Raw genomic sequence first — 57,157 nt, forward strand, 5'->3', positions numbered from 1 at the left:
ACCCCGCTCATGGCAGGGCCAGCCAAGGCACCGGAGCTCTAACTGTTGAGGTACAGAGTTCAAACGAGAAAGGTCCGCAACACCGTGACCCACGAACTGCTCACGATCGGGCGCATCAGCGTTGATATTTACCCGAACGACATCGGAGTTGGCCTGGAAGACGTAATGTCCTTCGGCAAGTACCTTGGCGGATCGCCGTCCAACGTCGCAGTAGCCGCTGCCAGGCACGGCCGCCGTACGGGGGTCATTACCCGCACCGGTGACGACCCCTTCGGCACCTACCTGCACCGTGAACTTAAGAAATTCGGGGTGGATGATTCTTTCGTTATCCCGGTGCACGGCCTCCAGACCCCGGCCACCTTCTGCGCGATCCAACCGCCCGAGGATTTTCCCCTGTACTTCTACGGACGCTTTCCCACCGCCCCGGATCTGCAGATTAGGGCCGAAGAGCTGGACCTGGACGCCATCCGCAGCGCGGGAATCTTCTGGTCCACGGTGACCGGCCTGTGCCAGGAGCCCAGCAGGGCGGCGCACATCAAGGCACACGAGGCCCGGCCCCGGACTGGCCTCAAAGATGGCCAGTTCACCATCCTCGACCTCGACTACCGGCCCATGTTCTGGGCATCTGAAGAGGAAGCGCGTGCCGAGGTGGCCAAGATCCTGCCGCACGTCACCGTCGCCATCGGCAACGACAAGGAATGCGCCGTGGCGGTAGGGGAGGGAACCCCCGATGAGCAGGCCGACCGCCTGCTGGCCGCCGGCGTCGAGATCGCCGTCGTCAAGCTTGGCCCCGAAGGCGTCATGGCGAAAACCCGCACTGAGCGCGTAGTCTCCGCCCCCGTGCCGGTGGAAACCGTCAACGGCCTCGGTGCCGGCGATTCCTTTGGTGGCGCCTTCTGCCACGGACTGCTGTCCGGCTGGCCGCTCGCCCAGGTCCTGGACTATGCAAACGCCGCCGGCGCAATCGTCGCCTCGCGCCTTTCCTGCGCCGACGCCATGCCGACGCCGGCCGAGGTCACCTCGCTGCTGGCGGAACGCGGCCGCCTGGTGCCTGGCCAGTTTGCCACCGAAGGAGCAGCACTGTGACCCTCACGCCACTGGCCTCGAACAATGCGCTGGACGACGACCCGCGCCGCTACGCCCACCTGAGCACTATCAGGCTGGAAGATCCGGACGCGATAGCCCGGGCAGCGAAGGCGCGGCGCCGCCATCCCGGCCTGAAGTACGGACGGCAGAACTTCATTGTCGCAGCCGACCACCCCGCCCGCGGCGCCCTTGCCGTCGGCAACGATCCGGTGGCCATGGCAGACCGCCGGCAGCTCCTGGACCGGCTGCAGGTCGCCCTGGCAAACCCGGACGTGGATGGCGTGCTTGCGTCGCCGGACATCATGGACGACCTGCTGCTCCTGGGTGCGCTTGAAGGCAAGCTCGTCTTCGGCTCGATGAACCGCGGCGGGCTCGCTGGCCTGGTTAACGAATTCGACGACCGTTTCACCGGCCATACGGCAGCCGCGCTGGAAGCCCTCGGTGCCGACGGCGGCAAGATGCTCACCCGCATCTGCCTGGGGGACCCGGACACTGTTGCCACCCTTGAAGCCACCGCCAGGGCCATCGACTCGCTGGCTGAGCGCAAACTGGTCGCCATGGTGGAACCCTTCCTTTCGGTCCGGGAGAACGGCCGCGTCCGGAACGACCTCTCCACGGACGCGGTGATCAAATCCATAGCGATCGCCGAGGGCCTGGGCTCCACCAGCGCCTACACCTGGATGAAGCTCCCCGTCGTGGCGGACATGGAACGGGTCATGGCGGCCACCACCATGCCCACCGTCCTGCTGGGCGGGGATCCTGACACCAGCCAGGACGAGGTTTTCGCAAGCTGGCAGGCAGCCCTAGCGCTGCCCGGCGTGCAGGGCCTCACCGTTGGGCGGACCCTCCTCTACCCGGCCGACGGCGATGTTGCCGGCGCCGTGGCCACCGCCGCCTCCCTGCTGAACCACACCACCCCAGACCGAACCGAAGAAGTATCGGAGTAGCCTTCCCATGGGAACAACATCAGGAACTGCCACCCGCAGAATGACGGTCGCGCAGGCCGTCGTCGAGTATCTTTCGAAGCAGTACACGGTGGACTCCGTCGCAGGCGTTGAGTACCGTGAGCGGCTGATTCCGGGAACCTTCGGCATTTTCGGGCACGGGAACGTGGCCGGTGTGGGCCAGGCGCTGAAACAGTACCAGCAGCTGGATCCGACCATCATGCCGTACTACCAGGGGCGGAACGAGCAGGCTCAGGCGCACCAGGCCGTTGGATACGCCCGGCACACCCGCCGCCGCCAGACCTTTGCCATCAGCACGTCCATTGGCCCGGGCTCCTCCAACCTGCTGACCGGAGCAGCCCTGGCGACGACGAACCGCTTACCGGTGCTGCTGCTGCCGAGTGACACCTTCGCAACCCGAGCCGCTGACCCCGTGCTCCAGCAGCTCGAGCAGCCCCACGCCTACGACATCACGGTCAATGACGCGTTCCGGCCGCTGTCCAAGTTCTTCGACCGGGTCACCCGGCCGGAGCAGCTGTTCTCCGCCTTCCACCACGGCCTGCGCGTCCTGACCGACCCCGCCGAGACCGGCGCCGTGACCATCTCGCTGCCCCAGGACGTGCAGGCGGAGGCCTTCGACGTCCCTGCCGAGTTCCTGGCTGAGCGGGAGTGGCGGATCCGCCGCCCGGACGCGGACGATGACGACATCGCCCGCGCTGCTGAGGCCATCCGTGCTGCAAAGCGGCCGCTGATCATTGCCGGCGGCGGCGTCCTCTACGCCTACGCGAACGAGGAACTCGCGAAGTTCGTGGAGCTGACCGGCATTCCGGTGGGCAACACCCAGGCCGGCGTCGGCGTCCTGCCGTGGGACCACAAGCACTCCCTCGGAGCCATTGGTTCCACGGGCACGACAGCGGCCAACGCCGTCGCTGCCGAGGCGGACCTGATCATTGGCATCGGCACGCGCTACGAGGACTTCACCACCGCGTCCCGCACCGCGTTCCAGAACCCGGACGTGCGCTTCATCAACATCAACGTCGCCCCGATCGACGCCTACAAGCACGGCACCACGCTGCCCATCGTGGCCGACGCCCGCAAGGCACTGGTCAAGCTGAACCAGGCCCTTGGCGGCTACCGCGTGGGCGCGGACCTTGAGCAGAAAATTGTGGCCGAGAAGAAGCGCTGGGACGCCACCGTGGACGAGGCTTTTGATACCCGGCACACGCCGCTGCCGGCGCAGAACGAGATCATCGGCGCCACCAGCCGGGCCATGGACGCCCGCGACGTGGTGATCTGCGCAGCGGGTTCACTGCCCGGTGACCTCCACAAAATGTGGCGCGTCCGGGACCCGTTCGGCTACCACGTGGAATACGCGTACTCCTGCATGGGCTACGAGATCCCGGGTGGCCTGGGCGTCAAGCGTGCCGTCCTGGCTGAGGCCGCAGCAAGCACGACGGCGGCTGGCGAGGCTGGTGGGACCGGCAGGGCCGATGTGCGGGACGTCGTCGTCATGGTGGGGGACGGCTCCTACCTGATGATGCACACCGAACTGGTCACCGCCGTCGCCGAACGGATCAAACTGATTGTTGTCTTGATCCAGAACCACGGCTACGCCTCCATCGGTTCGCTGTCCGAATCCCTGGGCTCACAGCGGTTCGGCACCCAGTACCGGGCCCTGGATGAAGAGCATCACAGCTTCGACAACGGGGAGACCCTGCCAGTGGACCTCGCCTTGAACGCCGAATCCCTGGGCGTAAAGGTCATCCGGATCGAGCCGGGGGACAAGGTCATCGCCGAACTCGAGCAGGCCATCCGCGACGCCAAGGCCGCCCCTGAAGGCACAGGGCCCATCCTGATCCACGTTGAATCCGACCCACTCCTGGACGCCCCTAGTTCAGAGTCGTGGTGGGACGTTCCCGTCTCCCAGGTCTCGGAACTGGACTCCACGAAAGCGGCTTTCCAGACCTACACCGACCACAAGGCCCGCCAGCGCAAGCTGCTCGGCTGATTCCCTTTCGACACCCGAACGCTTACAACTCAAGGAAGAGTCGCCATGACTGTTACAACCGAGACCTCCACGATCAACCACTTCATCAACGGCGCCGAAAGCGCCGGCGAGGGTGACCGCACCACATCCGTCTACAACCCGGCCACCGGCGCCGTGTCCGCACAGCTGCGCCTGGCCAACCGGGCCGACTTGGACACCACCGTCGCCGCTGCCCGCAAGGCCGCCGATACCTGGGGCGACATCTCCCTGGCCAAGCGCACCGCCGTGCTCTTCAAATTCCGCGAACTGGTGGCCTCCCACGTGGACGAGCTCGCCCAGCTGGTCACCGCCGAGCACGGCAAGGTCCTCTCCGACGCCAAGGGTGAAATCGGCCGCGGCCTGGAAGTCATCGAGTACGCGTGCGGCATCCCCACGCTCCTCAAGGGCGACTACTCGGACCAGGTCTCCACGGGGATTGATGTCTTCAACTTCCGCGAGCCCCTCGGCGTGGTTGCCGGCATCACGCCGTTCAACTTCCCGGTGATGGTGCCGCTGTGGATGGCACCGATGGCCATCGCCACCGGCAATGCGTTCATCCTCAAGCCCTCCGAGCGCGACCCGTCCGCCTCCATGCTGCTGGCCAAGCTCTGGAAGCAGGCAGGCCTGCCCGACGGCGTGTTCCAGGTCCTGCACGGTGACAAGGAAACGGTGGACGGGCTCCTGACCCACCCTGACGTGGACGGCATCTCCTTCGTCGGCTCCACCCCGATCGCCCAGTACGTCCACGAAACCGCCACCAAGCACGGCAAGCGCGTCCAGGCCCTGGGCGGGGCGAAGAACCACGCCATCGTGATGCCCGACGCCGATCTGGACAACGCCGCCGACCACCTCGCCGCCGCCGCCTTCGGCTCCGCCGGGGAACGCTGCATGGCCATCTCCGTCGCCGTCGCCGTCGGGGACGCCGCGGACCTCATCGTCAAGAAGGTCGAAGAACGCGCCCTGGCCGTCAAGGTCGACAACGGCACCGCCCCCGACGCCGAAATGGGCCCGGTAATCACCCCCGCCTCCAAGGAACGCATCGTACGGATCGTCACCGAAGCCGAAAAGGCAGGCGCCGCCATGGTGGTGGACGGCCGCGACCTGGTGGTCCCCGGCCACGAAGACGGCTTCTGGGTAGGCCCCACCGTGATCGACCACGTGAAGACCGAAATGACTGCCTACACTGAGGAGATCTTCGGCCCCGTCCTCGTGGTGGTCCGCGTGGATACCCTTGAAGACGGCATCGCGCTGATCAACGCCAACCCGTACGGCAACGGCACCGCCATCTTCACCTCCTCCGGCGCCCACGCCCGGAAGTTCCAGCGCTCTGTAACGGTGGGCATGATCGGGATCAACGTGCCCCTGCCCGTCCCGGTGGCCTACCACTCCTTCGGAGGCTGGAAGGCTTCCCTCTTCGGGGACAAGCACATCTACGGCCCCGAAGGCGTCTCCTTCTACACCCGCGGCAAGGTCATCACCTCCCGCTGGCCCGAACCCACCCACGCCTCCGGCGCTTCCTACAACTTCCCGTCCAACTGATCCTCACGCCCGACAAGAAAGACAACGCTGTCATGACTGAGAACAAGCTGATCATCGGCACGGCGCCGGACTCCTGGGGTGTTTGGTTCGCGGACGACCCCAAGCAGACCCCGTGGGAACGCTTCCTGGACGAGGTGGCCGAATCCGGTTACAAGTGGATCGAGCTGGGCCCGTACGGCTACCTGCCCACCGACCCTGCACGGCTGGCCGATGAACTGAAGCAGCGCGACCTCAAGGTCACTGCGGGCACCGTCTTCACCGCGTTCCACCGCGGACTGGACCAGTGGGAGACCGCCTGGGAGCCGGCCCGCAAGGTAGCCGAACTGACGGCGGCCATGGGTGGCGAGCACATTGTGGTCATCCCGGCCATGTGGCGCGACGACGTCACCGGCGAGGCTGTAGAAAGCGGCACGCTGAGCGAGAAGGCGTGGGCGGATCTGTTCGCCGGCCACAACCGGCTGGGCAAGACCCTACTGGAGGACTTCGGCCTGAAGCAGCAGTTCCACTCGCACGCCGACTCCCACGTGGGCGCGCAGGAGGACATCGAAACGCTGCTGGCCGCCACCGACCCCGAGTACCTGAACCTGTGCCTGGACACAGGCCACGCCGAGTACTGCGGAGCGTCCAGCCTTGAGCTGATCAAGAACTACCCCGAACGTATTGGCTACCTGCACCTGAAGCAGATCAACCCGGAGATCCTCAAGAAGGTCAATGAGGAAAACATGACGTGGGCCGCAGCCAACCTGGCCGGTGTCATGACCGAGCCGCCGAACGGGCTTCCCGATTTGCGTGCCGTCATCGAAGCGGTGGAGGCCCTCAACCGGCCCATCTTCGGCATCGTGGAGCAGGACATGTATCCGGTCGCCTTCGATGTGCCCATGCCTATTGCCAAGCGCACCCGCAACTACCTGCTGTCCTGCGGTTCCCGGACCACCGTCAACTGACAGCCACACCGCCCGCATCCGTAATAGACCCTAAAGGAACGAAACAATGACTGAAGCACTCCGCGTCGCCGTCATCGGCGCCGGGCGCATGGGCGCCGACCACATCCAGCGCCTCAACACCCGAATCCACGGAGCCGAGGTTGCCGCCGTCGTGGACGTTGACCTTGCCCGTGCCCAGGCGGCTGTGGATGGCATTCCGGGCGCCGTTGCGCTTGCCGATGCCGAGGAAGCCCTCAACAACGGCGACGTCAACGCGGTACTCATTGCCACCCCCGGTTTCCTCCACGAGGACATCCTGCTGAAGGCCATCGCCAAGGACATCCCGATCCTTTGCGAGAAGCCGCTGACCCCCGATGCCCAGTCCTCCTGGAAGATCGTGGAGGCTGAGGTTGAGCTGGGCCGCAAGCGGATCCAGGTTGGCTTCATGCGCCGCTTCGACGCCGAATACGCCGCGCTGGGGCAGATCATCCGGAACAACGAACTGGGCGAACTGCTGATGCTGCACCACCAGCACCGCAACCCCACCACGCCGCCCGGCTTCACCAACGAGATGCTGATCAACGATTCCGTGGTCCACGAGTTCGACGCCATCCGCTACTTCACCGGTGAGGAGATCACCAGCGTCCAGGTGCGCCTGGGCAAGGCCACCAGGAACGCCCCGGCCGGCCAGCACGATCCGCAGCACGTCCTGCTGGAGACCGAATCAGGTGTCCTGGCTGACGTTGAAATCTTCGTCAACGCCAAGTACGGCTACGAGGTTGGGACCCAGGCGTCCTTCGAAGAAGGTGTTGTCAGCATTGGGGGCGACAAGGGCCCTTACACCCGCAGCGCCGGACGCTGGGGCGGTAACGTCACCCCGGGATTCGAGGAGCGCTTCGGCGCCGCGTACGACGTCGAAATCCAGTCATGGGTGGACGCCGCGCTGAAGGGTGAAATCGGTGGACCCACGGCGTGGGACGGCTACGCCACCGCAGCATGCTGCGAGGCCGGCGTCGAAGCGCAGAAGTCGGGAGAAAAGGTGAAGGTCCAGCTCAACTCAAAGCCGGACCTCTACAACTAGTCGCCCGCTGGAGTTTTTGTCCAGATATGCCGACCTTCGGGCATGCCAGCCCTCCATATCTGGACAAAAACTCCTCCAGCCTTACTGATCCACCATGGAGTGTTTTACGTGAAAATCGCGCTTGACCCCACCCCGTTCCACCACTCGCACAGCCTGCTTGAGTTTCCGAAGGTGGTGGCCGATCTCGGATACAAGTACATGCAGATGACTCCGCACGCGGACTTCATCCCCTTCTACAACCATCCCAAGGCCGATGATGAACTGGTGGGCCAGCTCAACAAGGCCTGCAGGGATGCCGGTATCGAGATCGCCTCCGTCCTGCCCGTACTCCGCTGGTCCGGCCCGGACGAGGATGACCGCGAAGCGGCCGTCCGGTACTGGAAGCGTGCCATCCAGATCACCGTGGACCTCGGCGTCAGCACAATGAACACCGAGTTCAGCGGCCGACCCGAGAAGGCGGAGGAGTCCGAGCGGGCGTTCTACCGCTCCATGGAGGAACTCCTGCCGATCATCGAACGGGAGGGCATCGACCTGCTCATTGACCCGCACCCTGACGACTTTGTCGAGGAGGGGCTGGCCGCCATTCGGGTTATCCGCGGCTTGAATTCGAAGAACGTGGGCCTGGTCTACGTAGCCTCGCACAGCTTCCATATGAAAAACGACCCGCTGGAGATCATGCGTGCGGCGGGGGACAAGCTGCGCCTGGTCCATGTTGCTGACACCATGGACCACCATGCTTCCCATGGTCTCCGGTACATCACCAACCCGCCGGGCAATCCCGTCCGCGTGCACCAGCACCTGAAGATCGGCGACGGCGACGTGAACTGGGACGAGTTCTTCGGCGGCCTCAAGGAAATCGGCTTCCTGGACAAGGACAACACGGTGATGGTGTCCAGCGTCTTTGCAGAGGACGAGCACGCCGGGGAGGTCTCCCGGTACCAGCTGGAAACCATGAATCAGTACGTCCAGAAGGTCAGCCTATGAGTGTTCCCGGCCCGGCCGGGGCCATCAAAAGCCGGCAGCCGTCCAACCACAAGCGGGCGCTCCGGACCGCAACCATTATCTCCACCTTCGGCGGCCTGTTGTTTGGCTACGACACCGGTGTGATCAATGGCGCGCTTCCCTATATGCAGGAAGACCTCGGGCTCACCCCTCTGACCGAGGGCCTGGTCACCTCCTCCCTCCTGTTTGGAGCAGCCTTCGGTGCACTGTTCGGCGGCCGCCTGGCCGACCGGAACGGCCGCCGAAAGATGATCATGGTCCTGGCGATGATCTTCCTCGTGGGAACGCTGGCCTGTACCTTCTCGCCGAGCACGGAAGTGATGATCGCAGCCCGGTTCGTCCTGGGACTGGCCGTGGGCGGCGCTTCCGTTACCGTCCCCGTCTACCTGGCCGAGGTTTCGCCGAGTGCGCGGCGTGGACGGATCGTCACGCAGAACGAACTGATGATCGTCACCGGGCAGTTGTTGGCCTTCATCTTCAACGCCTACCTGGGCAACACCTTCGGCGAAACCGGCGGGATTTGGCGCTGGATGCTGGTGATTGCCACCCTGCCCGCCATAGCACTGTGGATCGGCATGACCTTTATGCCGGAAAGCCCAAGGTGGCTCGCCTCGATGGGCAGCTTCGGTGAGACGCTCAGCGTCCTGCAGCGCATTCGGTCCGAGGAGGAAGCCCGGAAGGAGTTCGAAGAAGTCAAGGCCATGGCCGTGGAGGACTACAAGTCCAAGATGGGCTCGTGGAAGGACCTGGGTGTTCCCTGGCTGCGCCGGATCTTCGTCGTGGGAATCGGGCTTGCGGTGATCCAGCAAATCACCGGAGTCAATTCGATCATGTACTACGGAACCCAAATCCTTGCGCAGTCCGGCTTCGCCCGGGAGGCTGCGCTGACCGCCAATATTGCCAACGGCGTCATCTCCGTCCTCGCCACGTTCGTGGGGATATGGCTGCTCGGCAGGGTGGGCCGCCGTCGGATGCTTATCACAGGGCAGATAGGCACGACGACGGCGCTGCTGCTGATCGGCCTGTTCTCGCTGATCCTGCCAGAAGGCTCAGCCCGTGGTTTCGTGATCCTTTCCCTGACGGTGACGTTCCTTGCCTTCCAGCAGGGTGCCATCTCCCCGGTGACGTGGCTGATGCTCTCCGAGATCTTTCCGCTGAAGATCCGCGGGCTCGGGATGGGCGCCTCCGCCTTCGTCCTGTGGACCGTCAATTTCATGGTGGGCTTCGGATTTCCGCAGCTGCTGGCGGCGATCGGCCTGTCCAGCACCTTCTTTGTGTTCGCCGTGCTTGGAGTAGGAGCCATTGCCTTCGCCGCGAAGTTCGTCCCGGAAACCAAGGACAAGAGCCTTGAAGACGTGGAGCACTACTTCAAGAACGCCGCCGCTGTGAAGAATGAAGCAACTGCCGGCGTAGGAGCCTCCTAGCTCACCGCGTTACACGCCGACCACAGAAGCACCCTTGTCCTCCCGGACGAGGGTGCTTCCGTGCGTTGAGCGGGCGTTGTGAAATCGCTGCAAAAGCGATCATTTCCGCACTCCAAACCGCACATTACGTGTTTACATACTAATGTCAGGACAAAGTATTGACATGTGTGGTTCAAGTCACGATGATCGTACTAAGCACATTCCGGAAGCCGCACCGTGGCAGCCCGGAGCTGAAATCAAAGGAGATTCACGTGGCTCAATTTTCTTGGCGCAAGGCAACCCTGGTGGCAGCTATTGCGCCGATGCTGGCCCTGAGTGCATGCTCGAGCACCGGCGGCAGGACCGAAGAGGCAGGCGGCGCGGGCGGAGGGGGGCAAGTCGCCACAACAGAACGCATGAAGATCGCCCTCATCACCCACGCCGCTCCCGGTGACACCTTCTGGGACATCCTCCGCAAGGGTGCCGAAGAGGCCGCCGCCAAAGACAACGTTGAACTGCTGTACACATCCGACCCCGAGGGTGGACGCCAGGCACAGCTCATCCAGCAGGCCATCGACCAGAAAGTGGAAGGGATCGCCGTCACCCTCGCCAAGCCGGACGCACTCAAAGACGCCCTGAAGAAAGCTACTGACGCCGGCATCCCCGTCGTCAGCCTGAACTCTGGAGCGGACGTGTGGCAGCAGGTAGGCGCTTTCACCCACTTCGGATCCGACGAGAACCTCGCCGGTGCCGCTGTTGGCGACAAGCTCAACTCGCTGGGAGCAAAGCGCCCCATCTGCGTGATCATGGAACAAGGCAACGTGGCCCTGGATGCCCGCTGTGCCGGCGTCAAGTCCAAGATCCCGGCGACCGAGAACCTGTTCGTCCAGGGAACGGACATGACGCAGGTGTCCTCGACCGTCAGCGCGAAGCTCCAGGCCACTCCGGATGCAGATGCCATCATCGGCCTCGGAGCGCCCTTCACGCTGACCATCCACAAGGCAGTGGAAAGCCTGGGCCTGGCCGACAAGGTGAAGGTTGCGTCCTTTGACATGAACGGTGAACTGGCCCAGGCCATCATCGATGGCAAGGTTGCCTTCACTGTGGACCAGCAGCCGTGGCTCCAGGGCTATGGCGCCATCGACGCCCTGTGGCAGGTCAAGAGGGGCGGCATTCACGTAGGTGGCGGGCTCCCGGTCCTGACCGGCCCGTCGATCATTGATCAGGCCGCGGCTCCTGACGTTCTCAAGTTCGCCAAGGAAGGCATCCGCTAAGGATGACTGAGCCGGGTTCCGGGGCCTTGCGGCTCCGGAACCCGCCTAGCAGGAGAAACCCATGACACAGACACTCACCAAAACATCCACCGCCGTCACCGATGAACGCATCGGCAAACGCAACCCGCTCCAGAAGCTGCTCGCCCGCCCCGAGGTCGGCGCCCTGGTGGGCGCTATCGTCCTCTTCATCTTCTTTGCCTTGGTGTCCTCGACGTTCACCCAGCCCAATGCGCTGGCTACCATCCTGTACGGCAGTTCCACAATCGGGATCATGGCGGTAGGGGTGTCGCTGCTGATGATTGGCGGGGAGTTCGACCTTTCCACCGGTGTCGCCGTGATCTCCTCGGCACTGACGGCCTCGATGTTCAGCTGGTACTTCAGCACCAACGTCTGGGTGGGGGTCCTCCTGGCTCTGCTGGTGTCCCTGGCCATCGGCTACATCAACGGGTGGATCCTGATGAAGACGAAGCTGCCCAGCTTCATCGTCACCCTGGCTACCTTCCTGATGCTGACCGGCCTGAACCTGGGCCTGACCCGCATGATCGGCGGCGGTGTTTCGTCCCCCTCGATTTCGGACATGGACGGCTTCGCCTCCGCCCGCGCGGTGTTTGCGTCTTCAGTGCGGATCGGCGGGATAGATGTCCAGATCACGGTCTTCATCTGGATCGCCCTCGTCGCCGTCGCCACCTGGGTGCTGATGCGGACCAAGGTGGGGAACTGGATCTTCGCCGTCGGCGGAGACGAGAACGCGGCCCGTGCCGTGGGCGTTCCGGTCAAAGCAACCAAGATCGGACTGTTCATGGGTGTCGGTTTCTGCGGCTGGATCCTGGGCATGCACAACCTCTTCGCCTTCGACACCGTGCAGTCCGGTGAAGGCGTGGGCAACGAGTTCCTTTACATCATCGCCGCTGTGATCGGCGGATGCCTGCTCACCGGCGGCTACGGCTCAGCGATTGGTGGTGCGATTGGCGCCTTCATCTTCGGCATGGCCAACAAGGGCATCGTCTACGCCCAATGGAACCCGGACTGGTTCAAGTTCTTCCTCGGCCTGATGCTGTTGCTGGCCACCATCGTCAACCTCATCGTCAAGCGCCGCGCGGAACTGAAGTAAGGGGTCCAGAGATCATGAACGCACAAGAGATCAACCAGCAGACGCTGCTTCAGAACGAAAAAGATCCGTTGACGCACACCCCGGTGCACCTGCTTTCCCTGGACGGGGTCGGCAAGCATTACGGCAATATCGTGGCCCTCCGGGACGTCACCATGGCCGTGGACAACGGCCGCGTCACCTGCGTCCTGGGAGACAACGGCGCCGGCAAGTCCACACTGATCAAGATCATCGCGGGACTGCACCAGCACGACGCCGGGATGCTGAACATCATGGGGGAGGAACGGAAGTTCGGTTCACCCCGCGATGCCCTGGATGCCGGAATCGCCACCGTCTACCAGGACCTCGCCGTGGTTCCGCTGATGCCGATCTGGCGGAACTTCTTCCTCGGCTCGGAACTGACCAGCGGTTTTGGTCCTTTCAAGAGCATGGATGTCCAGAAGATGAAGGACATCACCAAAAAGGAACTGGCTGAAATGGGCATCGACCTCCGCGACGTGGAGCAGCCCATCGGCCAGCTCTCCGGCGGTGAGCGCCAGTGCGTGGCCATTGCACGCGCCGTCTACTTCGGCGCCAAGGTCCTGATCCTGGACGAGCCGACGGCGGCGCTTGGCGTGAAGCAGTCCGGTGTGGTCCTGCGCTACATCCTGCAGGCCAGGGACCGGGGACTTGGCGTCATCTTCATCACGCACAACCCGCACCATGCCTTCCCCGTGGGGGACCGGTTCCTGCTGCTCAAGCGCGGCAAGTCCATCGGTTACTACGACAAGCAGGACATCACCCTGGACGAGCTCACGGCCCAGATGGCCGGCGGCGCCGAACTTGCCGAACTCGCCCACGAACTTGAGCAGCTGGGCGGGCACAGCGATGTGGTCAAGGAAGTACAGGCCGAGGTGGCCGACGTCGCCCACACCACAGAGATGCCCAAGGAAGGGGCCGCACGGCACCTCTAGCAGGAGCGACGCGGTGCCCGCCGGACATGCGGACGGGCACCGCCGACCGGCATTGGCCCAATCGAACGAACAGCAGACAGGAAGTCAACATGCCGATCCGGGTGGGCGTCATCGGCGCCGGTGTCATGGGCGCAGACCACATCAAAAACCTTTCATCCGCAGTCAACGGCGCAGAAGTCACCTTCGTGGCAGACCTCGACGCCGCGCGTGCAGCGGCAGCCGCGCCGCCGGCGGCCCGGACTACCACCGATCCCTCGGAGCTGATCAACTCCAGTGAGGTGGACGCCGTCGTTATCGCTTCGCATGACTCCACCCATGCGGGACTGGTGCTGGAATGCTTCGAGGCCATGACACCGGTGCTGTGCGAGAAGCCCCTGGCCCCCACGCTCCTGGAGAGCCTTGAAGTGGTGGAGGCTGAGGCCGACATCCTTGCCGCGACCGGTGCCAGGCTGCTGTCCATGGGCTTCATGAGGCGTTTCGATCCCGGTTACACCGCCTTGCACGAATCCATCCGGCTCCGCAGCTACGGCGAACCGCTGATGGTCCACTGCACCAGCCGCACGGTCGAAGCGGGACCTGGCAGCAGCTCGGAATCGGCCATCACCAATTCGGCCATCCACGAGTTCGACATCATCCCGTGGCTGATGGGCACGCCCGTCACCGAAGTCTCATGGCAGGCGGGGCGCAGCTCCCGGCACAGTACCGGGGACCTGCAGGATCCCGCGCTGATGCTCCTGCGGACGGCCGATGGCGCCCTGGCCACCCTCGAGCTGTTCCTGAATGCGCAGTCCGGCTACACCACCAGGTGCGAGGTCGTGTCCGAGTACGGTTCGGCTGCCCTGCCGAAACCCGCAGCGCTGGTGGTCCACCACGAGGGGCAGCAGCGCTCGAGCACTCCCGCGGACTGGCGCCCGCGCTTCGCCGACGCCTACCGCCTCCAGCTCCAGGCCTGGATATCCGCCCTGGAACGCGGCGAATCGGCCCCGCTCGCCACCGGCGAGGACGGCCTGCGGGCCTCGCAGGTGGCCCAGGCCATGATCCGTTCGCTGCACAGCGACGGATCCTTCACGAAGGTGATCTACTGATGGCTGCTCCCGTCCTGCCGGCCCCACGCGTGCCGGATTCACAGGACGCCCCCTCACTGCGGTGGGGCATCATGGGCCCCGGCTGGATCGCCGAACGGTTCACGGAATCCGTGCAGGCCCATTCACGCCAGGTGATTGCCGCCGTCGGATCCCGCTCCCTGGAACGCTCCAAAGCGTTCGCCGACGCCCATGGCGTGCCTGCCGCGTATGGAAGCTACGAGGAGGTGGCTGCAGCTGCCGATATCGACATCGTTTACGTCAGCACCCCGCACAATGTCCACCACCATGCCGCCCTGCTGGCCCTCGAAGCAGGAAAACACGTTCTGATCGAAAAACCGGTCGGACTCAACGCCAGACAGGCGCGGGACATCGCCGCGCAGGCCAGGGCTGCCGGCGTCTTCGCGGCCGAAGCGATGTGGACCTTCTTCCTGCCGAAGTACGACGTCATTCGGCAGGTCCTCAACGGAGGAATGCTGGGGACCGTGACCACCGTGGTGGCGGAGTACGGGGAGTATTTCAACCGCACCCACCGGATCTTCGATCCAGAGCTGGCCGGGGGACCGCTGCTGGACCTCGGGACGTATCCCTTGGCACTTATTACCGAAGTCCTAGGCGCCCCGGACCGGATGCATGTCCTGGGCCAGCAGCACCAATCAGGGGTCAATGCCCAGCTTTCGGCCATCATGGGATTCCCGGGAGGGGGCAATGCAGTCATGAACACGCAACTGCATAACTTCACCCCCACGGCTGCCACAATTGTGGGCTCCCGGGCGACACTGGCCATCGACGGCCCGTTCAACATGCCCGGCAGCTTCCATGTGCGGTTCCCTGACGGCACACGGCTGCATTACAACGAGCCCGCGGGCGGGCACTTTGAGGGCCTGCACTACGAGGCCGCGGCCGTTGCGCGTTCCATCGCAGCCGGACAGCTGGAAAGCCCCCAGCGTCCGCTGGACTCCTCCATCCGAACCATGGAAGCAGCCGACGAAATCCGCCGGCAGCTCAGCATCACCTTCCCTGGCGAAGACAATTCGCCCTCCTGATCCCTTGTTGTACGCTCCATCGAAAGGACGAGCCATTGGCTTACATCTCCCAGCAAAGTGCGGTAGCACCCGTACCGGTACGCATCGGACTCATCGGCTCAGGCTGGATGGGTGCGTTCCATGCCGAGAGCGTTGCCCGCCGCGTCCCCGGTGCCGCCCTGGCGGCCATCGCGGACCCCAACATTGAGTCCGCGCAGAACCTGGCCCTGCAGCTGGGTACCGCCAAGGTGACGGCCAGTGCCGATGATATTTTCGCCGATCCGGAGATCGACGCCGTGGTCATCGCCAGCCCGGCCCGGTTCCATTCCCCACTCATTGCCCAGGCGGCCGCCGCCGGGAAGCACATCTTCTGCGAGAAACCGGCCGGCCAGTCCCTGGCAGAACTCGACGCCGCGCTCGCGGCTGTGGAGCAGGCGGGCGTGCACTTCCAGATCGGATTCAACCGCCGGTACGCCGATGACTTCCGGGCAGCGAAGGAAGACCTCGCCGCAGGAGTAGCAGGAACCCCGCAACTCCTGCGCTCGCTGACCCGCGATCCCGGGACCGGAAGCATCCCCAACGCCGCCAGGGTTCCGGCATGGACCATCTTCCTGGAAACGCTTATCCACGACTTCGATACCCTCAACTGGTTCAACGAGGGGGCTGAGCCCATCGAGGTGTACGCCGTGGCGGATGCCCTCGTGGAGCCATCCCTGCGCAACCAGGGATTCCTGGACACTGCAGTAGTAACCATCAGGTACAGCAACGGTGCCATCGCCGTAGCCGAGGCGAACTTCAGCGCACTTTACGGGTATGACGTCCGTGGCGAGGTGTTTGGCTCCAAAGGCATGGTACAGGCGGGCCGGACCACCGAAACGGAGGCCCGGCGCTACACCGCCGGGGGACTCTCGGCGGATACGCCACGCCTCAACGTCGAGCTGTTCCGCCAGGCCTACACGGACGAACTCGTGGACTTCGCCGCGGCCGTTCAGGCAAAGCGCGACGGCGGGTCCCCGCCGCCGTCGGACATCACCCTTACGCCCGGCGCCGCCGACGCCCGCCGCGCCCTGGCCATGGCACTTGCCTGTATCGAATCGGTGAAAAGCGGCGCTCCGGTTGCCGTGACCGAAAAGGCGGCCGTCTGATGCGGCTGGCGGTCTGCGCGGAAATGGTCTTCCTGGACCTTCCGTTCGAGACACGGGTGCGTCGGATCCACGAGGCGGGATTCGACGTGGAACTCTGGGACTCCCGGCACAGGGACATTCCCGCGCTGGCGGCCACCGGGGCCGTCTTCTCCTCCATGACCGGCTACACGTCCGGCAGCCTGGTGGACCCGGACACTGCCGATCACGTGGTCCAATCAGCCGAATCGCTGATCCCCACTGCCCTTGAGCTCGGAGTCAGCCGCATGGTGGTGCACCCTGCCGAACTCATCGACGGCAAGGCTGCCAGGCCCGTCTTCCGTTCCAGCGGGAGGATGTGGAGCACTGGTGCCAGGACCCTGGAGCGGCTTGGCAGGCTGGGCGAAAAGCACGGCCTGACGTTCTGCCTGGAAAACCTCAACACGGTGCTTGACCATCCCGGCATCCCGCTGGCCCGCGCCAAGGACACCCTGGCGCTCGTGGAGGCGGCCGGGCACCCCAACGTCAAGCTCATGCTGGACCTTTACCACGCGCAGCTGGGGGAGGGGAACCTCATTGAGCTGGTCCGCACTGCGCTGCCGCATATCGGCGAAGTCCAGGTGGCGGATGTTCCCGGACGCTGCGAGCCAGGCACCGGGGAAATTAATTACGCAGCTGTGGCCCGTGCCCTCGCTGAGGCCGGCTATCAGGGCACCGTGGGCATGGAGGCCTGGGCGAAGGATGACAGCAACGCAGCCCTCGACGCCTTCCGGACCGCCTTTACCGTCTATGCAGAGGAAAAAGCATGAAAAACGTAACGCTTGGACTGGTCGGAGTGGGCCGGATCGGCGTGATGCATGCCAACAACATCGCGGCCCTCAACAGCGTTTTGAATCCGGAGGGGATCAACGTGAGTCTCCGGCTGACGGACGTGGCTGAAGAGCATGCCCGGCGAGTAGCCGCGGGCCTGGAGGCGGAGTATCTGCCCTCGGTTGACGGACTGCTGGCCTCGGGAGTGGACGGCCTGGTGGTGGCCACCGGCACCGCCACCCATCCCGAACTGATCAAGGCGGGAGTGGACGCCGGCATCCCGGTTTTTTGCGAGAAACCCGTGGCTATGAACGTTGCGGACGCCCTGCCGGTGCTGGACTACATCCGCGATAAGAATGGCATTGTGCAGGTTGGCCACCAGCGCCGGTTCGACGCCGGCTACCTGAAAGCCAGGAGGGCTTACCGGGCCGGCGAGCTGGGATGGATCCACTCCTTGCGTGCGGTGACCTGCGACATGGCCCCGCCTCCCGTGGAGTTCCTTGCAACCTCAGGCGGGCTCTTCCGCGACTGCTCGGTCCACGACTTCGACATCCTGCGCTGGCTGACCGGCCGCGAAATCGTTGAGGTCTACGCCAAAGGCTCGAACAACGGCGACCCGGCCATCGCCGAAGTCGGGGACGTGGACACCGCCCTGGCCCTGGTCACGTTCGACGACGGCACGGTGGGGACAGTGTCAGCCACCCGCTACAACGGGGCAGGCCATGATGTCCGGCTGGAAATCCAGGGCTCCCGCCGCTCGCTCATGGTGGGGCTGGACGATAAAACGGCGATGGTGTCAGCCGAACCCGGCGTCACTTTCCCTTCGGGCGGGCCGCACAGGACCTTTGCCGAGCGCTTCGACCAGGCGTACCGTTCCGAGATGGCCGCTTTCGTAGAGCTTGTCCTGGGCCAGCGGGACAACCCGTGCACCCCCGAGGACGCTGTGGCCGCCTCCCGGGTGGCCGATGCCGCCCAGGAGTCCCTGGCCAGCGGCCTTCCGGTGCGGGTGGCAGGAGCGGTGGCCAACCACCTGTCCTGAGCCGCACCGAACCCGTTCAGTACACCGCGTGCAGCTTGGGGAGCGCGTCAACCAGGGAGCCAGTTCAGGGATCTCCTGCGCTGCTCCCATCACGCTGGTGGGGGTGGCCGTCGTGGCCTTCGCTGCCGCCGCCGCCAAGCGGAGCAGCGCCGGGCCGCGTCCGGAGGCTGAAGTGCCAGCGGACCGCAAGGACGCCCTGCAGGTGTGAGTTTTTGTCCAGATATGCAGGGCTGGAGGCCGGCAGATTCATATGGTGGTTGCAACGTTCTGATTGATGGAGCGTTTGATGCCGAAGTTGTTTCCTGTCCATGTTCGTGATGATTTTCTTGATTTGGTGTGCTCCGGCGCGTCCGTCAGTGAGGCTGCACGGCGTGTCGGAGCCTCGCGCGGGACCGGGAAGAAGTGGTGGGCCGAGTCTGGTCAGATGACGCTGAGCATCTCGGCCCATGGCGGCCTGGCAGATCCTGCCCCGTCCGTGGAGGTCTCCTGCGGGCGGGCACTAAGCGAAGCCGAGAGGGGGATGATCCAGATGGGCCGGCAAGCCGGGATGAGCTACGCGAAGATCGGTGCGGCCATCGGACGGGACAAGTCCGTCATCTGGCGGGAGGTCAACCGCAACTGTGACGCCGAGGGCAGGTACAACGCTAAAGTCGCGCACACCAGAGCCCATCAGGCACGCCGCCGGCCCAAGCCCTTCAAGCTCATCGAGGACGAGGATTTGTGCCGGCTGATCGCGGTGTGGATGGACGATGGGTGGAGTCCGAAGCTGATCTCGTCGATGCTGGCGTTTTACTTTGCCGGTGACCAGACTATGCAGGTGAGCCACGAGACGATCTACCAGGCCCTGTATGTCCAAACCCGCGGAAGCCTGCGGAAAGACCTGGCCGAAAACCTCAGCCTGAAACGTAAACAACGCATCCCCCACACCGCCGACCGGCTCAAGAGCAGCCCCTACAAGGAGGCGTTCAAGATCAGCGAACGCCCCGCCGAGGTCCAGGACCGGGCGGTCCCCGGGCACTGGGAAGGTGACTTGATCATCGGTTCTGACGGGACCGCGATCGGCACTCTCGTGGAGCGCTCAACCCGGTTCACGATCCTGCTGCACCTGCCCGGGGACCATACCGCCGAAACCGTCGCCGCCGCGATGATCCGGGAAATGGCGAACCTCCCGGAGCACCTGCGCCGCTCGATCACCTGGGACCGCGGCACAGAACTCGCCGGCTACGCGAAGATCCAGACCGCGCTGGAAACCACGCTCTATTTCTGCGACCCGCACTCGCCCTGGCAGCGCGGCACCAATGAAAACACCAACCGGCTCCTGCGGTTCTGGTTCGAAAAAGGCTCCGACCTCTCGGCCCATACCCCTGAGGACCTCAACCGCATCGCGGCAAAGCTCAACCGCCGCCCCCGACCGACCCTCAACCTCGATACCCCAGCCAACCGGCTAAACCAGCTGCTGCAAGCGGCCTAACCACCCCGCGTTGCTCCCACCACTTGACATTGCCGCCCTTGAACCCTGCATACCTGGACAAAAAATCCAGCTGGATCGCGGGATGTGCGGGCGCTTAGGCGCCGAACGGGAGCCGCGGGTCGATGTCCTGGCCATCCCAGGTCTGGCGCACCCAGCCGTGGTGGGGGTCGTCGCTGATGAGCCATTCGCGCACGGGCCCGGGGCCTGCCATGACGTTGAGGTAGTAGAGGTCGTATCCCGGCGCAGCCATTGCGGGACCGTGCCAGCCGTACGGCACCAGGACAACGTCACCGGTGCGGACCTCCGCCGAGACGTCGATGGGGCGCTCGTCCGAGGCGTAGACGCGCTGGTAGCCGATTGCGTCCGCATCCGCCGGCGCCGCTGACCCATTGGCCACCCGCGTCTCAAAGTAGTAGATCTCCTCGAGGTGCGTCTCGCCGTCCTTCTCCTCATCGTGCTTGTGCGGGGGATAGGAGGACCAGTTGCCTGCGGGAGTGAGGACCTCGCAGACAATGAACCGGTCGGCCTCGAGTGCGGCCGGTGTGCCGAAGTTGTGGACCTGGCGGGAGCAGTTGCCCGCACCGCGCAGCTCAACCGGGGTTTCGGCGGCGGTTACCAGCCGGGTGGGGTACGCGTCCCTTGCCGGGGCCGTGGCAACCGCTACCCTCCCGCCGTCGGCCGAGGTGATGCTTACGGCGCGTCCGGTGCCCGAGTACAGAACGTCGCTGGGGCCGTGGAACACGGAGTCGCGGCCGCCCAGCCGGTATTCGGTGCCGTCGACCGTAACCGTGAAGGATCCGTTGAGGGGCACCACGATGCGTTCCTCACCTGCGGCGGGAAGGACGATGTCGTCCCCGGCGGCGAGCGTGGCCACCTTCAGTCCGGTATGTGCCCAGCCGTCCACGGACAGGGAGGAGTCCGAAGTTCCGATGGAAACGTCCCACTTGCCGTCGGTGGCGGTGCCCAGGGGATAGACCCAGTTGGTCATGGAGTGTAGCTCCTTGCGTCAGCGCTGTACGAGTGTCATTTCAAAACTGTAGGAATCCCCGCGGTACACGTGGTGTCCGGTTTCCACGCGCCGGCCCGTGTCATCAGTGGCAGTACGCTCCATGGTGACCAGCGCGGACCCGGGTGCGGTCTCGAGGAGTGAGGCCTGGTAGTCGTTGGCCACCACGGCGCCGATCCGCTGGTTGGCGAGGCGGAAGTTCACACCGCCGCTGCGCAGGATGGCGTAGAGGCCCTCAGCAGACAGTGCGGCTTCATCCATTTCGGCTATGTCGTCCCGGACCCAGTTCTCCATGAGTGCCAGCGGCTTGCCCCCCACTTTGCGCAGGCGGGTGAAGTGGTAGACCTTGGAACCGGCTGGCAGCTGGAGGGTTGCCAGCGTGGCGTCGTCGGCCTCCACATGGGCGAAGCTCAGGACGTCGGTGGTGGGCTTCTTGCCATTGTTGGTGAGGTCGTCGTAAAGACTGGAGAGCTCAAGCGGGCGGCGCACCTGGCTTGAAACCACCTGGGTTCCGACGCCGCGCTTGCGCACCAGCAGCCCGGACCTGACCAGTTCGTCCATGGCCTTGCGCATCGTGGGACGGGAGAGGTTCAGCTGGGCCGCGAGGTCGATTTCGTTGTCAAGTCGGCTGCCGGGCTCCAGGACGCCGCTGAAGATCGCGGCTTCGATCCCCTGCACCACCTGGTGGTAGAGCGGGACGGGGGAGGAGCGGTCGATGCTGAGACCCAGGTTGTGCGCCACGGTACTTCCCTCATGTTCCTTGTTGCGGGACGTCTTCGCCCGGGTGGGGCGCGAACGGCCGCCTTGCCGCTATATGTTCGCTTGATAGGACATACTTTTTTGCTGCTTCGATCCTAGCAGTCGTGCCATCCGGGTCAAGGGGAGCGCCGGAAGCAGCGCAGGGCGTCCGGCATTGCAATAGGTTTGGACGGTGAACCTTTCCGGAAACGTGGGCCCCCACCCGCACAACCTCGAAGTGCAGGACCTGGACAGCTTCGACCGGCTGGTCGGCGCCGGCGCGGTGGACATGCGCGGCTGGCACGCGCAGTCCCTGGACTTGCGGGGGAGGACCGATGCCCTGCAGCGCCTCCACGTGGAGGGCGCCATCTTCCTCGGCTGCACGTTCGACGACGGCGTGGAGGACCTGCTGCGGCGAAGGGGAGCGCTGATCTTTCCGCGGCTGGAGACTGTGCCGTTCAACCCCTACCGGGCGGCCTTGTATTCGCCCGGGGAACTTTACGCCGGACTGCCCGGCGCCCCGTACGAAGCCCTTCCGGACGCGCGTATCTACCAATGGAGCATCCAGCCAGGCCTGCGGCACCGGCTGGATGCAACCCTGGCCTCGGCGCTGCATGACCACGCCATCGGCGATGCCCTGGGCGACGCCATCCGGTCAGGCCCGTTCCAGGGCCGGACCATGGTGGGTGTCATGGGCGGACATGCCGCGCAGCGCGGCAGCAGCGGCTTTGCCCAGGCTGCCCAGCTGGGCAGGCTCCTCGCGCGGGACGGACACGTAGTGGCCACCGGAGGGGGACCGGGGGCCATGGAGGCGGCCAACCTCGGTGCCTACCTCAGCGAAGCGGACGACGACGGCCTGCAGGCTGCGCTGGACCTGCTCGCCTCCGTCCCCGGGTTCCGTCCCTCGGTGTCGGCGTGGGCGCGGGCGGCTGCCGCCGTCGTCGAACGCTTTCCGGGCGGGAGGCCGTCGCTCGGCATCCCCACCTGGTTCTATGGGCATGAGCCGCCCAACTACTTCGCCACGCACATCGCAAAATACTTCGCCAACGCCATCCGGGAAGCGATCCTCCTGGAGCTGTGCACAGGAGGGATCGTGTTCCTGCCCGGCGCCGCCGGCACCGTTCAGGAGATCTTCCAGGATGCGTGCGAAAACTACTACGGCGCGCGGGAAAAGGTGACGCCCATGGTGCTGGTGGGCCGGCACCACTGGGAGCGCCAGTACCCTGCGTGGCCCATGCTCCAGAGCCTGGCGGCCGGCCGTTCGATGGAGGACCGGATTTTCCTGGTGGACACGGTCCAGGAGGCGGTAGAGGTACTGCGGCTGTCCCCTTAGTACCTGGAGCAGCCGCCGGTCAGAGATCCTTCCGGCACTGCGCCTTGCTGAGCTCATAGAGCCCGTTGAGGTCCCCGGCAGAGAGCCCCTCGGGGGTGCCGATTTCGGGATACATCAGTTGGGTGGGGTCATCCACGTGGTCGAGGCCCATCACGTGGCTGAGCTCGTGCAGGATCACGGCCCGCGCATACAGGTGGCCGTCCGGGTTGAGCAGTTCGTCGGCAATCTGCGGTGCGTCCAGGTCCAGGCCGCCCGTGACGAAGGCCCTGGGGCCGTCGTCGTAACTGAAATGGGTGCTGCCCCCGGTTCCGATCACCTTGCCTTTGAGCTGCGGCGCAACGTCCGGCGTTGTCCAGGCGATGAGCAGCGGAGCCCAGCGCTCGCCGTAGGCCTCGGGCTGGTAGGGCGGACGCTGCGGGGACGGCTGCTCTGCGGTGGTGCCGTCGTAGATGAACCGGATACCGGTGGCGGCCGAGATGGTGGCGATGGATTCCGTGACCAGCTGCTGCGAGCCTGCCGGCGCGAGATCGTCATTAATGACATAGTGCAGCGGCCTGCAGGGGGAGTAGCCAACCGGGCTGCCGTCCCCGTTGACGGCCAGGAAGCGGTAGGAATCGCTGCCCAGTGGCGGAGGATTGGCGGCGGACAGGGGAACGTCCGACTCCTCCAGTCCCGGGGGCGGCGCGCCCATCCGGCCTTCGGCCCGCGGCGGCTGGCCGGCTTCCCCGGAAGGGCCCGCGTCCTGCTGCCCGGCGGACTGTCCGTTTCCGGGGCCGATCCGGACATCCAGCAGTTCTTTGAAGCGCGGGTCATTCAGTGCCAGCGCTGCTCCGAACACGGCGCCCGCGGTGAGTGCCGCGGTTAGCAGCAGTTCCAGGCCCCGGCGCACGCCCAGGCGGGCTTTGGTCCCTGCATGGCGTGACGCTGCGCGGCGCGGCGGCCGGGCCTCCACTAGGCCACGACGGTGCCGAAGGCCAGCCCCAGCAGGTAGGTGATGGCCGCCGCGCCCAGCCCGATGGCCAGCTGGCGGAGTCCACGCGTCAGGGGCGATGTGCCGGAAAGCAGGCCCACCGTGGCGCCGGTGACCAGGAGGGCGAGGCCCACCAGGAGGCCGGCGGCCACCAGGGCGGCGACGCCGGTGAGGCCAAAGAGGAACGGCAGGATGGGCACGATGGCGCCGGAGGCGAAGAAACAGAAGCTGGATAGTGCCGCGCCCCAGGCGGTCCCCACGGCCTCGTGCTGGTCCTCGATATCCGGCAGTTCCGGTTGCAGCGACAGGCTGGGATCGCAGTCGCAGGGCAGCAGGCCCATGCGTTCAGCCACGCGGTGCTCGGCTGCCTCCTGCGTCATGCCCCGGGCCAGGTACACCAGCAGCAGTTCGTTGTGCTCAAGGTCCAGCTTGGGAGCCGCCACCAGGGTGACCTGGGTGGGGCGTGTTGCCGCGAGCAGTTCCCGCTGGGAACGGACGGAGATGAACTCGCCGGCGCCCATGGACATCGCACCGGCCAGCAGTCCGGCGATTCCGCTGAGCAGCACCACGCTGCTGGCAACGCCGGAGGCCGCCATGCCCATGACCAGGGAAAGGTTGCTGACCAGGCCGTCATTGGCGCCGAACACAGCGGCGCGGAAGGTGCCCGCCAGGCGGTTGCGCCCCCGGGTTGCCAGCCCCCGAACCACTTCCTCATGGATCTGCTCGTCCGCTGCCATCGCATCCGTGGCGTTCGGGTCCTTGGCATACGGGGAGCGGCCTTCCGCACGCTGGGCCAGGGCAAGCACAAACACCGACCCGAAGTGGCGGGCCAGGAAGCCCAGCATGCGGCTCCGCAGGGATGGCCGCCGGGGCTTGCCCGCACGGTCACCCAGCAGGCCCAGCCAGTGTGCTTCATGACGGCCTTCGGCTTCGGCCAGGGCCAGGAGGATGTCGCGCTCTTCGCCCTGGCGGTTCTGTGCCAGGTCCCGATAGACGGCGGCTTCGGCCCGTTCGTCAGCCAGGTACTGCCGCCACCGCTTGACGTCCGACGGCGAAGGCTGGGCCTGGTGCGCGTGCTCGGCCGGTTCCCGGGCCGGGGAAGGTTGCGACGCTTGCGGCGTGGGCGGGCGGTTGGACTCGGCGTGCTGAGACACGGAAACTCCTGGGCTGGATGGGGCATGGTGCGGCCCCATTGCAGAGCAAGCTTACTGCGAAAATCTGCGGATTTTTGGCAGGTATTCCTGCCTTGGGTATTTCGGCTTGCCTTAATCAGAGTGGTATCCCCAGGTCCCCTGACGCGCTATTGACCACCCTGCGGCGCGGTGCTGTGATGAAGGTGTGGCGCGGCCAGCGCCCTCACTGAAAGAGCACGTCAGGCGAACAAACGGAGGTTCAATCATGAGCACCACCGGACAGCACCCGGACATGCCGCACCTGGATGCCGTAGAGGCGGATCCCGCCTATGACTACGCCGAGGATGCACCGGTAGTTGAGGACGACTGGGATACCGAGGACGACCTTCTGGACGAGGAGGAGCCGGTGGTCCAGGTGCCTCCCGTCGTGGTCGACGCCGAGGACCGTGTGGTCCCGCTGGATGACCCTGATGAGGTCCGCGAAACCGACTAGCGAACCCGGGCAGGACATAACGACGGCGGCACCCCGCCTTCGCCGGAAAGCGAAGGTGGGGTGCCGCCGTCGTGCGCCTCTGTTGCTGTTGTCCTGGCCTGCCGGGGCGATGCCCGTGCCCCGCTTCCAGATGCCCGGGGCCGTGGGCCACGCGTGCAATGAGGCGTCACAGAAGGGGCAGGCCATTAGTATTGCTCCAAAGTGGAGCCGGGCTGCCGGCCATGAAAGGTTCGTAGATGAAGGCACTGCCAGTTGAGCCGAGCAACGTTCCGGTGGCCATCGGTTCGAGGATCCGGGCCGCCCGGCAGTCGCAGCGGTTGACCATTGAGCAGGTTGCTGACGCGACGGGGCTGACCAAGGGATTCCTCAGCAGGGTGGAGCGGGACCTTACGTCCCCGTCCGTGGCGTCCCTGGTCACGCTGTGCCAGGTTCTCTCGGTCTCCATCGGCGACCTCTTCGCGGCACCCGAAACGCACCTGACCAAGCGCAATGACGGGCCGCGGATTTCGCTGGGCGGCCAGGGGATCGTGGAACGGCTCCTCACGGCGCGTTCGGAACGGCGCGTCCAGATCATCCAAGCCTGCATCGAACCATACGGCCGCGGGGAATCCGAGCTCTACGCCGTGGACTGCGACGTTGACGTCCTCCATGTGATCAAAGGCAACATCCGGCTGATCCTCACCAACGAGGAATACGACCTCAGCGCCGGGGACACCGTCACCTTCCCGGGCCGGGAGCCGCACACGTGGATCAACCCCACCGACAAGCCCGTAGAGGTTCTCTGGGTCCTGGTTCCGGCCGCAAGCCGCTAGCCGCCTTTTGGTCCGCCGCGTGCGTTCCGTCCCGGTTACTTACGGCGGCACGTTGTGCGGACGCCCGTTCTGTGGGAAGCCGGCCCACCCAAGGGCTGTTGGCCAGCAGTAACTGGGCTGGAGTGCACGCTATTCACTGGGCCGTACCGTAGCGGGCCGCCAGCACGGCCTTAATTTCCGCCAGGACCTGATTTGGGCTGAACCACACGTGCTCCGGCATGTAGCGCAGGACGGCATACCCGTTGACGGCCGAGGTGTTGTTGCGGTTCCGGTCCCGGAGCATATCCTCCCGTTTGGAGTGGAACGCGTAGCCGTCAATCTCCACGATGAGGAAGCCGTTGAGGAGGAAGTCCACCCGGCCGATCCCGGGCAGGAAGACCTGCGCCTCGTATCTGATCCCGTTGCTCCGGAACAGGTGCTGCGCATCGACTTCAACAATGGATTCGGCCCGCAGGTCGAGTTCCCGAAGTGCCCGGAGTGCTGTTCCGGAGCGGTCTGCCCGCAGTTCGCGGGCCAGCAGTTCCGGGGATACACCGTGCAGGCGGATTGCCGACGTCGCCATCGCGGTGGACGCCGGCGGCGGGAGGCATCCCAACGCATGCAGGGCTACATCTTCCACTGCGGCTACCGGCACGAACGGATGCCCCTCGAACCTGACTGTGCGATGGCGGACAAAGCCGCTGCCGTGGCCATGGTTGCAGGCCAGGTGGAGCCTTGAAGGTGACTGCCTCAGCCAGAGCCCATAGTGGGCGGCGGCTCTGGCGCAGCTGAGCCGGCCGTTGTGCCGAATTGCCGACTGGTAGTCCTCGTCGCAGCCCGGCAGGACAAAAATCCCGCGCCTGGGCTGGTTGGCTCCGGACTTCCTGAGCCGCAGCAAGTCCCGGCGCGAGAACCCGGCATGGAGGAGTTGGGCGGATCGCGCAACTCCGCCGGCCTTTTGCAGATACTCGAGAATGTCCACATCGCCATCTGATCGCCGCAGCTGCCGCAGGGGAACCGAGTGCCTGCCCTATGTGGAGACTTCTTCCTGGCTGTGGTGTGCGTTCCTTCCCAGTTACCTGCCCTTCACCGAGTCCGCCGTGACGATGAGGGCCGGAATTCTGGGACTGAGGTGGGAGGGCTCGGGTCGGCGGCGGAAGTAACCGGGGAGGATCGCGCAGGCATGGACGAACCAGGTACCTGGAACAGCTTGACTGGTAAACGGATGGTGCACACCGAGAAACAAGATGTATGATGGCAGTCACATCAGTCCCTCAACTCCTTGAAGGAGAGGCCCCCTTGGAAGACCTGCGCATCGAAGCCAACGGCAACCTTGGCCCCATCGATTCATCCCGCATTCCCCGGTACGCGGGAGCTGCCACCTATGCCCGCCTTCCGCGCCTGGACCAGGTGGCCAAGGCCGACGTTACGGTGGTGGGCGTCCCCTTCGATTCCGGTGTCTCCTACCGCCCGGGGGCCCGCTTCGGCGCCAACCATGTCCGCGAGGCCAGCCGGCTGCTGCGCCCGTACAACCCGGCGTGGGACGTCAGCCCGTTCGAAAACATCCAGGTGGCCGACGCCGGGGACATGGCCGTCAACCCGTTCAACATCAACGAGGCCATCGAAACCATCCAGCAGAACGCCCTGGACCTGACGGCAGGCGGCAGCAAGCTGGTGACCCTGGGCGGTGACCATACCATCGCCCTGCCGCTCCTTCGCGCCGCCGCCGAGCGGGCCGGAGAGCCCATCGCCATGCTCCACTTCGATGCGCACCTGGACACCTGGGACACCTACTTCGGCGCCGAGTACACCCACGGCACCCCGTTCCGCCGCGCCGTCGAGGAAGGCATCCTGGACACGGAAGCCATCAGCCACATCGGCATCCGCGGACCGCTCTACGGCAAAAAGGACCTCGACGACGACCATCGCTTCGGGTTTGGCATCGTCACGTCCGCTGACGTCTACTACCAGGGCGTCCTGGAAACCGTGGCCAAGGTCCGCGACCGGATCGGCAACCGCCCGTTGTACATTTCCGTAGACATCGACGTCCTGGACCCCGCCCACGCCCCGGGCACCGGCACCCCCGAGGCCGGCGGCATTACCAGCCGCGAGCTGCTGGAAATTATCCGCGGCTTCCGCGGCATGAACCTGGTGGGAGCGGACGTGGTGGAGGTTGCCCCCGCCTATGACCACGCCGAAATCACCGGCGTCGCCGCCAGCCACGTCGCCTACGAACTGGTCACGCTAATGGCTGACAACGCCGTAGCGGGGGACCGCTTCGGAGCAGCCACCGGATACGCCGCCCAGGCGCTCGGCCAGGAAGCCCGCCGCCCGGCAGGTTTCGCTCCGGCAGGCAAGGAATAAGCGGATGGGTGACGCCACTGCGGGTGCGGCCGCCGTGCCCGCAACAAACAGTTCGGGCGTGCGCAACGGCGGGGACCTCGTCGTCGAAACCCTTGAGGCGCTGGGTGCCAAGACCGTCTTTGGCATCCCGGGCCAGCACGCCCTGGGCCTCTTTGATGCGATGGGCCGCGGGAACCTGCAGTTCATCTCCTCCCGGGTGGAAAACAACAGCGCTTTCGCCGCGGACGGGTATTCCCGCGCGACGGGCGAAGTGGGAGTCCTGTTCCTGTCCACCGGACCCGGCGCACTGACGTCACTGGCTGGGCTGCAGGAAGCCTACGCCACCGGAGTGCCCATGGTAGTGGTGGCCAGCCAGATCCCGCTCGAGGGGCTCGGCGCGCGGCGCAAGGGCATGCTGCACCAGCTTGACGACCAAAAGGCGTCGGCGGCCAACGTCACCAAGAGCCAGCGGCTGATCCAGCACGCGTCCGGCATCCCGTCCGCCATCCAGGACGCCTGGACCGAGGCGATTTCCTCGCCCCAGGGTCCCGTCTGGCTGGAGATCCCGCAAAACGTCCTGCTTGATCCCATCATGGTGCCCCCGGTGGAGGATGCGCTTGCGGAGGCGGCTGACAACCCGCCCCGGGTGGAGCTGGTCCGGGAGGCGGTGAAATGGCTTCAGTCCGCGGAACGTCCGGCCATCATCGCCGGCGGCGGCACACGGCGGGGCCGGGCCGAGAAGTCCCTCCTCTCGATTGCCGAGAAGCTCCGCGCACCCGTGATCTGCACTCCGGGCGGAAACGGCGCCTTCCCCTGGAACCATGAGCTTTCGCTGCAGTCCTGGATCGAGGACCGCTACATGACCGATCTCCTGGAGGACGCGGACGTCCTGGTAGTGATCGGCTCGTCCCTGGGCGAGGTCACCTCCAACTACTTCACGTTCGAGCCCCGCGGCCGGATCATCCAGATCGATGCCGAACCCAGGGTCCTGGAGTCCAACCGGCCCGGGCTGGGCATCCGGGCGGATGCAGGCCAGGCGCTCGCGGCCCTCAATGAAGCCCTGGGGGCTGGGGCTGGCGGGACCGCGCCCAGCTGGCACGGCACGTCGCCGGAAAACCTGGTGAGCGAATCCCTGGCGAAGGTCCGCGCGCGGCTGGAATCGCAGGACCTGGCCAAGGAACTGAAGTTCATGGCGGACATCCGCGAGGCGGTGCCGGCGGACATGCAGACCTTCTGGGACATGACCATTGCGGCCTACTGGGGCTGGAGCTGCTGGGACGCCCGCGAGGGCCAGTTCCATTCAGCCCAGGGAGCCGGCGGGCTGGGCTTCGGCTTCCCCGCGGCCATCGGCGCGGCCGTGGGGCTCGAAACGGTGGGCAGGCCCGCTGGCTCTGCCCGAGTACTGGCAGTATCCGGCGACGGATCCTCGATGTATTCGATCTCTGAACTCGCCACGGCGAAGCAGCACAACGTTCCGGTCACCTGGCTGATTGTGGACGACGGCGGCTACGGCATCCTTCGTGAATACATGGTGGGCGCCTTCGGTAAAGCCACAGCCACGGAGCTGGCCCGCCCGGACTTCGTCAAGCTTGCCGAGGCGTTCGGCGTGCCTGCCGTCAAGGTGGCGCCGGCGGATGTGGGGGACGCGCTAAAGGCGGGGTTCGCTGCGGACGGGCCAAACGTCGTCGTGGTGGAAACCCTGCTGAAGATGTTTGCCCCCACGCACCTGGCGGACTGACCAGCACCTCCTCCTGACCTTGGTCCCCCTGAGGCCCCGGCTCGCACAGAGCTGGGGCCTTGTCGCGTTCAGCCCCTCAAGCGGTTAGTTTCCCAAAGCAACAACTTTGGGGATATAGTTGCTTCAGGCAAACAACTGAGGAGTCGATCGACCATGGCAGTAGCGCCGGATACGGCAGCCGACCTTGTGTACCAGATCTTCGACCTCCAGCGCGCGGTGCGGTGTATCGCCACCGCCAGCGTGCGCGGGCAGGACACCGGGGTGGCGCTGCAGGGCGTACTGCGCTTCGTGGGCGAAGGAGAGACCCGGGCCACGCGCCTGGCCGAGCGGCTGGGCGTCAGCGCGCCGGTGCTCAGCCGGCACATCGCCGACCTAGAGGAGCATGGGCTGGTGATCCGCAGGCAGGACCCCGACGACGGCCGGGCCCAGCTGGTTGCCCTGACGCCCCTGGGAGCGGAAAAACTCCGCAGCATCGAACACCAGCGGACGGCAGTCCTGCAGGACTACCTGCGCGACTGGACCGAGGAAGACGCCGGCACTACGGCCAGAATCCTGCACAAGCTCACCGAATCACTCAAACAATCAGCCCGGGCAACGGCGGCCGGCACCATCACAACCACCGCTTAGGAGCAGACCCATGGCAAGACCAGCCGCCCCCGCCACATTGGCCAGCGCACCCCCAAGCACTCCGCCCGAGATGTCCCACCGCCAGATCATGGAAGCCCTCACCGGGCTCCTCGCCGCCTTCTTCACGGCGATCCTCAGCAGCACCATCGTGGCCAACGCACTGCCCACCATCATGTCCGACCTGCACGGCACCCAGACCGACTTCGCCTGGGTCATCACCGCCGCGCTGCTGGCCAACGCCGCCACCACCCCCATCTGGGGCAAACTCGCCGACCTCTTTAACAAGAAGGTCCTGGTCCAGCTCAGCATCATCATCTTCGTGGCCGGCTCCGTCATGGCGGGCCTGTCCGAAACCATCCCGCTGCTGCTCGGCGCCCGCGTGATCCAGGGCGTGGCCATGGGCGGACTCACGGCACTGTCGCAAGCCATCATCGGCACCATGATCCCGCCGCGCAACCGCGGGAAGTACTCCGGCTACATGGGCGCGGTCATGGCAGTGGGCACCGCCGGCGGGCCGCTGCTGGGCGGCTTCATCGTGGACAGCCCGCTCGGCTGGCGCTGGACCTTCTTCGTCTGCGTGCCGCTCGCCGTCGTCGCCCTCATCCTGCTGCAGGTCACCCTCAAAATCAGCCACATAAGGCGGCCTGCCAAGATCGACTGGCTGGGTTCCATCCTGCTGACCTCCGGCGTGAGCCTGCTGCTGATCTGGGTCTCCTTCGCCGGCAACCCCGCCTACTATGACTGGGTCTCCTGGCAGTCCGCCGTCATGGTGGGCGGCGGAATCCTCCTGCTGGCCCTGCTGGTGCTGGTGGAATCCAAGGTGGAGCAGCCCATCATCCCGCTCAAGATCATCTCCGAACGCACTACGGCGCTGGCCATTCTCGCCTCCGTGGCCGTGGGCGTGGCAATGTTCGGGTCCTCCACCTTCCTGGGCCAGTACTTCCAGGTGGCACGCGGCGCCAGCCCCACGGAGGCCGGGCTCCTGACCCTGCCGATGATCGCCGGAAACCTGGTCGGTTCAGTGGCATCCGGGCAACTGATCAGCCGGACGGGCAAGTGGAAGGGCTACCTGATCGCCGGTTCCATCCTGCTGATCGGCGGGCTGGGACTGTCCGGAACCCTGGACCACACCACCGAGCTCTGGCATGCAGGGGTCTTCACCGCAGTGCTGGGCCTCGGCCTGGGCATGCTGATGCAGAACCTCGTGCTGGCCGTGCAGAACACCGTCCGGGCATCGGACATTGGGACGGCGAGTGCCTCGGTTGCGTTCTTCCGGTCCGTGGGCGGCGCCATCGGCGTCTCCGTCCTGGGCGCCATCCTGGCCAACCGCGTCAGCGAGCTGGCCACACAGGGCCTGGCAGCCGCAGGGATCCCCGTTGATGGAGGCACGGCCGGAGCCAGCATGGACCTGGCGCACATGCCGGAACCCGTCCGCGACATCATGCGGGCCGCCTACGGTGACGCCACCGCGGAGGTGTTCCTGATCTCCGCTGTCGTGGCCGTCGTGGCGCTGGTGTCCGTACTGTTCATCAAGGAGAAGCCCCTCCGGCGCACGGTGGACATCCAGCCGGGGGCCGAGGATAAGGGTGCGACGGCGGAGCTCGCCCCGGCAGGCAGGTGACCCTGAGGGGTAATCCCCACGGATGATCTTTCCTCAGTGTGTTTCACCAGGGGGAGGAGTTTCGTAGAGTGGGAAAGCTGAGGATGTCGGCCCCGGCTGCTACTACTTAAGCCTCCTGCTTTTGCGAACCATCATCGAACTCACCACTAAGGATCCGTGGGCATGCTCCTCACACTCATACGGCGGTTTTCCCGGCCGTATAGGCCGTACATCGCGGCCGTCATCGTGTTCCAGCTGGCGTCCACCATCGCCGCGCTGTACCTGCCCAGCCTGAACGCCCAGATCATCGATGAAGGGGTATCCCGCGGGGACACCGGCTTCATCTGGCGGACGGGCGCGGTGATGCTGGTGGTGGCATTCATGCAGGTGGGCACCGCCATTGCCGGGGTCTACTTCGGCTCGAAGACAGCCATGGCCATAGGCCGGGACCTGCGGCGCGGGGTTTTCCGCAAAGTCACTAGCTTCTCGGCCATGGACGTCAACGCTTTTGGCGCCCCCACGCTCATCACCCGCGGCACCAACGATGTCCAGCAGGTCCAGATGCTTGTGCTGATGGGACTGAACTTCATGGTGGCAACGCCCATCATGTGCGTGGGCGGCATCATCATGGCGCTGCGCGAGGACCTCAACCTGTCCTGGCTGGTGTGGGTTTCCGTGCCCCTCCTAACGGTGGTGGTGGGGTACCTGGTGGTCCGGCTCATGCCGCTGTTCCGGTCCATGCAGAAAAAGATCGACCGCATCAACGCAGTGCTGCGCGAGCAGATCATCGGCATCCGGGTGGTCCGGGCCTTCGTCCGGGAACCGTATGAAACAGGGCGCTTTGGCGAAGCGAACAAGGAACTGACGGACGTCTCGCTGAAGATCGGCGCCCTGTTTGTGCTGATGTTCCCTGCCATCGGCATGATCCTCCACCTGTCCACCGCTGCCGTGCTGTGGTTCGGCGGGCAGCGCGTGGATTCGGGCGAGATGCAGGTGGGCGCCCTGACCGCCTTCCTGCAATACCTGCTGCAGATCCTGGTTGCCGTCATGATGGGCACGTTCATGGCCATGATGATCCCCCGCGCGTCAGTATGCGCGGACCGCATCGGCGAGCTGCTCGACGTCGAGCCCTCCATCCACGACCCCGAACGGCCCGAGGTGCCGGGCACGCTGGCCGGTGTGGTGGAGTACCGGAACGTCACCTTCGCCTATCCCGGCGCCGAATCGGCGGTGCTGAGCAACATCAGCTTCACGGCCCGTCCCGGCCAGACCATCGCCATCATTGGTTCCACCGGCGCGGGAAAGACCTCCCTGCTCTCCCTCCTGCCCCGGCTTTACGATCCCGCCGAGGGAGAGGTGCTGCTGGACGGAGTCCCGGTCAGCAGGATGGACCGGGCCGACATCACCCGGCGCGTGGCCTTGGTGCCCCAGCGCCCGTACCTCTTCTCCGGAACCATCGAGCACAACCTGAGGTTTGGAAAAACCGAGGCCACTGACCAGGAACTGTGGGAAGCGCTTCAGGTGGCGCAGGGCGACGAGTTTGTCCGCGCCAAGAAGAACGGCCTCGGATCCCGCATCTCCCAGGGCGGAACCAACGTCTCCGGCGGCCAGCGCCAGCGCCTTTGCATCGCCAGGGCACTCGTGAGCAGGCCCCGGGTGTACCTTTTCGATGATTCATTCTCGGCACTGGACGTGGCCACGGACGCCCGGCTCCGGACCGCGCTGAAAGGCATCACCGCCGATGCCACCGTGATCATCGTGGCGCAGCGGATCTCCACCATCACCGAGGCGGACCAGATCCTGGTGCTGGACAACGGACGCATCGTGGACCGCGGAACGCACCAGGAGCTACTGGAAACCTCGCCCACCTACCAGGAAATCGTCGAATCCCAACTGAGCGTGGAGGAAATGGCATGAGCGCCCGCAGGAAGGACTCCACGGACGTCACGGCAACAGCAGCTGCCCGGGACTCGAGCGGCAGGGAACTGACGGAGGAACCCGTCGAGGATGACGACTTCGTGGAGGAGGAGTTCAAACCCTCCGAAGCCGACGGGGACATGTTTGGCGGGATGCCCGCCAAGAAAGCCCAGCACTTCTGGCCCTCCGCCAAACGCCTGATGGGGCTGCTGAAGCCCGAGGCCCTGGGAATCTACGTGGTGGTGGGCATGGTGGTGATCGCCGTGGTCCTGAACGTCATCGCCCCCAAGATCCTGGGGCAGGCCATGGACGTCATCTTTGCCGGAGTGGTGGGCAAGCAGCTTCCGGCCGGCGCCAGCAAGGAACAGTTCGTGGACGGGCTGCGCCAGCAGGGCCAGGACAACTTTGCGGACATGGTCTCCCGGATGGAACTGGTGCCCGGCACCGGCATCAACTTCGACAAACTCAGCATGCTCATCGCGGTGGTCCTGCTGATGTACTTCGTGGCCAACATCTTCCTCTGGCTGCAGGGCTACGTGCTGAACCGCATCGTCATGAAGGTCATCAGGCGGCTCCGGGACGACACCGAACGGAAGCTGAACCGCCTCCCGCTGAACTACTTCGACACCCGTCAGCGCGGGGACGTGCTGTCCCGGGTAACGAACGACGTCGACAACATCCAGCAGGCGCTGCAGCAGGCCTTCGCCCAGCTCATCAATTCGCTGCTGACCGTCATCGGCATTGTGGTGATGATGTTCATCGTGTCCTGGCAGCTGGCCCTGATAGCGCTGGTTGCCCTTCCCCTCTCCGGCGTCGCGGCGGGCATGATCGGCGTGCGCAGCCAGAAGCTCTTCGCCGCACAGTGGAAGAACACGGGGGCGCTTAACGGGCAGATTGAGGAGTCCTTCTCGGGCCACGACCTGGTGAGGGTCTTCGGCCGAGACTCGGACATGCTGGCACGGTTCGAGGAACGCAACGAGGAACTGTACAAGGCCAGCTTCGGTGCACAGTTCGTATCCGGCATCATCTTCCCGGTCATGCAGTTCGTCTCCTACCTCAGTTACGTGGGCATCGCCGTGGTGGGCGGACTCCGGGTGGCTTCCGGGTCCATGACCCTGGGCGACGCCACCGCATTCATCCAGTACTCACGCGAGTTCACGCAGCCGCTGGGCCAAATGGCCGGCATGGCGAACATGCTGCAGTCCGGCGTGGCCTCCGCTGAACGGGTCTTCGAGTTCCTCGACGCCGACGAGCAGGACGCGGAAACCGCCACGGAGCACCTCCCGGCCAGGACGGACGGGCACGTTGACTTCAATAACGTCACGTTCAGCTACACCGAGGACAAGAAGCTGATCGAGAATCTCTCCTTCACCGCCGAACCGGGAAACACCGTGGCCATCGTGGGGCCCACCGGCGCCGGAAAGACCACCCTGGTCAACCTGGTCATGAGGTTCTACGAGCTCAATTCCGGTTCCATCAGGCTGGACGGCGTGGACATCACCCACCTCAGCCGCTCCGAGCTCCGTTCCAAGGTGGGCATGGTGCTGCAGGATGCCTGGCTGTTCGGGGGGTCCATCTATGACAACATCCGTTACGGCAACCTGGAGGCTACCGAGGAGCAGGTGATGGCTGCGGCCAAGGCCACCTTCGTTGACCGCTTTGTCAGGGCCCTGCCGGAGGGCTACAACACCGTCATCGACGAAGAGGGCAACAATGTCAGCGCCGGCGAGAAACAGCTGATCACCATTGCCCGTGCCTTTGTGGCAAACCCGTCCCTGCTCATCCTGGATGAGGCCACCAGCTCTGTTGATACCCGTACCGAACTGCTGGTGCAGAAGGCCATGGCCGCGCTCCGTACGGACCGCACCAGCTTTGTGATTGCCCACCGGCTCTCAACGATCCGCGACGCAGACACCATCCTGGTGATGGAAAACGGCAGGATCGTTGAACAGGGCAACCACAAGGTCCTCCTCGCCGCGAAGGGCGCCTACTACCGCCTGTACATGTCCCAGTTCGCAGGAGCGGACGCAGGGGAAGTCCCGGTGGACGACTCCACGGCGGTGCACAGTTGAGCGCCGACGGCCGGATCGAGGTCATGGTCCCCATGCGGTGGGGGGACATGGACGCCTACGGGCACATCAACAACGTCCAGATTGTCCGGATGCTCGAGGAAGCCCGGATTGCGGCCTTCGGCCCGCCCCGCGGGGCCGGGCTGCCCGGAGTTGATCCGCACGTCTCCCTGTTCAATGACGTCCCGGAGGGCACCATGGCTTTGGTGGTGGACCACAAGATCCGCTATGTCAGGACCCTTGAGTACCGTAACGTGCCGGCCGTGGTGCAAGTGTGGATCGGGGCCGTCAAGGGGGCCAGCTTCGACATCCACTACCTCATCCAGGACCCGGTCACCCGGGAGGACTGCGTGAAAGCCAGCAGCCACCTGGCGTTCGTGGACGAGGCCACGGGGCGCGTGCAGCGCCTGACGCCTGAACAGAAGGAACGCCTGGCCCCGTTCACGGCCTGAGGGCGGAGGGTCCGGCACCGGCACGGCCCGTTGCGCAGGAGCAGCAAGCATCGGAAACTGAAAACCTAAACAAGGAGCAAACATGGCCCAGAAAAAGACCTGGAAAGAAATGTCGCCGTCAGCAAAGGCCGGCACCATCCTGGTAGCCATCGCGCAGGTATCCCTGCTGGTGGCAGCGCAGCGGGACATCTCGAAACGGCCCGCGGCACTCATCAACGGCCCCAAGGCCGCCTGGCGGGCGGCATCCTTCATCAACTTCATCGGCCCCGTGGGCTACTTCACCTTCGGCCGGAAGCACCCCGGCGCCGGCAAGTAGCGGCGTTCCAGCGCCGGGGCCAGGCTGTTGAGGGCCCGGCCAGCGCGGCTGCTGACCCGGGCGCCTCCGTTGTACGGGCGGGGCCCACACCCCAGGTTTCCCCGGCTGAGCTTGCGAGGCTAGGGTGCGGGTGGGGACTAGACCGGAACCCGGAACGTGAAGGTGGTCCCTTCGCCCAGGGCGCTGTCCACTTCAATGGTCCCGCCGTGTGCCTCAACAATGGCCTTGCTGATCGGCAGGCCCAGACCCACGCCGGGGATGGCTGTCCGGCGGACAGTGCTGGCACGGAAGAACTTGGCGAAAACCTCGGACGCGTCTTCCGCAGTCATGCCCATGCCGGTATCGGTGACCCGGCATGCCAGGTGTCCGTCCTCGCGGGCGAGCGAGACCATGACGCTGCCGCCGTCGGGGGAGTATTTGATGGCGTTGGACACGAGGTTGTCCAGCACCTGCGAAATCCTGGGCCCGTCCACGTGGGCCTCCAGCCGTTCCGGGGTGCGAGCCTCCAGTGCCACTCCTGACGCTGCAGCCCTGGGTATGGCGGAGGAGACGCTGGAGCGCACCAGCTCTGCCACATCCACGGCCTCGGGCGTCACGATCAGTTGGCCGTTCCGGCTGGAGAGAAGGTCCGATACCAGTGTCAGGAGCCGTTCCGAGTTGCGGCGGATGATCTCGAGCATGTCGCGCTGGGTGTTCTCCGGCTCATCACCGAGCAGGATTTCCACGTAGCCCAGGATCGAGGTCAGCGGCGTCCGGAATTCGTGCGAGACGCTGGAGACGAAATCATCCTTGGCCGTCAGGGCATTCACCAGGTCCGTGACATCGCTGAAGGCAATGACGGAACCGGCGAACGCGCCGTCGTTGTCCTTCATGGCCCGGGCGGTGGTCACAAAGGCGCGCTGATCGCTCCCCGAGCCCAGCCACACAAGGTAGTCCGTGAAGGTTTCCCCGAGGACGGCGCGGCGGACCGGCCGTTCCTCAACGGGGACCAGCGTCACGCGGTCCGGCCCGAAGACCAGCAGCTGGGACTCGTTCGGGTCGGCGATGTCCTTGGGCCGGGCGAGCTCGTGGTTGATCCGCTGCCGTCGGTTCATCAGGACATCGTGCCCGTTTGCATCCACTGCAAGCACCCCCAGGTGGACAGTGTCCAGGATGGTGTTCAGCAGCGCCCCCTGGCGCTGGCTGGTGCGCAGGTTGTCCTGCAGCTGGGCATCCTTCTCTTCAAGTTCCCGCTGCTGCCGCGTCATGCTGAGCGTCAACACACTGACCGAGACCCCGATACCGAGCATCATGACCGGCAGGAGCAGGGACCGCGCCAGGTCCTGGGGCGACGGGTTTCCCTCCAGCAGCAGCGGAACCCAGATGATGGCAAGCGGCGCAAGGAAAGACAGCCACAGGGACGTCCGGGGGTAGTACCCGGACGCGCAAAGCCAGATCACCGGGAACACTGCCAGCAGGCTGATTCCGGTGAGGCTCTCCTGCCCGCCGCCCTCCCGGCCCACCGCAATGGAGACGAAGTCCAGCAGCGGAATGATGAGGAAGCTCGTATACGGCAGCCGGTCCCAGGGGACCAGGTAGCAGAGGGCCATGATGACAAGCTGCGATACCAGGAAGGTCACGAACAGCGGGTTGTCCATGGTGACGGGAAAGAAAGCCCACACCAAGAATGCCGTGAGGAGCGTCGTCACGAACAAGGGCATCTGGCTTAGCGCCACGCGGTCCGTCAGCCGATACTCGTGGAAGGGCCGGCGGAAAAACCTCAGCTTGCCCGAGGACCACGCCACGGGGTGGTCCATGGCACGGAACTTGCGGGGCGGGGTGTGTGAGGCCATGCCAGCAGGATATCGGCAGCGGGCTATACTTCAGACGTTGGCTGCTGAGGGGGCGCTATGAGTGATGCACGAGTGGGACTGGTCATCGAGGATGACCAGGACATCCGGGAACTGGTACGCACTGTGCTGTCCCAGGCCGGTTTCGACGTAAGCGTGGCCAGCAGCGGGGCGGAAGGCGTCCTTGTGGCCAAAAACCTCAATCCGGACGTCATCACCCTTGACCTCGGCCTGCCGGACATCGACGGTTTTGAGGTGTCCCGCCAGATCCGCGAATTTTCCGACGCCTACATTGTGATGCTCACGGCCCGCACGGAGGAGCTGGACACCCTGATCGGGCTGGAGTCCGGGGCGGACGACTACCTCACCAAACCGTTCCGCCCCAGGGAATTGCGCGCCCGCATCGCCGCCATGATGCGCCGTCCCCGTTCCGTTGCTGATCCGGACGCTATCCCCGCAGATGCCGCCTCCGACGCCGGAGCCGCCCACCCTGAGCGCGGAAATTACAGCCACAACGGGCTGGAGCTGAGCTACTCGTCCCGGACCGTGGTTGTTGACGGCAAGGAAATGAACCTGACCCGCACCGAATTCGAACTCCTTCACGCCCTCCTGGAAGCGGGGCGGACTGTCCGGACCAAATCGGACCTGGTGCGCCGGCTGCGGGACGAGGATTACGACGTCGGCAGTTACATCAGCGAAGCCGACGAACGGTCCGTCGAAGTCCATATGGGCAACCTGCGCAAGAAGCTGGGTGACTCACCGCAGAAGCCCCGCTGGCTACAGACCGTCCGTGGCGTGGGTTACCGCCTGGCTCCGGGAGAACACTGAGACTGCAGGCGGTGCATGGTCTGCCGGCTGCACTGGTTGATGGGCCGAAGGAATGCGGCGGCCAGCTGCGGCAGGACAACAGCCACATCTGAGTGGCGGGCTTCGCTGCGGAGCTCGCCCTCCAGGTCCATGGCCAGGCTTGCCAGCCGCTCGGCACCCACCATCTGGCTGGAGGTTTTCAGGCTGAGGACTGCATCCACGGAACCTTCCAGGTCCCCCGTGGTCAGCGCCAGCCGGAGGCGGCCAATCCGGTGCGGCAGGTACTCGATGAAGTTCCCCACAAAGACCTTGCAGTACCCCTCGTCCTCTTCCAGCTCCTCCCGCAACCGGTCGAGAACCGACTGGTCCACCAAAGGCCTGCGGGCATCATCTGCGGCGCTCATGACGGTCCTTTCGGCGGAAACTGTCCCTTCCAGGAAGGGGTCGATTACGTGGGGCATGTGTTTCACTTCAGGTTAGGGGCGTAGCTTTCGCGCGACGGGTTTTGAAAACAGAATTGTGGGTTTCTTGATGAGACTGCGGGTTTACCCCAAGTCCCTAAAGCCCGTGGTTTTGCGCCGAATTTCGCGCCGTGTCTGGCCTCTGATTTACAAGCCCGGTCCGCAGTCCGGAGAACCCGTCCATCCTTCCGGTTTGGACGCAAGAACCGAGGCGAGAATGCCCAAAGATTGGCTCAAGATCCTTCTGCGGGCGGTAAATCCGGGTGAGGCCGGCAAGCTGGCTCAGCGGCCGGTTTCCAGGAACCGCACCAGCTCCGTTTCCAGGGCGGAACTGTCCTTGAGTTCGCATTCCCACACCGTGAGCACCTGCCAGCCGGCATCTTCGAGCAGGCGGCGCTGATTGGCGTCCCGGTCGCGGGTCCGGGTGCGTTTGGCGGCCCAGAACTCGGCGTTGGCCTGGGGCGCGTGCTGGCCCACCCGGCAATCGTGGAAGTGCCAGAAGCAGCCGTTGACAAAAATGACCTTGCGGCGGCCGGCGAACACCAGGTCCGGGTTGCCGGGCAGCCGGGTGGCGCCAGCTTTGCCGTGCAGCCGGTACCGGTATCCCTTGGCGTGGAGGAGCCTGCGCACCAGCAGTTCCGGCTTGGTGTTCTTGCCCCGGATCCGGGACATGTTCCAGCTGCGCCGCTCAGGAGTGAGCTTGTCCGCCATGCCTTCAGTCTAGGAGCAGTTTAGGAGCTCCTAGATTTCGCGTTCGGGCTGTTCGCCGAACTCGAAGTGGCGGCCGCTCACGGACGTGGGCTCAATCTCCACGTAGAAATCCTTCAGCGTGGGCACCCAGGTCTTCAGCCCCAGTTCTTCCACCGCCGCCAGCTCCGCGGAGTTGCTGAGGACGCGGGCCTTTCCGCGCAGCACCACGGACCATGCCTCCTCCGAGAGGATGCCGTCCGTTTCGAAGAGAACCGTAGAGTTGATGGTCAACTGGGCCAGTTTGTTTCCCGGCGCCGTCCGCAGGTAGATCTTCCGGTTGGCCGTGACGTAGTTGACAGGGAAAATATCCGGCTCTCCCGCAACGGAGACCACCAGCCTCCCATGCTTGGTGCCCTCCAGCAGGCGCCAGGACTGCTCATCGTCGAGTTCCAGAACGGGTTGTCCATCCACATGTTCAAACATCATGGAGCCATTCTTCTACCTAATGTAGAAACGCGCCAGAGGGTTGGGGAACTTAGGAGCCGGTCAGGAGGTGGTGGTTCCGTGCCGTGAGCAGGTGGCGCTCCAGGCGTGCGGCGACACCTGGACTTTGACCCGGCGCCCGCACCGCCTGCAGTAGCGCGGCGGTTCCAGCTGCAGCCGGCGAGCGCACTCCTGGTGAGCGGCTCCCTGGGCAGGAACGTCCGACGGCGGTGCGTTGCCGCCGTCGGACGTTTCCTGAAGGTGCGCCTTGCCGCAGTGGCCGCAAAAGCCGCCGGTGGTGGGGCTTATCGGGTGGTTGGGGATCATAGGGTTTTCTGGAGTTCCTTGATGGGCATGTTGAGATCCACCAGCAGGTTGAGATCGGCGGCGGCGGGGCGGCCCAGGGTGGTGAGGTAGTTGCCGACAATGACGGCGTTGATCCCACCCAGAAGTCCCTCGCGCGTGCCAAGGTCACCGAGGGTGAGCTCACGGCCGCCGGCGTACCGCAGGACGGTGCGGGGCATGGCCAGGCGGAACGCGGCGATGGCACGCAGGGCGTCCTTGCCGTCCATCAGCTCCTGGTTTTCCAGCGGCGTGCCCGGCCTCGGGTTGAGGAAGTTCAGGGGTACTTCATGCGGTTCCAGGGCGGCGAGTTGCGCGGCAAGCTCCGCGCGCTGCTCGAGTGACTCACCCATGCCTATCAGCGCCCCGCAGCACAGTTCCATGCCGGCGTCCTTGACCATGGCGCAGGTCTCCAGCCGTTGGTCATAGCTGTGGGTTGTGACCACCTGGGGGAAGTAGCTCCGTGCCGTCTCCAGGTTGTGGTTGTAACGGTGTACGCCCCATGAAGCGAGCTGGTCCACCTGGCGCTGGGTGAGCATGCCAAGGGAGCAAGCGATGTTGATGTCCACTTCCTCGTTGATGCGGTCGATGGCGAACTTGATCTGGTTCATGAGTTTGATGTCGGGCCCGCGTACGGCTGCCACGATGCAGAATTCAGTGGCCCCGGTTGCTGCCGTTTCCTTGGCGGCCTTGACCAGTTCGGGGATGTCCAGCCATACGCCGCGGACGGGGCTGTCGAAGAGGCCCGACTGGCTGCAGAAATGGCAGTCCTCGGGGCAGCCGCCGGTTTTGATGGAGATGATGCCTTCAACCTCCACGTCTTCTCCGCAGTGCTTGAGGCGGACCTGGTGGGCAAGCTCCAGGGCTGCGGGGACGGCAGCGTCGGGGAGGCGCAGAACCTCCACCAGCTGTGCTTCCGTGAGTCCGATTCCCTCCACCAGGACCTGCTGCCGGGCGGTTTCCAGGATGGGGTATTCCCGGAATGCGTGATTTGCCATGGTTGTCCCTTTCTGCGGCGGATGTCTCCTTTGACGGTAATTCGGGGAGGCCCGCCCTTTTTTGTGGAGGGGCAACAAAGGTGCGGCAGGGCCTTTGTTTACAGAGAGAGTCAAGGCTTAACATTGCGGAAACAGCCCTGTGACCGGCCCGTCGATCTGGCTGGATAGCGTCGCTTCAGACCCTTCCCGGATGAAAGCGACGCAACAAAAATGCCCAATGACAAAGAGACAACGCAGCTGCTGGACCCGCCCGCACAGCCAGGTGCCGCCGTCGTCGGAAGTGTTCCCGCAGCTGTAGCGGGCAACGCTGCCGCACTGAACGCGACGAAGGAGAGCCTGGAGGACTACACGCTCCGGTTCGCGCCGCGCTCCTACCGGAAGTGGAGTGCCGGGGTTGTGGCAACCAGTGCGCTGGGCGGGATCGCATACCTGGCGGATTTCTCCATTGGCGCGAATATCGGGATAGCCTACGGCACCGTCAATGCCATCTTCGGCATCCTGGTGGCCGCCGTGATCATCTTCGCCACCGGCTTCCCGCTGGCGTACTACGCGGCGCGGTACAACATCGACCTTGACCTCATCACCCGCGGTTCCGGCTTCGGCTACTACGGGTCGGTGGTCACCAACGTCATTTTCGCGACGTTCACGTTCATTTTCTTCGCCCTGGAAGGTTCCATCATGGCCCAGGGCCTGGAAGTGGGCCTGGGCATTCCGCAGTGGATTGGGTATGCCGCTTCCACGGTGATCATCATTCCGCTGGTGATTTACGGGATGAACACCCTGGCCAAGCTGCAGGTGTGGACCACTCCGCTATGGCTGCTGCTGATGGTGGTGCCGGTGGGATACCTGCTGGTCTCGCACCCGGAGAGCATCAACACCTTCTTCGCGTACACCGGCGAATCGGGCGACGGCGGCCCGAACCTTGCGTCCGTCATGCTGGCCGCCGGCGTCTGCCTGTCCCTCATGGCGCAAATTGCCGAACAGATCGACTACCTGCGGTTCATGCCGCCGCGGACCGAAGCCAACAAGGGTGCATGGTGGCGCGCCGTGATCCTGGCGGGGCCGGGCTGGGTGATTTTCGGTGCGATCAAGCAGATTGTCGGGCTGTTCATTGCCATCTACCTCATCGCAACGCTGGATCCTGCCGCCTCGGCAACTGCCAACGAGCCCGTGCACCAGTTCCTGGGCGTCTACCGGGAAATGATGCCGGCCTGGCTGGCCATGACGCTCGCCGTGGTGCTGGTGGTCATCTCGCAGATCAAGATCAACGTCACCAACGCTTACTCCGGGTCGCTGGCCTGGACCAACAGCTTCACCCGGATCACCAAGACCTATCCCGGCCGCATGGTGTTCGTGGTGGTCAACCTGGCCATTGCCCTGGTCCTGATGGAAGCCAACATGTTCGACTTCCTCAACACCATCCTCGGGTTCTACGCCAACTGCGCCATGGCCTGGGTTGTCACGGTTGCGTCCGACATCGCCATCAACAAGTACCTGCTGAAGGTTTCCCCCAAGGTTCCCGAGTTCCGGCGGGGCATGCTGTACGCAGTGAACCCGGTGGGCTTCATCTCGATGCTGGCGTCCGCGGGAATCTCGATTGCGGTGTTCTTTGGTGCCTTTGGGTCCGCGATCCAGCCGTTCTCGCCGATATTCGCGGTGGGCCTGGCCCTGGTCCTCCCGCCGGTGCTGGCCTTGGCCACCCGCGGCCGGTACTACCTCCGCCGCACTGATGACGGCATCGACCTGCCGATGTTCGACGCCGACGGGAACCCCAGCGACGCGAAGCTCCTCTGCCATGTCACAGGCATTGAGTTTGAGCGTCCGGACATGGTGCGGTCGGCACAGGACGCTCCCGACGGCGGCCCGCAGTATGTCTCGTCGCTCGCCTTGTCCACGGACAAGACGGGGGAGTTGGTGTTGCCTCCGCAGAAGTAGGTGGCCTTCGCGGCCACTAGAAAGTGCTTTGAAGTAGGGAAGCCGGCGCATTCATGCGCCGGCTTTTCTTATGACTTCTTTTACTGTCTCTGTGGTGATAAACCTTGGGGCGGTAGCTGTGGATAAGTCTTATCGCCGAAATGTGACCTGGGCTACCCTTAACTCATTGTCCGGAGTTAGCCGTCTTGAAACTACTGGGGGATTAGCGGCCCATGACATCAATCCACGTCTCTACGCCTTGGGGAATGCGCTCAGCTGCTGCGGGCGCTGTTGTTGCTGCGACGCTGCTGCTGGCCGGATGCGCGGGCGGAGCGCCGGCGGACCCCGGGACTGCCACCCCTGCGCCCTCGGGATCGGCCACGTCCAGCCCGTCGGCCACCCCCACCCCCACCCCCACCCCCAGCGCCGTGTACAAGCCGGCCGACGCCTCCGGCCCCGCCCAAAACGTCCCCGTCCCCGTGCTGCCCGAGGTGGCGAAGACGGAGACGAAGGAGGGAGCGGAGGCATTCGCCAAGTATTGGTTCTCAATTCTCAGCTATGCGTATGAGACGGGTGACACTATTGCATTGTCGACGCTTGCCAAACCTGAGTGCGTGTTTTGTCAGGGGTTGGTTGACGATATCGAAGCTGCTTGGGCCGAAAACAAGTGGATTTCTGGTGGTCAAATCGACATTCCCGTTGCAACCGCAAAGCCTTCCCCTGACGGCTCCATGCAGGTGGTTCTTCAAGTACTGCAAAAGGAACTGGTCATTCATAACCAAGACGGAAGTCCCTATCAAGAGAAGACCGCTGCAACAAATGCGGGAAGCGTCGCCACGGTGAAGTTCACCAACGGTGGATGGGAGGTCAATGACCTAGGGCTGATCCGGTAGCCATGGGCCACATGGGCAAAGTGTGTGCAATCCTCGCCTGCTGTGTGGTGTTTTTGGCGGCGTCCTTTCTGGCTGCGCATGCCGAAAATGAGTCCAATTCTAAGCCGCGGATCGGTGGTGGTTTTTTGGACACCGGGCTCCACATGGGGGCGGATATGTGGGTAACTAACCCCGATACAGGCGAGTTCATTCGTGCTGAGCCGGGCACTGTATATACCGACCCCAACGAGTACAAGTACGAACTCCAGTGCCACCTCGGTGGGGGCGACTTCGATACTCCTTGCCTAGCCCGGCAGTTGGAGTGCAAGGACGGGCCCGACGGTGAGGAAGGAATTCCGGTCACCTGGCTGTCGAGGCCTCGAGGTGTACCCGGCGCCGTGTGGGCTCACCATTCCGGCCCCACCTGCCTTTTCGACGCCAGGCCTGAGGACTTGCTGCCCAGGATCGCAGCCGACATCCAGCGGGAGTTCCAAAGCCTTCCGGTCAACGCTGGAACGGTCGTGGCCCAGCCCAGTCCGCACACATTGCGGGGCGCTGAAACCAACTTCTACGCCGAGGCAGCCGAACAGCAGTTCGACGTCACCATGTTCGGGCAGCAGGTGCACATCGTGGCCACCCCGGTCCAGTACACGTGGGACTACGGCGACGGCACCGTGTTCGGTCCCCAGCCCTCCATGGGCGGCGCGCTGCCGCAGGACCGCTGGGGCGAAAAAACCCGGACCAGCCACGCCTACGGAGCAACGGGCGACTTCCAGGTGGTGCTGACAACCACGTTCCAGGGAACCTATTCGGTCAACGCCGGACCACCCCTGCCGATTCCTGGACAAGGCCAGTTCACTGCCCCTCCCCAAACCATCAGTGTGTGGCGCTCATTGACCCGCAACTACGCCGATGACTGCAATGCCAATTCCCAGGGCCAGGGCTGCCCAGGGGCGGCAAGATAGACGAGACCCCATAGCCTGGAAGCTGGCCGTCCGTTGGCTGTGATTCCTGTCGCAACCGGAATAGTTGCACGTGCATGCCGGTTGGCCAAGGCAGTAAGTCTTTAGCCTTCGAAAGGAACCGCGCATGCTGTTTTCCCCCCTCAACCTCGGCGAACTTGAGCTTCCGAACCGCCTGGTCATGGCACCTCTGACGAGGCTCCGCGCAGGTGAGGCAGGGGTTCCCGGTCCGCTCGTGGCAGAGCACTACCGCCAGCGCGCATCACTCGGCCTCATCGTCAGCGAAGGAACGTTTCCAACCCCCGCCGGCCGCTCCTACGCCGGCCAGCCGGGCATCGTCACCGAGGAACAGGTTGCCGGCTGGAAGAAGGTCACCGACGCGGTGCATGCCGAGGGCGGCCGGATGTTCGCCCAGATCATGCACGGCGGGCGCGTCTCTCACCCGGACATCACCGGCGGACTTGAACTGGTGGCCCCCAGCGCGGTTGCCATCGACGGCATCGTCCGCACCCCGCAGGGGAAGCAGCCCTATCCGGTGCCGCATGCACTGACCACCGACGAGCTCCCCATGGTGATCCAGGAATTCGTGAACGCGTCACTGAATGCCATCGAGGCCGGCTTCGACGGCGTGGAGCTCCACTCAGCCAACGGATACCTGCTGCACGAGTTCCTGGCTCCGAACTCCAACGTGCGCGACGACAGCTACGGCGGCTCGCCCGAGAACCGGGCCCGGTTCGTCATCGAGACCGTCAACGCCGTGGTGGCAGCCGTGGGCGCCAACCGTGTTGGCATCCGCATCTCCCCGGAGCACAACGTGCAGGGCATCGCCGAAACCGACGCCGCTGACGTCCGCGCCACCTACGAAGTACTGGTGGACAGCATCGCACCGCTCAACCTCGCCTACCTGAGCATCCTGCACCACGAGCCCACGGGTGAACTGGTCCAGGACCTGCGGGCCCGTTTCGGCGGGACTTTCCTGGTCAACACCGGCTTCGGCGTCATCACCACGCGGGACGAGGCAGCGTCCCTGGTGGACGCCGGACATGCCGACGCCGTAGTGGTGGGCCGCCCCGCCATCGCCAACCCGGACCTCGCCCGCCGCTGGAAGGAAAGCCTTCCCCTCAATGAACCGGATCCGTCCACGTTCTACGCGGACGGTGCGGAGGGCTACACGGACTACCCCGCCTACCAGAACTAGGACGGCATTTAACGACGACGGCGGCACCCGGCTTGGGTGCCGCCGTCGTTGGCTGCGCGGTGTGCTGTCCCGGCAGCGGGCGCCGAAGGCCATCCGACGGCCTGCGGCTCAAACTCTGAAGATGTGGCCCGCCGGGTCCTCAGGGATGCCGGCGGTGATCAGATCGTACTCCAACGAATGGACTTTTACTAGGGCCCTTTTTGTGGTGTTTCCGCCCGCTACAGCAGGGCCTCCCTGCCGGTTCCTTCCTTCATGACCAGCCTGCCGTCGTCGATCGAAACGAGGACGCTTTTTGGCCTGCCGCTTACCTTCGTGATGGCCTTCAGGCCGCGGTTTGTGACCTCCACGCCCACCTGTGCGCCTTTCGCCGGCAGCTCGACGGATACCTCGTTGGCGATGCCAAGGATCGGATTGGTGGAGACCCCAATGTCCCGCCGTGCCTGCTTCCCGTTGACCGTCACGGTGATGTTGGCCTCGTCGAACCCCTCCTGAAAAATGATAAGCAGTTCCCTCATGGTGGCCTCTTCCTCGAGCAATGGGTGCCTGTGACGGCACCTCCACTACAGCACTTTGCCGGCGGCAGCGGAATACCTTTGCCGGGAACAGGTGCGGGCAGGGCGGACCCGTGCCCGGCGGTGGAGACGCGCAACCCGGTAAGGCAAGATGTTCTGGTGACTCAACTGCCGCAGGCCCCTTCCGCCCCGTCCGCCTCCCCGAAACCGGACGATGCCATCTACACGCAGATTGCCAATGAGCTGGGTGTCAAAGCCTGGCAGGTGAAGGCAGCGGTTGAACTGCTCGACGGCGGATCCACTGTGCCGTTCATCGCCCGGTACCGCAAGGAAGCCACCGGGACGCTGGACGACACCCAGCTCCGCGACCTCGACGAACGCCTCCGCTACCTCCGCGAACTTGCCGACCGCCGTCGCGCCGTCCTGGAGGCGATTGAAGCGCAGGGCCAGCTGACGCCGGAGCTGAAGAAGGCCATCCTTGCCGCAGACACCAAGTCCCGGCTGGAGGACATCTACCTCCCATTCAAATCCAAGCGGCGAACCAAAGCGCAGATTGCACGGGAAGCCGGCCTTGAACCGCTGGCCGAGACCCTGCTGAAACGGCCGGACCTGGACCCGGAGCGCGAAGCCGGTAAATACCTCAACTCCGAACACGCCATCACGGACGCCGCAGCGGCGCTCGCCGGCGCCCGCTCCATTTTGGTGGAGCGCGTGGCCCAGGACCCGGACCTGGCAGCCGACCTGCGCGAGCGGCTGTGGGCGCAGGGACGCCTGGTGTCACGGGTGAAGAAGGGGAAGGAAACCGACGGCCAAAAGTTCGCCGACTACTTCGAGTTCGCCCAGGCCCCTGCGGGCATGCCGTCCCACCGGGTGCTCGCTTTGCTGCGCGGGGAAAAGGACGGCGTCCTTGAGCTGGACCTTGCGGAGGCGGATCCAAAGGACGACGACGCCCTTACCGCCGCCCGCAAGCGCTACGAGTCTGCAGTGGCCAGGTGCCTCGGGGTCGCCGACCGCGGACGTCCCGCCGACGCCTGGCTGATCCAGACCGCACAGACGGCGTGGCGTTCGCGCCTGTTGTCCCGCCTCACAGCCGACCTTCGGGGCAGGATGTTCGCCGCCGCCGAGGACGAAGCCGTACGGGTCTTCGCGGCGAACCTGCGGGACGTCCTTTTGGCCGCCCCCGCAGGGAATCGGGCCACCCTGGGGCTGGACCCCGGGCTCCGGACCGGCGTCAAGGTGGCCGTGGTGGACGGCACCGGCAAGGTGGTCGCCACCGACACCGTCTATCCACACGCACCGGCACGGAAGTGGGACGAAGCATTGGCCACGCTGGTCCGGCTGGCCCGGCAGCACAGCGTTGAACTCGTGGCTATCGGAAACGGCACGGCGTCCCGGGAAACCGACAAGCTCGCGGCCGAGCTGATCAAGCGGCTGCCGGACGTGGACCGCAAGCCGCAGAAGCTGGTGGTCTCCGAAGCAGGGGCATCCGTATATTCCGCTTCGGCCCTGGCTGCGGCAGAACTCCCAGGCATGGACGTGTCGCTGCGCGGCGCTGTGTCCATCGCCCGCCGCCTCCAGGACCCGCTCGCGGAGCTGGTGAAGATCGACCCCGAATCCATTGGCGTGGGCCAATACCAGCACGACGTTACAGCCTCGAAGCTGGACCGCAGCCTGGACGCGGTGGTGGAGGACTGCGTTAACGCCGTGGGCGTGGACGTCAATACCGCCTCGCCGGCGCTGCTCAGCCGCGTTGCCGGCGTCGGGCCCTTGCTAAGCGAAAACATCGTGGCGTACCGGAACGAGCACGGGCCTTTCGCCAAGCGCACCGACCTGAAGAAGGTGCCGCGGCTGGGGGCTAAGGCGTTCGAGCAGTGCGCAGGCTTCCTCCGGATCACCGGGGGGCCCGAACCGCTGGATGCCTCCAGCGTCCACCCCGAGTCCTACTCGGTTGCTCGGAAGATCCGGGCCGCTGCCGGATCGGCCCCGGCTTGTTCGCTGGACCCCCGCGAATTCGTGGACGATATCTTCGGCCTGCCCACCGTGCAGGACATCCTGTCCGAGCTGGACAAGCCGGGACGGGACCCGCGCCCTGCGTTTGCGGCCGCGGCCTTCACCGACGGGATCGAAAAGATTGCCGACCTCAAACCCGGAATGGTCCTGGAGGGCACCGTGACAAACGTTGCGGCCTTCGGCGCGTTCGTGGATGTGGGCGTCCACCAGGACGGGCTGGTGCACGTGTCCGCCATGGCCAGCCGCTTTGTCTCCGATCCGCGGGAAGTGGTCAAGTCCGGCCAGGTGGTTCGCGTCAAAGTGTTGGAAGCGGACCCGGACCGGAAGAGGATCTCCCTGACGCTGCGGCTCGACGACGATCCCGCCGTCGGCAGGACGGGATCCGGGCGCGCTGGCGGCAGTGCCCAGCGCGGCAATGCACAGGGCGGCAAGCCGGCGCGGAACGCGCCGTCGCCGGGCCGTCCCTCGGCGCCGGCACCCGCGAAAAAGGAAGCCCCGGTCAATACGGCAATGGCAGAGGCGCTGCGGAAAGCCGGCCTGGGCAAATAACCGCCTTCTCCGAGGTTTAGGCGAGTGACAGGACGAACGCCAGGACGAAACCCGCCGCGGTGCTGAGGGCCACGGCGGGTCCGCCGTGTTCGTAGGCTTCTGGCATCAGGGTATCCGCCAAGGATGCGATCACGGCCCCGGCGGCGAAGGCCAGTGGTATGGAGATCGCTTCCGGGTCGGTCCCGGACAGTGGCCCGGCACCTACAACGACGGCGATAACCAGCAGGGCGGCGCAGGTTACCCACAGGCCAATGATGCTCCAAGCCGACCGGCCCTGGCTCCGCATCGAGGCGGACCCCACCAGCGCTTCAGGGAAGTTGGAGACAAAGATCGCGGCCAGCAACGCCAGCCCGCCCGTGCCTTCGCCCAAGGAGATTCCCAGGGCAAGGTTTTCCGGGACGCCGTCGAGCGTGACGGCAGCCAGCAAGGCCAGGCCTGCCGCTCCGGCTGTCGACGCCGACGTGGGGCGTTTGTCGCTTGCCGCCGCATCAGTGTCGAGCTTGGCGCTGCCCTGGAACTCGTCCGCCGCCTTGGCCCGTTTCGCGTCTCCCGCCTGGGCCCACCGGTCCAGCAAAGCGCTCAGGACAGTAAAAACCACTGCACCCAGCATCAGGCCGATAGCGGCACGGATGATGCCGCCGCGTTCGTAAGCGTCCTCGAACAGTTCGAAAGCCAGGGCGGTGATCAGTGAACCGGCAGCGAAGGCCAGGAGCATGGCCAGCAGCCGCTTGGGAAGCTCGAACCGGACACCGATGACGGCACCCAGAACCAGAGCGCTGGATGCTATGACGCCAAACCACAGCGACATCATCATCCGGCAAGTATAGGAGCGTCCGGTTGACGTGGGAAGACGTGCTGGTGCCCCGCCGGAGGGGTGGGCTTTCGGCACCATGGGGTTATCTGCAAAGGTGGATCCATGACGTATTTCCTGGAGTACACGATTCCTGCAGCACCCGAAGACGCCGGGTTCGACTTCCCCCATGATGAGATCAACCCCGGCACCACCATCCCGCTCTCAGAGACCGGCGCGGAGACCGTGCACACTACGGAGCTCCCGGCCAGGACCGGCATCATTGGTGCCACCGTTCCGGAAGCGAAGCTTGAAGCTGAGCAGTTGCTCACCCACAGCCGCGCCACCGAGGGTTCCCTCTACTTTGATCCGTCCAACTCTCTTCAAGCCGGCGTTGGAACGCTCGTGGCCACGTTCAGCGAAGGCCGGGGCTGGCAGGACGCCTGACGTCCTGCCCCTGGCCCTGCTGCCGGCCTTGACCCCGGAACCCGAGTGCGCCGGTGACCGGCCTCGGCCAGCCAAACTGGGTCCGCACTCCGGGGGAGTAGAGGACCGATTCGGGCGGGCCGCCCACCTCAATGCCCGCCGAGCTGATCAGGCCATCCTGAAGCTCGTGGACATCAGCGTGCTGTAATGCCCAGGGTTCGTGGGTGTTGGGTATGTAAATGGTCCGTCCATAGAACCTGCTGTGCAGGCCGAACCGTGCTGTGACGTGCAGGGACAGGGGGTCATCGGCCACCGATCCCGGATTGGGAATGACGCTGAAGCGGCTGGCAGCGCCCTTCCGGAAGCGGCTGACGGAATAGCCGCTGGTGCCGCCGGCCATGCTTTCAGGCGGTGTCCCCGGCGGTGTTGTTCCCCACGACCGGATGCGGGACCACACATAGGGTATGCCCGCCTGCCGGGCAGCGAGGACAACAGGAAGCCGGTTCGCGTCAAGGCTCAGGAACACCACGCCCCTGGTTCCATCCGGCTCCCGGGAGTAGAGGCGCACGTTGACCTCGTTGAAGCTGCCCAGGTAAGGAATTCCGGGGCCGCGGCCTAGTCCGGCCCCTTTCATACGGAAGCCGATGAGGCCCACCCAGGAAGAGTCGTCGAAAACGTCCGGCTCCACCCCTGGCGGCATGAACCGGGCAGCGGATGATTCCGGGATCCGCCAGTGCAGGAAGACCGCATCAAGCCAGCGCTGGTCCATGATGGCCGGCAGTGGCAGTTCAGGCGGATCGGGCCACAGGGCCGCGGCGCTCGAGCGTTGGTCCATGCCCAATAATCCCTTCACACAACCTGGTTCTTGCTGAAACCGCCGGACAAATCACCACGGTTCTTATGATCGCCGTCGCTGCACCTCCACCCTAGCCCCGGCCGGGGAACACCAAATTTCCTACGTAGGACAGGACGTAAAAGCGAGTACCCACTACTGGTGTTACCGGGCAGGGCCGCCCCTATGCTCGCTTCACGGGGGCGTCCTATCGGCCAAGTGCTCTACGCGTAGTGAAGTGGTGAGGCATGTGTCTATTTCCACCCAGCCCCCTAATTCGTTTTCCAAGCCAACAGCCGCGCCGGACGGGGCGTCCATCAGCGTCGTGATTCCCACCCTGAACGAGGCCCAGAACATTCCTTGGGTCCTTCGGCGCATGCCGTTATACGTGGACGAGGTTGTGATTGTTGACGGCCGTTCCACGGACAACACGGTTGGGGTGGCCCAAGCCCTGCGCAAGGACATTGTGGTGGTGAACGAGCTGCGCAAAGGCAAGGGGGTCGCGCTGCGGTCGGGATTTGCTGCAGCAAGCGGAGACATCATCGTCATGTTGGACGCTGACGGAAGCATGGATCCGAGGGAAATCGGCTGGTTCGTTTCCCCCCTCCAGCACGACTACGACTTCGTAAAGGGCTCCCGCTACGTCACGGGAGGGGGATCGGAGGACCTGACGTGGCTGCGGCGTACAGGCAACCGTGCGCTGACCGGGCTGGCCAACGCGGTGCTGCACAGCAACTACTCCGACCTTTGCTATGGCTACATCGCCTTCCGGCGGGAGTGCCTGGAGGTCCTGCAGCTGGAATCCGACGGATTCGAAATCGAGACGGAGCTGATTGTCAGGGCCGCCAAGGCTGGCCTCCGGATCGCCGAGGTCCCCAGCCTGGAACTGGGCCGCATTTCAGGGGTATCGAACCTCCAGACTTTCCGGGACGGATGGCGGGTGCTGGGGACAATGGCCCACGAATGCATCCTTTGGGAGGCCCCGACAGCCGGCGCACGCCCCGAGGCGCTGCGCCGCGTGAAGTACGCCTATGCCAACGTGAGCTTCCCACGAACGCCCACCGATCCCACAAGTGTTCTTCCTGCAATAAGCGTGGCCTGAACATGACGCACGTTATGTTTCCTACGGTCACAGTGATCATCTGTGCCTACACGGCGGAACGCTGGGTGTGGTTGCTGGACGTCCTCGATTCCCTCCGCTTGCAGACCTGCGCACCCAACGAAGTCTTCGTGGTTATTGACCACAACGAGGAACTCTACGAGCAGTTGACCAATACCGTTGATGACGTCATAGTCGTCAGGAACACCGGCCCCCGCGGACTTTCCGGGGCACGCAACACGGGCGTGGACCTGGCGGACTCAGACGTCGTTGCCTTTCTCGATGATGACGCAGAGGCCGCGCCGGACTGGCTGGAACGCCTCATCACCCTCTATGACGATCCCGACGTGCTCGCAGTGGGCGGCCGGGTGGAACCATTGTGGGAGGCAGGCCGTCCCGGCTACTTCGCTGAAGAGCTGGACTGGATCGTTGGCTGCAGCCATCGGGGCCTGCCACGGGTTGCAACCGAAGTCAGGAACGTCATCGGAGCCAATATGTCGTTCCGGCTCGATGTCCTACGGACGGTGGGCGGCTTCAACCTCTCCTTGGGCCGGCGGGGATCCGTTCCCTTGGGCTGTGAGGAAACCGAGATCTGCATTCGTTCCAAGATGGGGGCCCCCGGGAGCCGCATAGTTTATGAGCCGGCCGCGCTGGTCCGCCACCATGTGCCCGCAAACAGGGGAACGGTCCGCTACATGCTTTCACGGTCATGGTCTGAAGGTATTTCAAAAGCCCAAGTAAGCCAGATTGTAGGGCACAAGCGGGCCTTGGGACCGGAGCGCCGATACGTCCGCAGAATTCTTCCCAAGGCAGTTCTTGCAGGGATCAGGGACTGGGGCCGTGGCGATCCTGGTGGCCTTGGCCGGGCGGCAGCCGTGGTGGCGGTTGTGGCCTTTACGTCCGCAGGCTATTTCCGCGGACGCCACCTTGCAGATTTTCCCAAGCGTTCCCTGGAGCAGCCGGTCCCGGCCGGGGTCAGTCCGTGGCGGGAGGTGCAGTGAACGGCGCTACCGGTCCACTGGTCGCCACCTGCCGCCGCGACGCCATCATGGACACCACCGACACCACCGGCGCCGTTTACATCATCTGACCGACAACACCCAGACAGGGGACGACAATGCGCACCTCGCAGACCAAGGCATTGCACTTCGATATTCACGGCCGCGTCACCATCCGCGTTGACGCCAATGCACCGGCAGCACACCAGCTCCGGAGCATGCTGGCCTGCTTCGCCACCCAAGCTGAACCGCCGGCCGACATCGTCGTTGACGACCGGCCGGAGTCGATGCCGGATGCGGGTTTGCTCGAGCACGAGCTTGCGTACACCGAGAACAGCGTCCGTTTTAATGCCGACCGGGTCCAGGTGGTGAGGGATGGAGAACAGTGGCGCATCCATGGGGCCGGCGAGCTGCTGACCTCCGTGGTCCCTGTCCTGGATGCTGCCATGATCGGCCGGGGAGCTGCCATGATCCATGCGGCCACAATGGCCTACCGGGGCCACGCAATCGCGCTTCCCGCTGCCGGCGGGACCGGTAAAACGAGCACCGCCGCCAAATTGATGCGCCGTGAGGGATGGTCCTTCATGGGCGATGACTGGGCCTTCCTCGCCGAGGATGCCACCCTGCTTGGCTACGCGAAGCCGATGTTCATCAAACCCCATCACAGGGACATCTACCCGCACCTGTTCGAGGGAGTCCGGAAGCCCCTCGTCCCGTCGCGGCTCTCGCAGAGCGTCGGCCGGCTTACCACACTCGTGCACCCCTTCGTCATCCGTTATCCACGCCTTGCGGACTTTTCCCGCCGATGGTCACCCGAGCACCGCATGGTGGATGCCGGGACCGCTTTCCCCGGGCGGAAAGTGACCACCACGGCCCCTCTGGCGGCCGCCATCTACGTGGAGCGCTTCGAGGGCAGCCGGACCCGGATTCTCGAACGGACCAGCGATTGGATGGTGGACCGGATGATCGGCAACTTCCACATCGAGATGGCCGGCTTTTCGCAGCGGGTTGTGACCGGCCTGGCAGCCACCTCCGTAGTCCCGTGGCGCGAGCACTTCGCGGCGAAAGGGCTCGTGCTGAGCAAGGCGCTCGACGGCCGGCCCTGCCATCTGTTGCAGGTGCCCGCCGCTTACACGGCAGACGAAGCGTCGGACGACATTGTCCGGCATCTCGAACAGCTGCTGCCCTCAGTCCTCGGCGAGCAGGCCTAGGGGGTGGACGCCGTGGATCACAGTCCCGCCGAGGTCACCGCGGTTGTCCCTGCCCGAAACGCGGAGCAGATGCTCCCGCGCTGCCTGGAGGCCCTCAGCCAGTCGGGGGTTGCCGAGATCATCGTGGTGGATGGATGCTCTGCCGACGCCACGGTCGCCATCGCCCGTGCGGCCGGGGCCCGGGTGGTCAGTGATGAGGGCCGTGGCCTTCCATGGGCTCGAACACTCGGTGTGCGTAACAGCAGCACACGGTGGGTCCTGCTCGTCGACTCCGACGTGGTGTTCGGTCCCACGGGGGTAGCCGACCTGCTCTCGGAGCTGGTGGAGGGCGGCTATGACGCCCTCCAGGCCGGGCTGGAAAGTGTCGGCGGACCGGGATACTGGGGACAGGCACTGGCACACCACCATCGCACCGGGCGCAGCCGAAACTGGTTCGGGCTCGTGGCCACGATCGTCGACCGGGAACTGATGCTGGGAGTGGGGTTCGACGACTCGTTCAAGTCCGGGGAGGACATTGAGCTGCGCTGGCGGATGCGGGACTCAGGCCTGCGCACGGCCGTGTCGCACCGGGTGATGGTGGAACACCGCTTCGCCGCAGACAACTTCGACTTCGCGCTCGACCAATTCCTGATGGACGGAACCGGTCTGGGGAGGATGATCCGCAAACACGGCTGGCGCGGCGCGAGGCTGGCGCTGCTGCCCGCCGCCGCGGCAGTCAGGGGCAGCGCCTTGAGCCTTGCCGCGGGCCAGCCCCGGTGGCT

At 65.0% G+C, this 57,157-nt stretch carries 54 protein-coding genes and 1 pseudogene (1 of these 55 cut by a window edge); 40 read left to right on the forward strand and 15 right to left on the reverse strand.

The genetic code is table 11. The features are described from left to right. Positions 1–84 precede the first annotated feature (84 nt). The 18 genes from iolC to ABRP28_RS00090 all read left to right on the forward strand — a co-directional run bounded on the left by iolC (position 85) and on the right by ABRP28_RS00090 (position 19,887). The gene (gene iolC / locus ABRP28_RS00005) at positions 85–1,086 is read left to right on the forward strand and encodes a 5-dehydro-2-deoxygluconokinase (protein ID WP_350004812.1); all 1,002 of its coding nucleotides are present in this window, start codon (positions 85–87) and stop codon (positions 1,084–1,086) included. Continuing rightward, positions 1,083–2,033, forward strand: coding sequence for a deoxyribose-phosphate aldolase (locus ABRP28_RS00010; RefSeq protein WP_350004810.1), 951 nt, complete (start codon positions 1,083–1,085; stop codon positions 2,031–2,033). The genes iolC and ABRP28_RS00010 overlap by 4 nt, the downstream gene beginning before the upstream one ends. 40 nt (positions 2,034–2,073) lie before the next feature. Beyond that, on the forward strand, positions 2,074–4,038 hold the full coding sequence (gene iolD, locus ABRP28_RS00015) for a 3D-(3,5/4)-trihydroxycyclohexane-1,2-dione acylhydrolase (decyclizing) (protein ID WP_350004942.1): 1,965 nt from the start codon (positions 2,074–2,076) through the stop codon (positions 4,036–4,038). A gap of 45 nt (positions 4,039–4,083) precedes the next feature. Then, complete coding sequence (locus ABRP28_RS00020) at positions 4,084–5,595, forward strand: CoA-acylating methylmalonate-semialdehyde dehydrogenase (RefSeq protein WP_350004808.1); 1,512 nt, start codon at positions 4,084–4,086, stop codon at positions 5,593–5,595. 32 nt (positions 5,596–5,627) lie between these two features. Then, entirely contained in the window at positions 5,628–6,539 is a 912-nt protein-coding gene (locus tag ABRP28_RS00025; protein ID WP_350004807.1) for a sugar phosphate isomerase/epimerase, read from the forward strand. A 46-nt stretch (positions 6,540–6,585) separates the two neighbouring features. Next, positions 6,586–7,599, forward strand: coding sequence for a Gfo/Idh/MocA family oxidoreductase (locus ABRP28_RS00030; protein WP_350004805.1), 1,014 nt, complete (start codon positions 6,586–6,588; stop codon positions 7,597–7,599). 108 nt (positions 7,600–7,707) lie between these two features. Further along, positions 7,708–8,583: a sugar phosphate isomerase/epimerase family protein gene (locus ABRP28_RS00035; RefSeq protein ID WP_350004803.1), complete on the forward strand. Its 876-nt coding sequence runs from the start codon at positions 7,708–7,710 to the stop codon at positions 8,581–8,583. Beyond that, positions 8,580–10,025 (forward strand): sugar porter family MFS transporter, encoded by a 1,446-nt coding sequence (locus ABRP28_RS00040; protein ID WP_350004801.1) that lies wholly within the window; start codon positions 8,580–8,582, stop codon positions 10,023–10,025. The genes ABRP28_RS00035 and ABRP28_RS00040 overlap by 4 nt, the downstream gene beginning before the upstream one ends. A gap of 251 nt (positions 10,026–10,276) precedes the next feature. Beyond that, on the forward strand, positions 10,277–11,278 hold the full coding sequence (locus tag ABRP28_RS00045) for a substrate-binding domain-containing protein (protein WP_350004798.1): 1,002 nt from the start codon (positions 10,277–10,279) through the stop codon (positions 11,276–11,278). Between the two features lie 61 nt (positions 11,279–11,339). Continuing rightward, positions 11,340–12,389: an ABC transporter permease gene (locus ABRP28_RS00050; RefSeq protein WP_350004796.1), complete on the forward strand. Its 1,050-nt coding sequence runs from the start codon at positions 11,340–11,342 to the stop codon at positions 12,387–12,389. Positions 12,390–12,403: 14 nt separating this feature from the next. Continuing rightward, positions 12,404–13,339, forward strand: coding sequence for an ATP-binding cassette domain-containing protein (locus ABRP28_RS00055; protein ID WP_350004794.1), 936 nt, complete (start codon positions 12,404–12,406; stop codon positions 13,337–13,339). Between the two features lie 89 nt (positions 13,340–13,428). Next, positions 13,429–14,424 (forward strand): Gfo/Idh/MocA family oxidoreductase, encoded by a 996-nt coding sequence (locus ABRP28_RS00060; RefSeq protein WP_350004792.1) that lies wholly within the window; start codon positions 13,429–13,431, stop codon positions 14,422–14,424. Then, positions 14,424–15,467, forward strand: a complete 1,044-nt coding sequence (locus ABRP28_RS00065; RefSeq protein ID WP_350004790.1) for a Gfo/Idh/MocA family oxidoreductase — start codon at positions 14,424–14,426, stop codon at positions 15,465–15,467. The genes ABRP28_RS00060 and ABRP28_RS00065 overlap by 1 nt, the downstream gene beginning before the upstream one ends. Before the next feature lie 35 nt (positions 15,468–15,502). Continuing rightward, positions 15,503–16,591: a Gfo/Idh/MocA family oxidoreductase gene (locus ABRP28_RS00070; RefSeq protein WP_350004788.1), complete on the forward strand. Its 1,089-nt coding sequence runs from the start codon at positions 15,503–15,505 to the stop codon at positions 16,589–16,591. After that, a complete protein-coding gene (locus tag ABRP28_RS00075; RefSeq protein ID WP_350004786.1) occupies positions 16,591–17,376 on the forward strand; it encodes a TIM barrel protein in 786 nt (261 codons plus the stop codon). The genes ABRP28_RS00070 and ABRP28_RS00075 overlap by 1 nt, the downstream gene beginning before the upstream one ends. Continuing rightward, positions 17,373–18,416: a Gfo/Idh/MocA family oxidoreductase gene (locus tag ABRP28_RS00080; RefSeq protein WP_350004784.1), complete on the forward strand. Its 1,044-nt coding sequence runs from the start codon at positions 17,373–17,375 to the stop codon at positions 18,414–18,416. The genes ABRP28_RS00075 and ABRP28_RS00080 overlap by 4 nt, the downstream gene beginning before the upstream one ends. A 28-nt stretch (positions 18,417–18,444) precedes the next feature. Beyond that, positions 18,445–18,624 carry a hypothetical protein gene (locus ABRP28_RS00085; RefSeq protein ID WP_350004782.1) on the forward strand — a complete coding sequence of 60 codons (180 nt, stop codon included), beginning with the start codon at positions 18,445–18,447 and terminating at the stop codon, positions 18,622–18,624. A 78-nt stretch (positions 18,625–18,702) separates the two neighbouring features. Then, positions 18,703–19,887, forward strand: a complete 1,185-nt coding sequence (locus ABRP28_RS00090) for an IS30 family transposase (protein WP_374152828.1) — start codon at positions 18,703–18,705, stop codon at positions 19,885–19,887. 94 nt (positions 19,888–19,981) lie between these two features. Here the strand turns inward: ABRP28_RS00090 and iolB are convergent, their stop codons facing one another. Both iolB and ABRP28_RS00100 read right to left on the reverse strand, forming a co-directional pair. Further along, on the reverse strand, positions 19,982–20,875 hold the full coding sequence (iolB, locus tag ABRP28_RS00095; protein WP_350003973.1) for a 5-deoxy-glucuronate isomerase: 894 nt from the start codon (positions 20,873–20,875) through the stop codon (positions 19,982–19,984). A gap of 18 nt (positions 20,876–20,893) precedes the next feature. Then, entirely contained in the window at positions 20,894–21,634 is a 741-nt protein-coding gene (locus ABRP28_RS00100; protein WP_350003972.1) for a GntR family transcriptional regulator, read from the reverse strand. A 190-nt stretch (positions 21,635–21,824) separates the two neighbouring features. Here ABRP28_RS00100 and ABRP28_RS00105 point away from each other — a divergent pair, with 190 nt between their 5' ends. Continuing rightward, positions 21,825–22,964: a Rossmann fold nucleotide-binding protein gene (locus ABRP28_RS00105; RefSeq protein ID WP_350003971.1), complete on the forward strand. Its 1,140-nt coding sequence runs from the start codon at positions 21,825–21,827 to the stop codon at positions 22,962–22,964. Positions 22,965–22,983: 19 nt separating this feature from the next. Here ABRP28_RS00105 and ABRP28_RS00110 read toward each other — a convergent pair whose 3' ends face one another. After that, positions 22,984–23,916: a matrixin family metalloprotease gene (locus ABRP28_RS00110; protein ID WP_350003970.1), complete on the reverse strand. Its 933-nt coding sequence runs from the start codon at positions 23,914–23,916 to the stop codon at positions 22,984–22,986. Then, complete coding sequence (locus ABRP28_RS00115; RefSeq protein WP_350003969.1) at positions 23,916–25,088, reverse strand: VIT1/CCC1 family protein; 1,173 nt, start codon at positions 25,086–25,088, stop codon at positions 23,916–23,918. The genes ABRP28_RS00110 and ABRP28_RS00115 overlap by 1 nt, the downstream gene beginning before the upstream one ends. Before the next feature lie 244 nt (positions 25,089–25,332). On the opposite strand from ABRP28_RS00115, the gene ABRP28_RS00120 reads away from it, so the two are divergent. Both ABRP28_RS00120 and ABRP28_RS00125 read left to right on the forward strand, forming a co-directional pair. After that, the gene (locus tag ABRP28_RS00120; RefSeq protein ID WP_188811155.1) at positions 25,333–25,560 is read left to right on the forward strand and encodes a hypothetical protein; all 228 of its coding nucleotides are present in this window, start codon (positions 25,333–25,335) and stop codon (positions 25,558–25,560) included. 236 nt (positions 25,561–25,796) lie between these two features. Continuing rightward, positions 25,797–26,372: a cupin domain-containing protein gene (locus tag ABRP28_RS00125; RefSeq protein ID WP_350003968.1), complete on the forward strand. Its 576-nt coding sequence runs from the start codon at positions 25,797–25,799 to the stop codon at positions 26,370–26,372. Positions 26,373–26,505: 133 nt separating this feature from the next. Here ABRP28_RS00125 and ABRP28_RS00130 read toward each other — a convergent pair whose 3' ends face one another. Continuing rightward, positions 26,506–27,333, reverse strand: coding sequence for a type IV toxin-antitoxin system AbiEi family antitoxin domain-containing protein (locus ABRP28_RS00130; RefSeq protein WP_350003967.1), 828 nt, complete (start codon positions 27,331–27,333; stop codon positions 26,506–26,508). Positions 27,334–27,650: 317 nt separating this feature from the next. Here ABRP28_RS00130 and speB point away from each other — a divergent pair, with 317 nt between their 5' ends. The 8 genes and pseudogenes from speB to ABRP28_RS00170 all read left to right on the forward strand — a co-directional run bounded on the left by speB (position 27,651) and on the right by ABRP28_RS00170 (position 37,413). Further along, entirely contained in the window at positions 27,651–28,715 is a 1,065-nt protein-coding gene (gene speB / locus ABRP28_RS00135; RefSeq protein WP_350003966.1) for an agmatinase, read from the forward strand. Positions 28,716–28,719: 4 nt separating this feature from the next. Then, complete coding sequence (locus ABRP28_RS00140; RefSeq protein ID WP_350003965.1) at positions 28,720–30,432, forward strand: thiamine pyrophosphate-binding protein; 1,713 nt, start codon at positions 28,720–28,722, stop codon at positions 30,430–30,432. A gap of 153 nt (positions 30,433–30,585) precedes the next feature. Further along, positions 30,586–31,059 (forward strand): MarR family transcriptional regulator, encoded by a 474-nt coding sequence (locus ABRP28_RS00145; protein WP_350003964.1) that lies wholly within the window; start codon positions 30,586–30,588, stop codon positions 31,057–31,059. 10 nt (positions 31,060–31,069) lie between these two features. Continuing rightward, a pseudogene (locus ABRP28_RS00150) lies at positions 31,070–32,638 on the forward strand (MFS transporter); the annotation flags it as partial. 204 nt (positions 32,639–32,842) lie between these two features. Continuing rightward, positions 32,843–34,576, forward strand: coding sequence for an ABC transporter ATP-binding protein (locus ABRP28_RS00155; RefSeq protein ID WP_350003963.1), 1,734 nt, complete (start codon positions 32,843–32,845; stop codon positions 34,574–34,576). Further along, positions 34,573–36,648: an ABC transporter ATP-binding protein gene (locus ABRP28_RS00160; RefSeq protein ID WP_350003962.1), complete on the forward strand. Its 2,076-nt coding sequence runs from the start codon at positions 34,573–34,575 to the stop codon at positions 36,646–36,648. The genes ABRP28_RS00155 and ABRP28_RS00160 overlap by 4 nt, the downstream gene beginning before the upstream one ends. Before the next feature lie 32 nt (positions 36,649–36,680). After that, entirely contained in the window at positions 36,681–37,097 is a 417-nt protein-coding gene (locus ABRP28_RS00165; protein WP_350003978.1) for a thioesterase family protein, read from the forward strand. An 82-nt stretch (positions 37,098–37,179) separates the two neighbouring features. Beyond that, entirely contained in the window at positions 37,180–37,413 is a 234-nt protein-coding gene (locus tag ABRP28_RS00170) for a PLDc N-terminal domain-containing protein (protein WP_350003961.1), read from the forward strand. Between the two features lie 137 nt (positions 37,414–37,550). Here the strand turns inward: ABRP28_RS00170 and ABRP28_RS00175 are convergent, their stop codons facing one another. After that, positions 37,551–39,209, reverse strand: a complete 1,659-nt coding sequence (locus tag ABRP28_RS00175; RefSeq protein ID WP_350003977.1) for a HAMP domain-containing sensor histidine kinase — start codon at positions 39,207–39,209, stop codon at positions 37,551–37,553. 93 nt (positions 39,210–39,302) lie between these two features. Between ABRP28_RS00175 and ABRP28_RS00180 the strand changes: the two genes are divergently transcribed. Beyond that, positions 39,303–40,070, forward strand: coding sequence for a response regulator transcription factor (locus ABRP28_RS00180; RefSeq protein ID WP_350003960.1), 768 nt, complete (start codon positions 39,303–39,305; stop codon positions 40,068–40,070). Here the strand turns inward: ABRP28_RS00180 and ABRP28_RS00185 are convergent. The 5 genes from ABRP28_RS00185 to bioB all read right to left on the reverse strand — a co-directional run bounded on the left by ABRP28_RS00185 (position 40,043) and on the right by bioB (position 43,023). Beyond that, the gene (locus ABRP28_RS00185; RefSeq protein WP_350003976.1) at positions 40,043–40,453 is read right to left on the reverse strand and encodes an Hpt domain-containing protein; all 411 of its coding nucleotides are present in this window, start codon (positions 40,451–40,453) and stop codon (positions 40,043–40,045) included. The genes ABRP28_RS00180 and ABRP28_RS00185 overlap by 28 nt on opposite strands. 339 nt (positions 40,454–40,792) lie before the next feature. Continuing rightward, positions 40,793–41,221: a very short patch repair endonuclease gene (locus ABRP28_RS00190; protein ID WP_350003959.1), complete on the reverse strand. Its 429-nt coding sequence runs from the start codon at positions 41,219–41,221 to the stop codon at positions 40,793–40,795. A 30-nt stretch (positions 41,222–41,251) separates the two neighbouring features. Next, complete coding sequence (locus tag ABRP28_RS00195) at positions 41,252–41,686, reverse strand: pyridoxamine 5'-phosphate oxidase family protein (RefSeq protein WP_066273926.1); 435 nt, start codon at positions 41,684–41,686, stop codon at positions 41,252–41,254. A 60-nt stretch (positions 41,687–41,746) separates the two neighbouring features. Next, a complete protein-coding gene (locus ABRP28_RS00200; protein WP_350003958.1) occupies positions 41,747–42,010 on the reverse strand; it encodes a hypothetical protein in 264 nt (87 codons plus the stop codon). Beyond that, positions 42,007–43,023: a biotin synthase BioB gene (gene bioB / locus ABRP28_RS00205; RefSeq protein ID WP_350003957.1), complete on the reverse strand. Its 1,017-nt coding sequence runs from the start codon at positions 43,021–43,023 to the stop codon at positions 42,007–42,009. Before bioB ends, ABRP28_RS00200 begins: the two co-directional genes overlap by 4 nt. A gap of 210 nt (positions 43,024–43,233) precedes the next feature. On the opposite strand from bioB, the gene ABRP28_RS00210 reads away from it, so the two are divergent. After that, on the forward strand, positions 43,234–44,958 hold the full coding sequence (locus ABRP28_RS00210; RefSeq protein WP_350003956.1) for a hypothetical protein: 1,725 nt from the start codon (positions 43,234–43,236) through the stop codon (positions 44,956–44,958). 202 nt (positions 44,959–45,160) lie between these two features. Here the strand turns inward: ABRP28_RS00210 and ABRP28_RS00215 are convergent, their stop codons facing one another. Beyond that, positions 45,161–45,373: a hypothetical protein gene (locus tag ABRP28_RS00215; protein WP_374152899.1), complete on the reverse strand. Its 213-nt coding sequence runs from the start codon at positions 45,371–45,373 to the stop codon at positions 45,161–45,163. 43 nt (positions 45,374–45,416) lie between these two features. On the opposite strand from ABRP28_RS00215, the gene ABRP28_RS00220 reads away from it, so the two are divergent. The 3 genes from ABRP28_RS00220 (at position 45,417) to ABRP28_RS00230 (ending at position 47,969) form a co-directional block, all read left to right on the forward strand. After that, positions 45,417–45,830, forward strand: coding sequence for a DUF6318 family protein (locus tag ABRP28_RS00220; RefSeq protein ID WP_374152900.1), 414 nt, complete (start codon positions 45,417–45,419; stop codon positions 45,828–45,830). 155 nt (positions 45,831–45,985) lie between these two features. Beyond that, positions 45,986–46,774, forward strand: coding sequence for a hypothetical protein (locus ABRP28_RS00225; protein WP_350003954.1), 789 nt, complete (start codon positions 45,986–45,988; stop codon positions 46,772–46,774). A gap of 124 nt (positions 46,775–46,898) precedes the next feature. Further along, positions 46,899–47,969, forward strand: coding sequence for an alkene reductase (locus ABRP28_RS00230; protein ID WP_231457035.1), 1,071 nt, complete (start codon positions 46,899–46,901; stop codon positions 47,967–47,969). A gap of 218 nt (positions 47,970–48,187) precedes the next feature. On the opposite strand, the gene ABRP28_RS00235 is transcribed toward ABRP28_RS00230, so the two are convergent. Then, on the reverse strand, positions 48,188–48,484 hold the full coding sequence (locus ABRP28_RS00235; RefSeq protein WP_350003953.1) for a hypothetical protein: 297 nt from the start codon (positions 48,482–48,484) through the stop codon (positions 48,188–48,190). Between the two features lie 156 nt (positions 48,485–48,640). On the opposite strand from ABRP28_RS00235, the gene ABRP28_RS00240 reads away from it, so the two are divergent. Continuing rightward, positions 48,641–51,040, forward strand: coding sequence for a Tex family protein (locus ABRP28_RS00240; protein WP_350003952.1), 2,400 nt, complete (start codon positions 48,641–48,643; stop codon positions 51,038–51,040). Between the two features lie 16 nt (positions 51,041–51,056). On the opposite strand, the gene ABRP28_RS00245 is transcribed toward ABRP28_RS00240, so the two are convergent. Further along, a complete protein-coding gene (locus tag ABRP28_RS00245; protein ID WP_350003951.1) occupies positions 51,057–51,854 on the reverse strand; it encodes a ZIP family metal transporter in 798 nt (265 codons plus the stop codon). Between the two features lie 102 nt (positions 51,855–51,956). Between ABRP28_RS00245 and ABRP28_RS00250 the strand changes: the two genes are divergently transcribed. After that, positions 51,957–52,277: a hypothetical protein gene (locus ABRP28_RS00250; protein WP_350003950.1), complete on the forward strand. Its 321-nt coding sequence runs from the start codon at positions 51,957–51,959 to the stop codon at positions 52,275–52,277. Here ABRP28_RS00250 and ABRP28_RS00255 read toward each other — a convergent pair. Then, positions 52,246–53,091, reverse strand: coding sequence for a DUF2071 domain-containing protein (locus ABRP28_RS00255; protein ID WP_350003949.1), 846 nt, complete (start codon positions 53,089–53,091; stop codon positions 52,246–52,248). The two genes, ABRP28_RS00250 and ABRP28_RS00255, sit on opposite strands and share 32 nt — an antisense overlap. Before the next feature lie 247 nt (positions 53,092–53,338). Here ABRP28_RS00255 and ABRP28_RS00260 point away from each other — a divergent pair, with 247 nt between their 5' ends. The 4 genes from ABRP28_RS00260 to ABRP28_RS00275 form a co-directional block, all read left to right on the forward strand. Continuing rightward, the gene (locus ABRP28_RS00260) at positions 53,339–54,190 is read left to right on the forward strand and encodes a glycosyltransferase family 2 protein (RefSeq protein WP_350003948.1); all 852 of its coding nucleotides are present in this window, start codon (positions 53,339–53,341) and stop codon (positions 54,188–54,190) included. A gap of 2 nt (positions 54,191–54,192) precedes the next feature. Further along, positions 54,193–55,188 (forward strand): glycosyltransferase family 2 protein, encoded by a 996-nt coding sequence (locus ABRP28_RS00265; protein WP_350003947.1) that lies wholly within the window; start codon positions 54,193–54,195, stop codon positions 55,186–55,188. 116 nt (positions 55,189–55,304) lie between these two features. Beyond that, the gene (locus ABRP28_RS00270; RefSeq protein WP_350003946.1) at positions 55,305–56,396 is read left to right on the forward strand and encodes a hypothetical protein; all 1,092 of its coding nucleotides are present in this window, start codon (positions 55,305–55,307) and stop codon (positions 56,394–56,396) included. Positions 56,397–56,408: 12 nt separating this feature from the next. Further along, positions 56,409–57,157 carry the 5' portion of a glycosyltransferase gene (locus tag ABRP28_RS00275; RefSeq protein ID WP_350003945.1) on the forward strand. 64 nt of this gene lie beyond the right edge of the window, so 749 of the gene's 813 nt are visible here — the first part of the coding sequence; the start codon lies at positions 56,409–56,411; its stop codon lies beyond the right edge, outside the window.

This window comes from Pseudarthrobacter sp. WHRI 8279, assembly GCF_040224115.2.
Lineage (GTDB): Bacteria > Actinomycetota > Actinomycetes > Actinomycetales > Micrococcaceae > Arthrobacter.

Excerpts from the sequence above, each read along its gene's own strand:
- iolD (WP_350004942.1), top strand. The coding sequence starts at position 2,074 with ATGACGGTCGCGCAGGCCGTCGTCGAGTATCTTTCGAAGCAGTACACG.
- ABRP28_RS00020 (WP_350004808.1), top strand. The coding sequence starts at position 4,084 with ATGACTGTTACAACCGAGACCTCCACGATCAACCACTTCATCAACGGC.
- ABRP28_RS00025 (WP_350004807.1), top strand. The coding sequence starts at position 5,628 with ATGACTGAGAACAAGCTGATCATCGGCACGGCGCCGGACTCCTGGGGT.
- ABRP28_RS00030 (WP_350004805.1), top strand. The coding sequence starts at position 6,586 with ATGACTGAAGCACTCCGCGTCGCCGTCATCGGCGCCGGGCGCATGGGC.
- ABRP28_RS00040 (WP_350004801.1), top strand. The coding sequence starts at position 8,580 with ATGAGTGTTCCCGGCCCGGCCGGGGCCATCAAAAGCCGGCAGCCGTCC.
- ABRP28_RS00050 (WP_350004796.1), top strand. The coding sequence starts at position 11,340 with ATGACACAGACACTCACCAAAACATCCACCGCCGTCACCGATGAACGC.
- ABRP28_RS00055 (WP_350004794.1), top strand. The coding sequence starts at position 12,404 with ATGAACGCACAAGAGATCAACCAGCAGACGCTGCTTCAGAACGAAAAA.
- ABRP28_RS00060 (WP_350004792.1), top strand. The coding sequence starts at position 13,429 with ATGCCGATCCGGGTGGGCGTCATCGGCGCCGGTGTCATGGGCGCAGAC.
- ABRP28_RS00065 (WP_350004790.1), top strand. The coding sequence starts at position 14,424 with ATGGCTGCTCCCGTCCTGCCGGCCCCACGCGTGCCGGATTCACAGGAC.
- ABRP28_RS00075 (WP_350004786.1), top strand. The coding sequence starts at position 16,591 with ATGCGGCTGGCGGTCTGCGCGGAAATGGTCTTCCTGGACCTTCCGTTC.
- ABRP28_RS00080 (WP_350004784.1), top strand. The coding sequence starts at position 17,373 with ATGAAAAACGTAACGCTTGGACTGGTCGGAGTGGGCCGGATCGGCGTG.
- ABRP28_RS00090 (WP_374152828.1), top strand. The coding sequence starts at position 18,703 with ATGCCGAAGTTGTTTCCTGTCCATGTTCGTGATGATTTTCTTGATTTG.
- iolB (WP_350003973.1), bottom strand. The coding sequence starts at position 20,875 with ATGACCAACTGGGTCTATCCCCTGGGCACCGCCACCGACGGCAAGTGG.
- ABRP28_RS00120 (WP_188811155.1), top strand. The coding sequence starts at position 25,333 with ATGAGCACCACCGGACAGCACCCGGACATGCCGCACCTGGATGCCGTA.
- ABRP28_RS00125 (WP_350003968.1), top strand. The coding sequence starts at position 25,797 with ATGAAGGCACTGCCAGTTGAGCCGAGCAACGTTCCGGTGGCCATCGGT.
- ABRP28_RS00140 (WP_350003965.1), top strand. The coding sequence starts at position 28,720 with ATGGGTGACGCCACTGCGGGTGCGGCCGCCGTGCCCGCAACAAACAGT.
- ABRP28_RS00145 (WP_350003964.1), top strand. The coding sequence starts at position 30,586 with ATGGCAGTAGCGCCGGATACGGCAGCCGACCTTGTGTACCAGATCTTC.
- ABRP28_RS00155 (WP_350003963.1), top strand. The coding sequence starts at position 32,843 with ATGCTCCTCACACTCATACGGCGGTTTTCCCGGCCGTATAGGCCGTAC.
- ABRP28_RS00160 (WP_350003962.1), top strand. The coding sequence starts at position 34,573 with ATGAGCGCCCGCAGGAAGGACTCCACGGACGTCACGGCAACAGCAGCT.
- ABRP28_RS00165 (WP_350003978.1), top strand. The coding sequence starts at position 36,681 with ATGCGGTGGGGGGACATGGACGCCTACGGGCACATCAACAACGTCCAG.
- ABRP28_RS00170 (WP_350003961.1), top strand. The coding sequence starts at position 37,180 with ATGGCCCAGAAAAAGACCTGGAAAGAAATGTCGCCGTCAGCAAAGGCC.
- ABRP28_RS00175 (WP_350003977.1), bottom strand. The coding sequence starts at position 39,209 with ATGGACCACCCCGTGGCGTGGTCCTCGGGCAAGCTGAGGTTTTTCCGC.
- ABRP28_RS00180 (WP_350003960.1), top strand. The coding sequence starts at position 39,303 with ATGAGTGATGCACGAGTGGGACTGGTCATCGAGGATGACCAGGACATC.
- ABRP28_RS00185 (WP_350003976.1), bottom strand. The coding sequence starts at position 40,453 with ATGAGCGCCGCAGATGATGCCCGCAGGCCTTTGGTGGACCAGTCGGTT.
- ABRP28_RS00190 (WP_350003959.1), bottom strand. The coding sequence starts at position 41,221 with ATGGCGGACAAGCTCACTCCTGAGCGGCGCAGCTGGAACATGTCCCGG.
- ABRP28_RS00195 (WP_066273926.1), bottom strand. The coding sequence starts at position 41,686 with ATGATGTTTGAACATGTGGATGGACAACCCGTTCTGGAACTCGACGAT.
- ABRP28_RS00200 (WP_350003958.1), bottom strand. The coding sequence starts at position 42,010 with ATGATCCCCAACCACCCGATAAGCCCCACCACCGGCGGCTTTTGCGGC.
- bioB (WP_350003957.1), bottom strand. The coding sequence starts at position 43,023 with ATGGCAAATCACGCATTCCGGGAATACCCCATCCTGGAAACCGCCCGG.
- ABRP28_RS00210 (WP_350003956.1), top strand. The coding sequence starts at position 43,234 with ATGCCCAATGACAAAGAGACAACGCAGCTGCTGGACCCGCCCGCACAG.
- ABRP28_RS00225 (WP_350003954.1), top strand. The coding sequence starts at position 45,986 with ATGTGGGTAACTAACCCCGATACAGGCGAGTTCATTCGTGCTGAGCCG.
- ABRP28_RS00230 (WP_231457035.1), top strand. The coding sequence starts at position 46,899 with ATGCTGTTTTCCCCCCTCAACCTCGGCGAACTTGAGCTTCCGAACCGC.
- ABRP28_RS00235 (WP_350003953.1), bottom strand. The coding sequence starts at position 48,484 with ATGAGGGAACTGCTTATCATTTTTCAGGAGGGGTTCGACGAGGCCAAC.
- ABRP28_RS00245 (WP_350003951.1), bottom strand. The coding sequence starts at position 51,854 with ATGATGATGTCGCTGTGGTTTGGCGTCATAGCATCCAGCGCTCTGGTT.
- ABRP28_RS00250 (WP_350003950.1), top strand. The coding sequence starts at position 51,957 with ATGACGTATTTCCTGGAGTACACGATTCCTGCAGCACCCGAAGACGCC.
- ABRP28_RS00255 (WP_350003949.1), bottom strand. The coding sequence starts at position 53,091 with ATGGACCAACGCTCGAGCGCCGCGGCCCTGTGGCCCGATCCGCCTGAA.
- ABRP28_RS00265 (WP_350003947.1), top strand. The coding sequence starts at position 54,193 with ATGACGCACGTTATGTTTCCTACGGTCACAGTGATCATCTGTGCCTAC.
- ABRP28_RS00270 (WP_350003946.1), top strand. The coding sequence starts at position 55,305 with ATGCGCACCTCGCAGACCAAGGCATTGCACTTCGATATTCACGGCCGC.